The 57,671-nt window shown below is 34.1% G+C and carries 48 protein-coding genes, 1 pseudogene and 1 other annotated feature (1 of these 50 only partly in view); of the genes and pseudogenes, 7 read left to right on the top strand and 42 right to left on the bottom strand.

The genetic code is table 11. From position 1 onward, the window contains the following. From dnaG to AC37UB_RS01200, 14 genes are all read right to left on the bottom strand, one after another. Window positions 1–1,207, bottom strand: partial view of a DNA primase gene (dnaG, locus tag AC37UB_RS01265; RefSeq protein WP_490685200.1) — the 5' portion only. It extends 632 nt beyond the left edge of the window; the window shows 1,207 of its 1,839 coding nt (coding positions 1–1,207); it begins with the start codon at window positions 1,205–1,207; the stop codon falls past the left edge of the window. Window positions 1,208–1,331: 124 nt separating this feature from the next. After that, the gene (locus AC37UB_RS01260) at window positions 1,332–3,653 is read right to left on the bottom strand and encodes a cation-translocating P-type ATPase (protein WP_490685199.1); all 2,322 of its coding nucleotides are present in this window, start codon (window positions 3,651–3,653) and stop codon (window positions 1,332–1,334) included. 144 nt (window positions 3,654–3,797) lie between these two features. Further along, on the bottom strand, window positions 3,798–5,231 hold the full coding sequence (locus AC37UB_RS01255) for a PASTA domain-containing protein (protein WP_490685198.1): 1,434 nt from the start codon (window positions 5,229–5,231) through the stop codon (window positions 3,798–3,800). Then, window positions 5,224–5,898, bottom strand: coding sequence for an ABC transporter ATP-binding protein (locus tag AC37UB_RS01250; protein WP_490685197.1), 675 nt, complete (start codon window positions 5,896–5,898; stop codon window positions 5,224–5,226). Before AC37UB_RS01250 ends, AC37UB_RS01255 begins: the two co-directional genes overlap by 8 nt. Before the next feature lie 12 nt (window positions 5,899–5,910). After that, window positions 5,911–7,425 carry an FtsX-like permease family protein gene (locus AC37UB_RS01245; protein ID WP_490685196.1) on the bottom strand — a complete coding sequence of 505 codons (1,515 nt, stop codon included), beginning with the start codon at window positions 7,423–7,425 and terminating at the stop codon, window positions 5,911–5,913. A 207-nt stretch (window positions 7,426–7,632) separates the two neighbouring features. Further along, window positions 7,633–11,283: a pectate lyase-like adhesive domain-containing protein gene (locus AC37UB_RS01240; RefSeq protein WP_490685195.1), complete on the bottom strand. Its 3,651-nt coding sequence runs from the start codon at window positions 11,281–11,283 to the stop codon at window positions 7,633–7,635. Between the two features lie 293 nt (window positions 11,284–11,576). Beyond that, complete coding sequence (locus tag AC37UB_RS01235; RefSeq protein WP_490685194.1) at window positions 11,577–12,644, bottom strand: DUF916 domain-containing protein; 1,068 nt, start codon at window positions 12,642–12,644, stop codon at window positions 11,577–11,579. 33 nt (window positions 12,645–12,677) lie between these two features. Next, window positions 12,678–15,500, bottom strand: a complete 2,823-nt coding sequence (locus AC37UB_RS01230; protein WP_490685193.1) for a MucBP domain-containing protein — start codon at window positions 15,498–15,500, stop codon at window positions 12,678–12,680. 647 nt (window positions 15,501–16,147) lie between these two features. After that, complete coding sequence (locus AC37UB_RS01225) at window positions 16,148–16,819, bottom strand: hypothetical protein (RefSeq protein ID WP_241698953.1); 672 nt, start codon at window positions 16,817–16,819, stop codon at window positions 16,148–16,150. A 23-nt stretch (window positions 16,820–16,842) separates the two neighbouring features. Beyond that, window positions 16,843–17,940: a WxLIP family cell surface protein gene (locus tag AC37UB_RS01220; RefSeq protein WP_490685192.1), complete on the bottom strand. Its 1,098-nt coding sequence runs from the start codon at window positions 17,938–17,940 to the stop codon at window positions 16,843–16,845. A 114-nt stretch (window positions 17,941–18,054) separates the two neighbouring features. Further along, on the bottom strand, window positions 18,055–18,855 hold the full coding sequence (locus tag AC37UB_RS01215) for a WxL domain-containing protein (protein WP_241698951.1): 801 nt from the start codon (window positions 18,853–18,855) through the stop codon (window positions 18,055–18,057). A gap of 42 nt (window positions 18,856–18,897) precedes the next feature. Further along, window positions 18,898–19,713 carry a WxL domain-containing protein gene (locus tag AC37UB_RS01210; protein WP_117972233.1) on the bottom strand — a complete coding sequence of 272 codons (816 nt, stop codon included), beginning with the start codon at window positions 19,711–19,713 and terminating at the stop codon, window positions 18,898–18,900. Next, a complete protein-coding gene (locus AC37UB_RS01205; protein ID WP_490685191.1) occupies window positions 19,703–20,065 on the bottom strand; it encodes an EF2685/EF0750 family sortase-dependent surface protein in 363 nt (120 codons plus the stop codon). Before AC37UB_RS01205 ends, AC37UB_RS01210 begins: the two co-directional genes overlap by 11 nt. A gap of 837 nt (window positions 20,066–20,902) precedes the next feature. Next, window positions 20,903–23,239: a DNA translocase FtsK gene (locus tag AC37UB_RS01200; RefSeq protein ID WP_490685190.1), complete on the bottom strand. Its 2,337-nt coding sequence runs from the start codon at window positions 23,237–23,239 to the stop codon at window positions 20,903–20,905. Window positions 23,240–23,582: 343 nt separating this feature from the next. Here AC37UB_RS01200 and sstT point away from each other — a divergent pair, with 343 nt between their 5' ends. Together sstT and AC37UB_RS01190 are read left to right on the top strand one after the other, a co-directional pair. Next, complete coding sequence (sstT, locus tag AC37UB_RS01195) at window positions 23,583–24,827, top strand: serine/threonine transporter SstT (protein ID WP_490685189.1); 1,245 nt, start codon at window positions 23,583–23,585, stop codon at window positions 24,825–24,827. A 153-nt stretch (window positions 24,828–24,980) separates the two neighbouring features. Then, a complete protein-coding gene (locus AC37UB_RS01190) occupies window positions 24,981–25,112 on the top strand; it encodes a hypothetical protein (RefSeq protein ID WP_256463838.1) in 132 nt (43 codons plus the stop codon). A 441-nt stretch (window positions 25,113–25,553) separates the two neighbouring features. On the opposite strand, the gene AC37UB_RS01185 is transcribed toward AC37UB_RS01190, so the two are convergent. Next, entirely contained in the window at window positions 25,554–26,348 is a 795-nt protein-coding gene (locus AC37UB_RS01185; protein WP_490685188.1) for a helix-turn-helix domain-containing protein, read from the bottom strand. Between the two features lie 143 nt (window positions 26,349–26,491). On the opposite strand from AC37UB_RS01185, the gene AC37UB_RS01180 reads away from it, so the two are divergent. The 4 genes from AC37UB_RS01180 (at window position 26,492) to AC37UB_RS01165 (ending at window position 30,214) form a co-directional block, all read left to right on the top strand. Next, window positions 26,492–26,638 carry a uracil-DNA glycosylase family protein gene (locus tag AC37UB_RS01180; RefSeq protein WP_490685187.1) on the top strand — a complete coding sequence of 49 codons (147 nt, stop codon included), beginning with the start codon at window positions 26,492–26,494 and terminating at the stop codon, window positions 26,636–26,638. Continuing rightward, window positions 26,625–26,969 carry a uracil-DNA glycosylase family protein gene (locus AC37UB_RS01175; RefSeq protein ID WP_490685186.1) on the top strand — a complete coding sequence of 115 codons (345 nt, stop codon included), beginning with the start codon at window positions 26,625–26,627 and terminating at the stop codon, window positions 26,967–26,969. Before AC37UB_RS01180 ends, AC37UB_RS01175 begins: the two co-directional genes overlap by 14 nt. A 120-nt stretch (window positions 26,970–27,089) precedes the next feature. Beyond that, the gene (locus tag AC37UB_RS01170; RefSeq protein ID WP_490685185.1) at window positions 27,090–28,616 is read left to right on the top strand and encodes a class I adenylate-forming enzyme family protein; all 1,527 of its coding nucleotides are present in this window, start codon (window positions 27,090–27,092) and stop codon (window positions 28,614–28,616) included. A gap of 1,286 nt (window positions 28,617–29,902) precedes the next feature. Next, on the top strand, window positions 29,903–30,214 hold the full coding sequence (locus tag AC37UB_RS01165) for a transposase (RefSeq protein WP_490685371.1): 312 nt from the start codon (window positions 29,903–29,905) through the stop codon (window positions 30,212–30,214). Between the two features lie 623 nt (window positions 30,215–30,837). On the opposite strand, the gene AC37UB_RS01160 is transcribed toward AC37UB_RS01165, so the two are convergent. From AC37UB_RS01160 to AC37UB_RS01100, 13 genes and pseudogenes are all read right to left on the bottom strand, one after another. Beyond that, window positions 30,838–31,509: a hypothetical protein gene (locus AC37UB_RS01160; RefSeq protein WP_490685184.1), complete on the bottom strand. Its 672-nt coding sequence runs from the start codon at window positions 31,507–31,509 to the stop codon at window positions 30,838–30,840. 25 nt (window positions 31,510–31,534) lie between these two features. Continuing rightward, window positions 31,535–31,870, bottom strand: a pseudogene (locus tag AC37UB_RS01155) (DUF5960 family protein); the annotation flags it as partial. Between the two features lie 124 nt (window positions 31,871–31,994). Then, window positions 31,995–32,354 (bottom strand): hypothetical protein, encoded by a 360-nt coding sequence (locus tag AC37UB_RS01150; RefSeq protein ID WP_490685183.1) that lies wholly within the window; start codon window positions 32,352–32,354, stop codon window positions 31,995–31,997. A 21-nt stretch (window positions 32,355–32,375) separates the two neighbouring features. After that, the gene (locus AC37UB_RS01145) at window positions 32,376–32,516 is read right to left on the bottom strand and encodes a hypothetical protein (RefSeq protein WP_490685182.1); all 141 of its coding nucleotides are present in this window, start codon (window positions 32,514–32,516) and stop codon (window positions 32,376–32,378) included. A gap of 392 nt (window positions 32,517–32,908) precedes the next feature. Further along, window positions 32,909–34,303: a Fe-S cluster assembly protein SufB gene (sufB, locus tag AC37UB_RS01140; protein ID WP_117972201.1), complete on the bottom strand. Its 1,395-nt coding sequence runs from the start codon at window positions 34,301–34,303 to the stop codon at window positions 32,909–32,911. Window positions 34,304–34,317: 14 nt separating this feature from the next. Then, window positions 34,318–34,791: a Fe-S cluster assembly sulfur transfer protein SufU gene (gene sufU, locus AC37UB_RS01135; RefSeq protein WP_117972200.1), complete on the bottom strand. Its 474-nt coding sequence runs from the start codon at window positions 34,789–34,791 to the stop codon at window positions 34,318–34,320. Beyond that, window positions 34,778–36,010: a cysteine desulfurase gene (locus tag AC37UB_RS01130; protein ID WP_242094445.1), complete on the bottom strand. Its 1,233-nt coding sequence runs from the start codon at window positions 36,008–36,010 to the stop codon at window positions 34,778–34,780. The genes sufU and AC37UB_RS01130 overlap by 14 nt, the downstream gene beginning before the upstream one ends. Next, window positions 36,011–37,300, bottom strand: coding sequence for a Fe-S cluster assembly protein SufD (sufD, locus tag AC37UB_RS01125; RefSeq protein WP_241698941.1), 1,290 nt, complete (start codon window positions 37,298–37,300; stop codon window positions 36,011–36,013). A 17-nt stretch (window positions 37,301–37,317) separates the two neighbouring features. Beyond that, window positions 37,318–38,091: a Fe-S cluster assembly ATPase SufC gene (sufC, locus tag AC37UB_RS01120; RefSeq protein ID WP_071456948.1), complete on the bottom strand. Its 774-nt coding sequence runs from the start codon at window positions 38,089–38,091 to the stop codon at window positions 37,318–37,320. 189 nt (window positions 38,092–38,280) lie between these two features. Next, entirely contained in the window at window positions 38,281–39,462 is a 1,182-nt protein-coding gene (locus AC37UB_RS01115) for a cation:proton antiporter (RefSeq protein ID WP_241698940.1), read from the bottom strand. 228 nt (window positions 39,463–39,690) lie between these two features. Further along, window positions 39,691–40,539: a MetQ/NlpA family ABC transporter substrate-binding protein gene (locus AC37UB_RS01110; RefSeq protein WP_490685181.1), complete on the bottom strand. Its 849-nt coding sequence runs from the start codon at window positions 40,537–40,539 to the stop codon at window positions 39,691–39,693. 19 nt (window positions 40,540–40,558) lie between these two features. Then, entirely contained in the window at window positions 40,559–41,248 is a 690-nt protein-coding gene (locus AC37UB_RS01105) for a methionine ABC transporter permease (protein WP_117972195.1), read from the bottom strand. A 1-nt stretch (window position 41,249) separates the two neighbouring features. After that, on the bottom strand, window positions 41,250–42,278 hold the full coding sequence (locus AC37UB_RS01100; protein WP_490685180.1) for a methionine ABC transporter ATP-binding protein: 1,029 nt from the start codon (window positions 42,276–42,278) through the stop codon (window positions 41,250–41,252). 65 nt (window positions 42,279–42,343) lie between these two features. Continuing rightward, window positions 42,344–42,598, bottom strand: a binding site (T-box leader). A gap of 168 nt (window positions 42,599–42,766) precedes the next feature. Here AC37UB_RS01100 and deoC point away from each other — a divergent pair. Beyond that, the gene (deoC, locus tag AC37UB_RS01095) at window positions 42,767–43,414 is read left to right on the top strand and encodes a deoxyribose-phosphate aldolase (protein WP_117972193.1); all 648 of its coding nucleotides are present in this window, start codon (window positions 42,767–42,769) and stop codon (window positions 43,412–43,414) included. A gap of 54 nt (window positions 43,415–43,468) precedes the next feature. Here deoC and AC37UB_RS01090 read toward each other — a convergent pair whose 3' ends face one another. The 14 genes from AC37UB_RS01090 to efp form a co-directional block, all read right to left on the bottom strand. Continuing rightward, window positions 43,469–44,473, bottom strand: a complete 1,005-nt coding sequence (locus AC37UB_RS01090) for an SIS domain-containing protein (RefSeq protein WP_071456954.1) — start codon at window positions 44,471–44,473, stop codon at window positions 43,469–43,471. 39 nt (window positions 44,474–44,512) lie between these two features. Next, complete coding sequence (locus AC37UB_RS01085; protein ID WP_071456955.1) at window positions 44,513–45,337, bottom strand: PTS system mannose/fructose/sorbose family transporter subunit IID; 825 nt, start codon at window positions 45,335–45,337, stop codon at window positions 44,513–44,515. Further along, complete coding sequence (locus AC37UB_RS01080) at window positions 45,321–46,109, bottom strand: PTS mannose/fructose/sorbose/N-acetylgalactosamine transporter subunit IIC (protein ID WP_233519146.1); 789 nt, start codon at window positions 46,107–46,109, stop codon at window positions 45,321–45,323. Before AC37UB_RS01080 ends, AC37UB_RS01085 begins: the two co-directional genes overlap by 17 nt. A gap of 13 nt (window positions 46,110–46,122) precedes the next feature. Beyond that, window positions 46,123–46,962, bottom strand: coding sequence for a sugar phosphate isomerase/epimerase family protein (locus AC37UB_RS01075; RefSeq protein WP_490685179.1), 840 nt, complete (start codon window positions 46,960–46,962; stop codon window positions 46,123–46,125). Window position 46,963: 1 nt separating this feature from the next. After that, complete coding sequence (locus AC37UB_RS01070) at window positions 46,964–47,434, bottom strand: PTS sugar transporter subunit IIB (protein WP_117972191.1); 471 nt, start codon at window positions 47,432–47,434, stop codon at window positions 46,964–46,966. An 11-nt stretch (window positions 47,435–47,445) separates the two neighbouring features. After that, a complete protein-coding gene (locus tag AC37UB_RS01065; RefSeq protein ID WP_117972190.1) occupies window positions 47,446–47,871 on the bottom strand; it encodes a PTS sugar transporter subunit IIA in 426 nt (141 codons plus the stop codon). A 69-nt stretch (window positions 47,872–47,940) separates the two neighbouring features. Beyond that, complete coding sequence (locus AC37UB_RS01060; protein ID WP_490685178.1) at window positions 47,941–50,712, bottom strand: sigma 54-interacting transcriptional regulator; 2,772 nt, start codon at window positions 50,710–50,712, stop codon at window positions 47,941–47,943. 82 nt (window positions 50,713–50,794) lie between these two features. Beyond that, window positions 50,795–52,141 carry a DEAD/DEAH box helicase gene (locus AC37UB_RS01055; RefSeq protein WP_490685177.1) on the bottom strand — a complete coding sequence of 449 codons (1,347 nt, stop codon included), beginning with the start codon at window positions 52,139–52,141 and terminating at the stop codon, window positions 50,795–50,797. 48 nt (window positions 52,142–52,189) lie between these two features. Continuing rightward, window positions 52,190–53,131 (bottom strand): AEC family transporter, encoded by a 942-nt coding sequence (locus AC37UB_RS01050; RefSeq protein ID WP_490685176.1) that lies wholly within the window; start codon window positions 53,129–53,131, stop codon window positions 52,190–52,192. After that, the gene (gene alr / locus AC37UB_RS01045; protein WP_490685175.1) at window positions 53,132–54,271 is read right to left on the bottom strand and encodes an alanine racemase; all 1,140 of its coding nucleotides are present in this window, start codon (window positions 54,269–54,271) and stop codon (window positions 53,132–53,134) included. Window positions 54,272–54,341: 70 nt separating this feature from the next. Beyond that, a complete protein-coding gene (locus AC37UB_RS01040; protein WP_490685174.1) occupies window positions 54,342–55,196 on the bottom strand; it encodes a DegV family protein in 855 nt (284 codons plus the stop codon). 87 nt (window positions 55,197–55,283) lie between these two features. Beyond that, entirely contained in the window at window positions 55,284–56,330 is a 1,047-nt protein-coding gene (locus tag AC37UB_RS01035; RefSeq protein WP_490685173.1) for an LCP family protein, read from the bottom strand. Between the two features lie 72 nt (window positions 56,331–56,402). Next, on the bottom strand, window positions 56,403–56,687 hold the full coding sequence (locus tag AC37UB_RS01030) for a hypothetical protein (RefSeq protein WP_490685172.1): 285 nt from the start codon (window positions 56,685–56,687) through the stop codon (window positions 56,403–56,405). Between the two features lie 91 nt (window positions 56,688–56,778). Next, window positions 56,779–57,339, bottom strand: coding sequence for an elongation factor P (gene efp, locus AC37UB_RS01025; protein ID WP_079344734.1), 561 nt, complete (start codon window positions 57,337–57,339; stop codon window positions 56,779–56,781). Window positions 57,340–57,671: the final 332 nt, after the last annotated feature.

Here is a 57,671-nt window from a genome sequence, read left to right as displayed (position 1 = left end):
ACACAAGCTCTAGATAAGCTAAAACATCTGATTCGTTTGCCAAATTAAAATCTTGCATCAAATAAACGCGTTTAAACTGAAACACAGTTTGTTTATGGTGTAATAATTCGTTTTCTAAAGCATCTGTTCCATACATCATCCGATAATCATCTGGATCTAGTTTATTCGGTAAACTGACTACCTGAACCCCGATTGCGGTATTTTTGGTCAATAATTCAATTGCCCGGTTGGTCGCATTGATGCCGGCTGAATCACCATCATAACAAATCGTCACATCTTCGCACACACGCTCTAATCGATGAATTTGTTGCTCAGTTAAACTTGTTCCCATAGTGGCGACAGCATTTTTAACACCAGACATATAAGACGCCATAACATCCATAAATCCTTCAAATAAATAAACCTCATTTGTTTTTCTAATATGAGGTCTAGCTAAATGAAAATTATAAATCACTTCTCGCTTGTTAAATATCTCCGTTTCAGGACTATTAAGGTATTTAGGCTGCTTTTTATCCTTATCTGGTTGATCTGTTGGCATCTGCCTACCTGAAAAACCAATTGTTTTGCCTTTAGCATCCTTTATTGGAAACATGACTCGATTAAAAAACCGGTCCATCAACGTGCCATCATCTCTTTCGACAAATAAACCTGACTCATCAAAAGGACCGTCTTTAAATTCTTTTTGCATAACTTTTAATAAAATGTCTCGGTTGTCAGGAGCAAAGCCTAACTCAAACGCATCAATATATTCTCGAGAAATACCTCGTTGTTCCAAATAAGTCATAGCATCTTTACCAACTTCTGTATTTACCAGAATATGGTGAAAAAAACTTTTAGCATGTTCGTGCATCTCAATTAATGTTTGATGTGTACTATTTTTGGGTGTTTGTTGCACACCAGAAAATGACGTTGTTGGCAAAGATACATTTAGTGGTTCAGCTAGTTTCCCAACTGCCTCAGGAAATGATAATCCTTCTACTTCTTGAATAAAAGTAAACACATTTCCACCCTTACCACATCCAAAGCAATGAAAGATTTGTTTATCCTCTGCTACGGTAAACGACGGTGTTTTTTCATTGTGAAATGGGCATAAGCCTAAATAATTTTTACCAGATTTTTTTAATTGAACATAGTTTTCAACGACCTCAACAATATTTGTTTCTTGTCTAACTGTATCAATTAATTCTTGAGGGATTAATTGTGGCATATTGATAAGTCATCCCCTTTTTACATAATTAAGTCAGAAAAGTCGCACTGAAATCAGCGCGACCACGACATAACTCTTCATAATAAATTATAACATAAATCATTTAGTTTGCAACAATTTGTGCTTAGTTAAAAGATCCCATTTTACCCGTAATTAATTTATCTAAAATGAGCTTACCAATAATCGAACAAATAACAAGCACAACAAAAACAGGTAATGTAGTAGCATTTAGCCAAGTGATTTCTAATAATGATGTAAATAGCATTGCCGCTACAAACGTTCCAACAGTTGTTGTCACCGCTAAAAATAATCGGAGTGGATTAAATGGCAAACACGCCTTAATAACTGCCATAGCACTAACAGCAATCAACATGTAATACATTAATGTTGTTTGATCGATTCCTGTAATGCCTAATTTTGGAGAAACAAAATAGATCACTAACATATTAATGACTACTAACAATGCATTTGGCAACGCTCGTCGTAGGGCAGTTGGTAAAAATTTTGTCGTAATTTTACGTTTGTCAGATTCAAATGATAAGAAGAACGTAGGATAGCCTTCTATTGCTAAATCAAGCAACGTAATTTGAATCGGAATAAATGGGAATCCAATTGCTGCTACCATACAAATAATGGACAAGATAAATGAGTAGATAGTTTTAATAAAAAAGATACTCGCAACTTTTGTCACATTATTAACCACACGTCGACCTTCAAACAACACATCTGGTAAGGTAGTAAAATCAGAATTTAATAAAACCAAATTAGCCATTTGACGTGTCGCATTATCCCCTTCAGCCATGGCAATACTACAGTCTGCCTCTTTCATCGCTAAAATGTCATTCACACCATCACCCGTCATAGCAACAACATGATCTTTTTGTCTTAGTGCTTCGACTAACCATTTTTTCTGTTGCGGACTCACTCGACCAAACACAGTATAGTCATCAACAATAGCTTTGACCTCTTCTTCTGTTTCAATCATTGATAAATCAATATATTCCTCATAGTGATTTAGACCGGCACGTCTTGCTACATTTGATACAGTAATTGGATTGTCACCAGAAATAACTTTCAACGCAACCCCTTCACTGTCTAGATAAGCCAATGTTTGTTCTGCATTTTCTCGAATAGCATCTTCAATAATTAAGACAGATAATGCTTCAACATTTCCTACTGTATCAGTTAGCTGAGTGGCTGATTGATCGATCCCTAAAAGAAGGACTCGACTACCTTGTGCCTGCGCTTGATAAATTTCTTGTGGTAATTTATCTTCTGACACTAAACGTTCTGGCGCTCCAAGATATACACATCCCACGCCTTCAAACAGTACCGCTCCCCATTTTCTATCTGATGAGAACGCTAAAGTATCTAATACATTTAAATTAGTTGACGTTTGATAATAAGAACGCAAGGCTTGCATGGTCAAATTATTATCATCTGTCGCATTAATATAGTTTTCCATTAAATTGGTTGTGTTTATTTCTTTGAATGATGGATTGACATCAATCACTTCTGACACCAACATGTTTCCCTGCGTAATCGTACCAGTCTTATCTAAACACAACACGTCCACATGTGCTAATGTTTCAATTGAGTGCATGTCTTGAACCAATACTTTTTTCTTTGTTAGTTTGACCACACCTGTTGCTAAAGCAATACTAATTAATAACACCATTCCTTTTGGCAGCATACCTAGTAAGGCAGCAGCAGATGACACCACAGATAATTTCAAATCACTTTGTCTTAAAAAATACGCTTCTAAAAACAAAATCATACCCAAAGGAATGATAATATAACTGGTAAATTTTGCCACTTTTCTGATCGATTCAACTAATTCAGAAGTGACTGGTTTATGAATTTTAGCTTCTTCAGCGATTCTGACGGCATAATTATCTTTTCCAACATGAACCACTTTGGCCACACATTGACCACTTGTGACATAGCTTCCTGACATAAGTTGACTGGCAGTTGATTTTTTGATTAGATCAGCCTCACCTGTTAATAACGATTCATTTACCTCAACATTTCCAGACAAAATTTCCATATCAGAAGGAACTTGTTGCCCTGCAGATAAAATAACCACATCATCTAATACTAATTCAGTGGTGGGAATGCCGATTGTTTGATTGTCACGAAAGACCTCAACGTTTTCTTCGTTCACAATCGATAACTGTGACACAAGATTTTTCGCTCGAATTTCTTGTGATACTCCAATGACCACATTTAAGATAATAATAGCCATAAAAAACAGATTGCTATAAGCCCCAACTAAAGCTAAACAGATAGCAATCACAACATTTAACAAATTAAATAAAGTAAAAACATTGTCATAAATAATCTCTTTGTTGCTTTTTGATGTATCAGAAACATAATCATTCACTTGTCCCTGACTAATACGCTGGTTAACTTCCGCTTGGGTCAACCCTTTTTCATTCATTGTCATTATATTTACTCTCTCTTTTCATGATTTCTTCCATTATTGTATAGATTTTTTCGTCAAATTTAAAGCTTCTTAACAAATAATTAAACTCCTAACTAGAAAAGCTTAGGAGTTTAATCGTCGTATTATGTCTTAGTCAGGTTTGTATCACTCACCAGGCAAGGATGCATATTTTCCATTACTAATCGCAAATACTAAATGAGCGTTTGTTGCGATATATTGATTATAAGCATTTGCATGAACAATTTGGCCTTTTTCTTTATCTGAATCCACATAATAGACTTCATACGTGACACAAGCCCCTTTTGAATTAAAGTTATCGTAAATTAATTTAGGGATATCTCCTTCTAATTGACCGAAGAATGATTTAATATATGGTCTTCCAGAAGAATAAACAACATTGACGACTTTTTCATCATTTCCCGTTAATTTTTTTCCGGCTTCAATAGACTGAGAAATCAATTGGCCAAAAGGAACACTATCAGAAAAAGCTTCTTTCGTCATAACTTGTAAATCACTTATTGCATTGGCTGCTTCTTCAATTGAATAGTTAGCAAAATTAGGCACAACGACAGCTTTTCCAACAGAGATAGAAACACTCATAGACTCCTGTTTAGCTATCTTAGTGTCAGGATCTACTGTTTGAGAGACAACTAATCCAGCCTCAATTTTATCAGAGTCCACTTCTTTATAATCGACTTTAATATCGTTTTTCTTAGCCCACTCTTCTACATCACTTTTAGATTTCTTACTAAAATCTGGGACTGAAATATTTTTTTCAAACACTTCTTTTCCTTTAGAAAAATAAACATTCGCGATATCTTGTCGTAAATAATTTTCCTTAGTGACTTCTTTGTCTGTAAATTCAAGCTTAATAAATTTGCCTTTATCGACTTTATCATTGTATTCATCAATAAGGGAAACATTATCCGCTTTATTTTTACTTATCCATTGTTCAACTTCTGATTTAGACATTTTTTCAAAATCAGGTAACGTGATTTTTTCTTTGGGATTAGCCCCTTCACTGACATTAAAGGTGATATTAGACCCTTTTTTTAATTTCTTATTTGGTGCGACAGATTGACTAATCACACCATTTGTTTCGACTTTGGTAGAATACTCCTGTTCGATTTTTGGCTTCATTCTATTTTCTGATGCCCAGTTTTTAGCATCAACAACCGTTTTATCAGAAAAATTAGGAACACTTACACGTGTCACCTGGTAATAAATAATATAACCAATGAGTAGTAAACCAACAACCGAAGCCCCAATCACCGCTTTGCGTTTAGTTTGTTTGCTCTGATAATCTGGATCGATTTCAATATCATCTTCAAGTGATTCTTCCTCTATTGGAACAATAGATTGGTTAGGAATAGGTTGGCTCTTTCTTTTTCTCTTTTTTTTTCGTCTTATTTTTCCTTCATGTTCTGGAAGGACTGATTTGTTGCCATCGACGTCATCAGATAATAAATCGTCCTCTAATTCTGCATTCTCTTCTAATTGTTCCTCTTTTTTACTTTTTTTATCATTTAATATTTGTTTATAATTGTCATGTTCGAAATTTGATAGAAAGTCAGACATTCTCTTTTAAAACTCCTTTTCTAAGAAGATAGGAATGATCTGATTGCAATGCTATTTCCGGCGAGTGAGTAACTACAATCACGCATTTATTATGTTTGTGAGCAAGCATTTTAAATATGTCCACAATCTCTTGTTCCATCTCTTCGTCTAAATTACCAGTTGGTTCATCAGCTAAAATAACATCAACGTTTGTTGCCAATGCTCTAGCAATTGCCACACGCTGTTGTTCGCCACCTGACAATTGCGTCACCAATCGTTTAGCTTTATCGTTTGATATACCCATATAATCTAATAGATTCATAGCTACTTTTTCCTCATTTTCTGGCAATTTATTATCCGTTATTGCCATTGGAACCAACACATTTTCAACTGCTGTTAAATAGGGAATTAAATTATAATGTTGGAAGATAATACTAATATAGTCACGACGATACTCATCATAACCTATTTTTTCTATATTTTTTTTCTCGTAAAAAATACGTCCTCCCTGTGGTTTATCCAATCCAGCTAAAAGAGATAAAAAGGTTGTCTTACCAGACCCAGATTGCCCTACAATGCTGTAAAATTGACCTTTTTCAAAGGAGACATTCGTATTTTTTAAAATAAAGCGCCGTGTATCACCATCTTGATAATAGTAATTTAATTTACTTGCTTTTAAGATTGACATAGATTGGCTCCTTTACATCATCATTTTTTTCGGATTCAGCCTCATGATATAGACTAGAGGAACAATCGTTGATAATAATACGACAATCAACCCAATCAAATAAAATAATGCAATATATGATGGCGTTAACGCTATTTCATATGACCTCATGACGTCATCTTCTGTGATACCGACGTCAACGACTGGACTGCCATACATCATCATATTATCGTCTATCGAATTATTTTGCTGTGTCCTCATCAATGAATCAGAAAAACCTTTCGCTAATAGATTACCAGAAAAAACAGATAATGTCATGGCAACTAACGCAACTAACACCACTTCAACGACAATTTGACCCACAATCTTTTGGCGTTTTTCCCCCAATGACAAGTAAATGCCCAATTCATGTTTTCTATCTCTTAAGAAAAGAATCGTCACCAAGGTAATAATAAATATAGAGGCTAATACAGAAGCCATTAAAACGATTTTAGAAATTTTCGCCATTCCTTTAATTGGTCCAGCTATTGAATCAAATTGGTCAGCACTCGCTTCGATTTTATAATAATCCAACCCATCGTCTTTTAGTATTTGATCTCCTAACAATCGGAAATCTTCAATTTCCTCAGGTTTATTAAGAACATAGGTTGCCACAATATTTTTATAAGAAAATTCTTTCAATACTGTCTCTTTATCCATTACTTTTTCGTTTTCATCTAAAAAATTATCTGGAAAATTATCGTATGTAAACTCTAGCATTTCAGCTTGTGTTTTTTCAATGTAATGATTTGGTAAATAAATAGTGTTTAATTTATCATATAAATCAATTGTTTGGTTCATTTGCTTTTCACTATCTTTTTGTGAATTACCAGTTGATTTTTTTGCTTCTACTTCTTTTACATCAAATAACCCAATAATTTCAACAGGATAATCTTTAGATTTTGTTTCAACGTCATTGCTATCATCAGAACCACCTTGATTATACTGTTCAATTGTGCGATCAAAAACAGCTTTATCTCCCACATGAAGATTATTCTCTTTAGCTACTTTACTTGATATAATAGCAACAGATGATCCTTTTTTTATGTCCTCTTCATTAAAATTTCTACCATCAACTAAACTTATTTTCTTTGATTGTTCATCAATCAACTCAGGTCTACTTGCCCCTTTAATATCAAAATAATATAAGCCATTGTAACTACGACTGTAACTTCCATCAGATGGTTCAACATTTTTTATTTTCTTTGTTTGCATCATATCTATAATGGAGTAATCATAAAACTTTACTTGCTTTAATGCTCCTATTTCTTGATAGACTTTAGCTGTTGGTTCTTTCATGTCTAGCGTTTGACTAGATGAGTCATCTAGATCTTGCAACTTGTCTTGATTAAATGATACAGTCGCATTTGCGCCTAATTGTGTTTTTATCTTCGTTTCAACACCCTTTGTTGCCTGCTGAATAGCAATAGCCCCTGCCATTAAATTACCTAAAATAAATATAACCAAAAATAATATCAATGACTTTCCTTTTCGTCTTTGGATGCTCAACAAGGCTCTCTTAAAAAAGGTCACTTTCTCACTCCCTTTACATTGATTGTCTTACCTCCCATTTTATCACCCTTTATTATAAAATTCATTAAATTTTCATAGTTTAATCCAGAAACATTCAATTTATTTTAATCATCATACTTTAGATTAAAAAATGACTATAAAAAAATACCCCAAAAATATTTAGGGTATTTTATATGTACTTATTTAAGGTTGACCTTCCATAATCTTCCAAGTAATTTCGCCAGTATAACTACCAGTATGAATATCACCTGAAGAGCCTAACTCTAATTTAATCCCATCAGATTTTGGCTTATCTCCCCAACCATTACTAATGTCATAAATGCCTGCTTTGTTTTCTTTATCACTAAAAATAGCTTGGGAATTTTCAGATAACACAGTATCTTTTCCATTAGACACATAATGAATAACATCTTCTAATACTTTTCCATCGGTGGTTTGAAGTGGCGAGCTCATTTGGGCATACATAATCCATCCATCTGTCGCATTGGCTCGTGTGTCACTAACAACTAATGGTTTATCATAGGTTGGTTTTTCAACCCGATTAGGACGCGCAATGTATTTGACTGTTCCAAAATCTAAGACCGTTGGAACCGATTGAATCATCACAGTCCCTTCTACATAATACACAAGGGTCATTTCCGTATCTGTTACCTTAAAGGCAGTTTCTTGATCTGGACCACGACCAAGTAAGTACCCATTTGATTTAAGTAACTCTTGTTGGGTCTTGATATGTGTGTCTTTAGTTAAATCAAGCGTATCACCAACTAGCGCTTTAACTGTCGTGGTATAATCATCTAACACTTTTCCTGCTTCATTGATGAAACTGATGGTTAAAACAGCATCAATATCGGTTACTTTTACCGTCATAGTACCAGTGATATCATCACTAACTCCTTCACCGGCATCTTTTGCTGAAACAACTAAAGAAATAGTATAAGGGGTTGATTTGATCTGTTCAATATCAGCTAAACCACCCAAATCTTTAACAGAAACAACTTGACTTAAATCAATTTTTTTACCATTTAACAATTTATACGCAGATATATTTCCTTTAGATAAGATGTACTCGTTCATTTGTTTTTCAGACATATTACGTAAATCCTTAAATGAAATAGATAACTCATCTCCAGAAACATAAGTACTTGACTCAACCACAGAAAGGGTGGTATCAATCGTTGCTGTATTACCTGCTTCATCCGATACATCAACCTTGACTTTGTGGTCTCCTATTTCACTCATATACGCATCAATCGTTTCTTTTGGATTAGCTTCATTATATTGATAAGTATAGTGTGTATTATTAGGATTTGTATCTGAGACATTAGTCACTAACACACTTGGATCTGGCGTTTCCCCATGAACAGGTAAATAATAGTGAGCGCCTTCCGCTGTTGGCGGGGTCTTATCTTGAACCGTATTGATGACATAATCATCTTTGGCATTTAAGAACCCATAAGCCTTAATTTTATCCCCTGCGACTAATTTTGTCGTCTCTGGAACAGGAAATTCATAGGTTCCATCATTACCTGCAATAACATGATATTTTTTATCTTCTCCTTCTACTGGAGACGGAATGGTTGCGTTCGGTAATAAAATGTCCTTGCTAGGATCCTTTTCATCAACGACTTTATAAAAGGCTACACTTGATCCATTATTGACAACACCTTTAAGGACTTGACTACTTGATAATTTAGGATTATCACTGAGCTCATCAAAGCCAATGTTCACATCGGGAATATAATCAAATAATACACGTGACATATTTTGTGTTTTGTAATTATTAATAAAATCATCACGCATTTTATAAGTGAGACTGTTAGCCGTAATTTTACTAGGAGAACTGCCATTATAGCGAATATCTATCCCATACATTGGACTCCAATCATACGATGGATGATCATCTGATTGACCCGCGTCCTCTTTTGTCCAAGCTTTTACGGCTTGAATATCTGCTAAAAAGTCACCAGTGGCCATACCAATTAGAGAAGCATTAGCATTACCGCGGACATCTAAATCAATTCGTCGAGCATTGGCAAATTTGAAATTCGCCCCTGAAGCAAAATCTAACATGGTTCTTGTACCAGAACCGTTTTTTATTTGGGAAGTAAAGAGACCACGTTCACCAATAATAAAGGTAGATTTATTAGCACCGTATATCACGGAATCCGTCGAGGTTCCTTCACCATCTGAAACAAATTTTACATTTCCTTCATCAGATACATTAAACAATGAATCGGCACCTAAGTTTAAGATGTTCCCTCTACCGCCATCTTTGTTAATTAACATACTACCTGATTCTGCTACGTTAATTTTTGAATTAACTCCCATTGATATTACAGGAGCTCCAGTAGTCATATTTCTAGCAGATACATTTAGTTTAGCATTTTCACCAACATTGATTTGAGAATTTTGTTTTAACATAAAACCAGCATATTCTTCTGTACCATTTTGCCTCTTAGCAATAGGTCCATTTATATTCACATTAAATTGACTATTTTTTGATAAATTAACACTCGTAATCCAATCTCTGGTATAGGAATTGTCATAATACCCCAATCTTACCGGTACCCTAGTCGTTCCTTCAGCCGTTTCTGCCACTAATGTTGAATTTTCACCAACATCTATCCGACCATTTCTATTAATATTAATCACAGAATATAAATTAGGATCTCTATTGGAAACATAATAGTCATTATTTTCACCGATATTCCCTAATGTTTTCAACGTCACTTTAGCATTTTTTCCAATAACCATAGATGGTTGAATACTTCTCACAGGTTCTTGATCAGAATACCAACTACCTAAAATAACAGCATCGCCATTATCAGTAGTAAATGTATTTTCTGAGCCATCAGAAAAGCGTAAGGTATGAGCTTCAATACCAGCTTGATTATCTTGAGATAAACGAACAAAACTTCCATCAAAAGAAGTATAGCTACCTGTTTTAGTATATACACTATTTTTCCCTTCAAACGTTATAGTAGCCTGAAAAGCTGCCGTTACTTGAGATCCAATATACGAAACATTACGATATGTAATCGATGTTCCATAATTTGTCGTATCAAACATAGAAACAGGCCCGTAATAATTAGTGCCATAAAAATCTAAATTGTCAAGTATCGCATGTGGTGTCACCAAAGCTCCGTTTAGTCTTTGACCTCTAAAATTTCTCCAAGCATAACTAGCAAATAAAAAATCAATAGAATAACCATTACCAAGTAACACAAAATCTTTTCTGGCATTAGCTAATGAAACATTACCTACATTACTTGTATTTTTTAAAGAATTTTGTACGTCAATAACAGTGACATCGCGATCCCTAATAGCTGTATCAAATTCGTTCCAAGTAGTTGGCTTAGCCACTTTTCCTGTGTAAATAATCACATCGGTAGACAATGCTTTGCCAGTACCTGAATACTCAGCTGGGACTGTTAACGTGACATGATGTTCTGCCAAATCATTAGAAGACGTAGAAAATAAATCACCTAAGTCTCCTACTTCGATTTTGTCTGTCACATCACCCATCAAACCATAACCAGTAGCGCCACTCTCGTATAAAATCATCTCTTTAGCCGCTTGTTCATCACCATTTAGCGCCTTGATATCTTCCATACTTTTACCAACATTGTATGCTACAATTCCCGTTCCTTGACTATCTAGACTTATATCTTTAAGATACGTGAAATTACCAAATTCTTTCTTATTCGATACTACTTGATTTTGCCTTAATGATGAAGATACGTTAACAGAACTTTCTGCCTCAACGAGTCTTCCACTTATCATAACAAAAAAAACTAATAGGAAAGAACATAACAACAAAACTTTTTTCCTCATTTTTTATCCTCCTTATATTACAAATAACCTCCACTTCTTTTTTAGATTATTAACTCCAAAATAACATTTAATAAACTTAACAATCAGTTATTATGCTTAAATGTTATACTTACATTGTAATAGGTATTTAAAAAAAAGACAATGATACTTATATGACATATCACCAAAATTCAATTTTATAAAAAATAAAAATGTTTAGTTTAACGAAAAAGACCTAGAAGATATCTCACTTCTAGGTCTTTTTCCTACTAATTAAACAAATTAATTTTTATCTATTATCTTTTTATAATACGTTACTTACCTTTACGTTTTTTAGACGAATTCTTTAAAAACGTTTTGGAATTAATTTTTACCATTCTTTTAAAAATAAAAAAGACGATTAATATGACCATACTGATAAAAAATAATAATAAATAAAGAAGGGTATGGCTTTTTTTCTTATGACGAGAAGAAGTTGAATTACTATCTCCCAACAGTTTTACTAAACCTTTATCAACCTCAAAATCCTCATGCCATTTTTCTTCTATACCATCCTGATTTTTTACAGAAATACTCGCAGTATAGATGCCAGAATCAAGATAATTATCTAAAATTTCCACTGGAATAGTAATATTAGAATTAGGTGCCATCTTCATATTGGATTGTTTCTTTTCGTACAATGCAGTGGTATAACCTTTTTTACTTATCTTTATGTCAACATCCATATGATATAAATAGGTTGCTGCTACATTAGAATAACTCACATAAAGTTTATTATCTAAATACTCTATCCCTTTAAAAATTAATTTTGGTTCTACTTGTACCTCAGTCTCTTTTAACACCATTGTATAGATATATACATATTCATTAAAAATGACTGAGCCTTCTTTTCTATTGTTTGACCGATCTTTTCTATTTTGATTTCTTTCCATAAATTGGATACCACCAGATACTACGCCATCAAACTGTTTTTTAGGCATCTTAATCGTTAATTCTATCGTTTTTTTTTCTTGAGGATTTAATTCTACACTCGATGGACCACTGACAATATGAGTGAAATCATTTTTCAAAGAATCGTCCTTTTTTATTTTAGAATCACCATATTCTACGACGCCGTTGGAATTTGTTTTAGCGGAATGCAATGAGATATCTATTGTTTTTTTTTCGGAACTAGTATTGGTTAAATCCATTAATACTTTTTGCTGTTCATTTGGTTTTAATAATAAGTAATAGTAATCAATATCCTTATTTATTTGATTCTTAGGAAATCTAGGTTCTACACTAAAACCTAATGGTAATGAATCAGATGTTTGTCCTAGAGATGTTAAAGGAATAACAAAAAACAAAATACTTAAACTTAATAATAATGTTAATTTTTTCAATAGCTATACCCCCTTACACTCATTTTTTACCTATTATGGCTGACCGGCTACTAAAGCCCATCTAATCTTCCCTTCATACTCAGAAGGTTTTGGAGAGGAGTTGGCATTAATCTTAAGTTGTAAACCATATTTTTTATTTTTCTCCCAAACACTCGTAACATCGACTCTTTTTTGTTCTTTTGACTGATCCTTATAAATTTCGACTGGATCCATGCCTAACTCACTTTCAAGATTATCATGTAAATAAGTTAACTTACTATCTAACAAGACACCATCACTATCTTTAAGTGGTTCAATTAATTGGGCTGTTAATGTCCACCCAGTATTAGATGACATATCTCTTGTATCCATTACCACTAAAGGATTGTCAACTTTAGGATTTTTAATGACCGTGTCTTTTGCTTCATAAACAAATGTCCCAAAATCAACCTCTTTCGGTGCAGATATTAGACCCAGATTACCAATAATTTTATTAGTTAATTCTTTAGCCTCTTTTTTAATCGTAAAGGAGTTACCATACATCAAATAATTAGATGACATCGTAGCGTTTGTTGAGATAGTATCGCCTGTTTTAGCATCTAGACTGACCGTTCCTAAATAGTTTACTACAATGTCTTCTGTATTTGGTACATCTGATGTTAAACTAATATCTATTTTAGATGTCTCACTATTATATTGACCATTCCCTACTATTTCACCACGTTTGTTCAATACTTCAATATCACGTATATTTTCTAATTTGGGATCAATCTCTATTTGAATAGCCGTATTTACATAAGTCTTGCTAGTTAATTCTGAATTATCTTCAACACCACTCTTGATCAATAGTTGATACGCGACATCATGATGTTGTGTCACATCAGATATGTTCGAAGTCAATAATAGAGAAAAATGATTTGGTGTATAAATAAAATCTATTTCTACAGGACTGTTACTTAATGAAATAGTCACTCCATTTCGTCGAGTTAATTCATCTTCTTTACTATTAACTTTAACTGATTTAATCAGATAACCTGGAAGCTCTCTAGATTCTATGTTGTAGTCTTTATTTATATCTAGTTGTTTTTCTTCTTGTTTATATAATAGTTTTCCATCACTATCTTTATAATTAATGGTCACTCTTTGCTGATTTAATTCATAAACAAAGTTAATCGTTAATTCTTTATTAGTTGTTGGGAATGTCCCTGTTTCCTTGTCATATTTACTATCAACCTCAAGAAAATGATAGTTATCTATTTCCTTATTTTCAGAAGAAAAATCGTATTCTAAGCCTTCTAAACCTTTTTTTACTACTGTATCGGCTATCTTCTCACCTTTTGTATCAAGATAGTTTAAATTAACGGTTCTCTCATCTAATACTTTTACTGGTACATCAATAGCTAGTTCAACACCTGATTCTTTTCCTTGCAATACAAAAGCCACTTTTTGACCAGATGCTTTTGTCGTAAATGTTTTTTCTTCAACAGACTTAATCTTCAAATCATCCGTATCAAAAGCCCCTACCATATCTGAAAAGAATGTCTCAATAGGTTGATTCACCCAATCCGATGTGTTGGAATGTGTTGCAACCAATTGCTCTTTTGCTTTTGCCTCAATAATGGCTCTCGTTTTAGCAGAAGATGATTTAGACACACTATTATATTTTTGCGTTTCATAAAATACAGTAGCGGGAATATTGTAATAATTATCTTTATATAAAGACTTATAATCTTTTCTATCCTTTATCTTTCCAGAAATTGCAAAGAAATAAGCATTATCAACAAAGTTATCATTTGACATAGTAGCATCACTTGCTGATACAATAATTTGATTATTTTTTGCGTCTTTCTCATAGGTAAAATACGAATCAGCATTTCTATCATCTTGGTTTGTAGCCGTTATGTCTATACTGTCAATATCTATTCCTTTATTTAACTGAATAAACATTTTATAATCTTTTGGATACCATGTATCCTTCTCCTGTTTTGGAACATCTTGTACGACTTTATAATTTACTTTTGGATAAGTCTCGTTTACTTCCCCTACAATTTGCGGAGTTGGTAACTCGACTTCTGTAACAGGAGAACTATCATATCTTAAATAACCCACACCTGTATTCTTAATAAATATACCTTGGTTTAACATACCTTTGGGTGCGTCAAAAAGGATGGAAAAAGTTTGTTGTTCATTCTCACCACCGCTTTCTCCCACAATTCTATATAGTGGTAAATAATCTTTGTCGTAAATTAACTCTGTATCAGCATTGGTATACATAGAATGGATAGAATTTGGATTTAAATCAACTGTTTTCCTGTAATTAACTCGTCTATAATTCCACATCCCTTGATAAGGAATTTTTTCCTCCGTACCATGCCTTAAAAATTCGTATCTTATTTTGGCCTGAGTATTAAATGGTCGAGTATTCATTCTCATAAAATCAATGCCACCTCTCGCAGTATATATTTGAATATGTCTGGTAGCACTAGGACCGGTAAGAGACTCCACGTTGATACGTAAATCTATATATTCTCCGTTATATATAGCGATATTATTTAATTGAACATAATGTTTTTGACCATCTTTCTCTTCTGTTTGATCATTTCTATCGTAAAAGTAATAACTTCCCCCACCGTCATATGAATGAACATCATTAGAATTTGACCCAACAACATCATACGTCACATCTGGTCTGTACCGAAAAATAGTGGCGTACTCTCCAGGTATTCTGGGAGGATCATACCCATCTCCTACTAAATTCATACCGGGGAGTTGCGTAATACTTTCCCAATCTTCAGCATGAGTCACTAAAGGGACACTAAAAAAACACATACTCATTAAAAATATTATCTTAATCATCATTTTTTCAAACTTTTTCATTTATATAACTCCTCTCAAAGACACTGATGGTTGCGTTAAGAATTTTGTGTAAATGGAAAATCCATCAGAAAATTGTTCTGTTCTCTTTGTATATTTTTTAATTGCTTATTAAATTAGTTGAGTAGATGGTCTTTCTGATTGAGGAAGGAAGGTTATAAAGAGTTAATACAGCAAGATTCATGAAGAATTTGACAACTCGTGAATACTGTTTTTTCCATTTATCTGTTATAAAAGTTACTTATTCAATTGCTTTTTCTTTTGAAACAGCTTGATAGACGGCTTTAAAAGCATCTTAGATTTCCTTTCTATCTTTCACTATCACCCTAATAATATTTAATACAATGAACCTATTGTAACAACAAAGCACATATTTATCAAATACACGCATAATAAATTTGTTTGCTAATTATTTTTTTAATCTTTTTTGTTGAGAGTTAGTTAGTATAAAAAATGGACAGCCTTTACTTCTATCTTATTTTGATATATTCCTTTGATTTATGTTATAAAAAAAGACAAAGTATTGATAGGTATCAATACTTTATCTATGCTCTAAATATTATTAAGAATACTTCATGTATAAACATTTAAGATTGATCTTCCATAATCTTCCAAGTGATTTTGCCGGTATAACTACCAAACGTTTTTATTTATTTTCCTTTTATCAAAACAGCTTTATCTACTTTATAATACTTGAAGACATCCCCTTCATAATCTTTTGCTCCCTGAATGTCTTTTAAAAATTGATTCACTAATTCACTATTACCATAAAAATTTTTCGTTTGGGTGCTGGCATTCATCCCCAACTGTTTCACTGAATTGTAATATCGATTTAATACTAATTGTCCATCTACTGAATTTAGGGTGTTTGCCTTTTTGGTACCATAACTTGCCATTGAGGTTGATAATTGACGAATATTTTGTTCTAATTTCGTTTGATCATCTTTTTTATCTTTTAATAAATTTAATTGATCTTCAAAATCTCGAATCAAATAATAAGAAGTGACAATTGATTTAGAATCTTCTGGCGTTAAATTCATTGCTTGATAGTATCTAATATAAGCTGAACTTCCAAAAAATATCAGTGAAGAGACTAGAGATACAATAAATAAAATAAGAATAGACTGTTTTTTTCTGCTTAAGGCTATCTTTTGTCGCTTTTTATTTCTTTTTGCTTTTTTACCTTTAGGTTTACTCTTATCTAACGTTTTTAAATTTTTACGCAATGAGATTAAACGAAAAATAAAATAGCATAACCCTATCACAGATAAGCTTCCAATCGATAATGTCCCTATATAAATCCATTCCAAATATTCTACCATATCTTTATACCCCTATAACTCATCTATTTTTTACTGCGTCGCTTATTCTTTCCTTTTTTACTTTTAGATTTTTTATCTTTGTTATTTTTTCTACGTATCAACAACACAATGATTATAATTAATAATAACAGACCTAGTACAATAATTGCTACTAATTTCCAATTAAATCCTTTTTCTTGGACCAATCCTACGTCTCTATTATTAAATTTATCTGCTTCTTCACTAGTAATTTCAAATTCTTTCTTCCAATGCCACGTTTGATTTCTCTCACCAGACGTCACTAAAATGTCTGCTTCATAATTTCCAGGACTCATCGGTTCACCATTCATACTAACTGGGTAGTTGATAAACGAATTAGGTGCCATTCTCATCGCCGTTTGTTTTTTCTCATAAAGAACGGTTTCACTACCTTTTTTCATGATTTTAACTTCTGTCGTCATGTCATTAACATAAGACGGCATAATATTTGAAAAATTAACAAAAATCGCATTACGATAGTTAGACTGGCCAGCTCCTACCTTATTTAGTTTTAATTCAGGTGGTACATCTTTATCATTTTCTTGTAATACCACTCCTACAACATAGGCATACTTATTAACAATCTTGGTGCCACCTTCATTAGATTCTGTCCCTGTTTGATTTTCTTTTTGTATTTCCATTCCACCGGATATGACACCATCAAATGATTCATCAGGCATTTTCACAGTATATTCTACTGTTTTAGTAGCATCTGCTGCTAACTCAACTTTTTCTGGGCCTTTTAAAAGATCCTTTAAATCATATTTTAATGAGGCATCTTTTTCTAAAGTTGAAACACCATACTCAATAACCCCATTTTGGTTGGTTTTCGCACTGTTTATTTTTACAGAAATAGACATTTTTTCTTTACTTGGATTATTAAAAGTAATAGATAATTTTTGTTCCTGTCCAGGCTCCATGTTTAATTTAAAATAACCTAAACTTTTATCAGTTTGATTATCCGGATAATTGATTTTATAATTAAAACCGGTTGGTGATTCTGCCTTTGCAGCAGAGGCTTCATGCGACCATCCTATCATCATGCATAACATAACACCTAATATCATCACTAATTTTTGACTGACTCGTAATTGTCCCCTCATAACAAACCTCACATCTACCATTATTTTATTTGTTTCTAAAAACACATAAAGTCAAAGCCAGTTTCGACACTGACTTTGACAGATTTTCTTTATTTGTATTTTAACATAATAATATTACTCAGCAGCGACAATTTTCCATGTTACTTCAGCTTCATAATCGCCTTTAACCATATCAGTTGCTGTTGCAGCTGGGACAGTTAACTTAACAGATTTGTCATCTGTCGCTGCTTCTTCGCCTTGAGTTTTGTAGTCTTTACTTTGACCAAATTCCATAGTAAGACGACCTTTACCTTCTTTTTCCTCTTTAGCAGCTGTTACCACTGTTTGTGCTCCGCTTGATTCAGACAGTGTAAAACTTGTTTGAACGTTTGATGGTACTACTTTACTTGCAGCGGTAGCGTCATTATCTTGTGTTTGTGATGCTATGAGACCATTTGAAAAATCAATAAGTGAACCTTTTAACACATTTTCACCTGAAGTAAATTGTTTAGTTAATTCGGCTGTTACTGTGTATCCGTAAGTCCCTCCTGCACGAACGTCAGCCCATTGTACGTAAGCCCCACGCGTTTTAGCTTTGTCATTAAATGTTACTGGTTCTGCGAAAGCTTCCACATCGTTTGCTGATGTTTTGATTGTTCCAAAGTTTAAATCGGTTGTTCTTTCAATAACAAGAGTTCCTGTATCAGGGTTTTTATTTTCCTTTGGTGAATCCGGATCTGGATCTGGTAAATTTTCACCAGGATTTTCTGGATCGACTGTTTTTGTGTCTTCCCCACCTGCAGTACCTTCTTCCACTTTTACTGAGCCTTTAGATGTTAAAGATGTTGCCTCAGCTGATGCCAATAATGGAGCGCCTAAAGTTGATACTCCTAATACTGCCAATAAAGTTGATGAATAAATTTTTCTTGCTTTCATGATATTTCTCCTCCCAAATTTATATATATATCTATATATATGTTAAGGTAATTTACCTAACACCCATGTTAATTCTGTTTCATAAGAAACAGGTTGAATCGTTGTCGAATCAGGGACAGTCAACGTCACAGCAGAATTTCTCATCAATGGTTTTTTTGTTTTTTCATCAATAAGTTGATTATTATTGTCATCCACTGCTGGTGACAACGTTGGCGACTGATTCTTAGTGTTCTTGTCAGATGCCCCAAATGAGATAACCCATGTACCACGTGCTTCATTTGGTTTGGCTGATGCCACTTCATATGTTACTCCCATTTCGTTAATTGCAATCGTTTCTCTTGTAACGACAGGAGGTCGACTATCACTCATTGAATTGGCCCACCCTTTATCCAAAGATAATACCGCTCCCTTTAATTCTTCAGCAAGACGAGTATCTTTTGTGACACTAGTAAACTGACGATTTTGTTTTACCTGAAGTGTCCATCCAGCTGTAGAATCTTGGTGATTTGTGATTTGGATATAGTTAGCACGGGCATCTACATTTCCATTAAATGGTTGCGCTAATGCAGCATATTTACGGTTTGTTTTAGTAATCTTATTAGCTCCAAAATTCAATGGAGAAATAAAATCAAATCTCAAGCTACCATTTGTTGAATAATTATTATCATCTGGATTACTTGGCGTTCCAGGATTACCTGGATTTTCAGGATCAATAGGATCTGTTTTATCCGATACTTCAACACTAACTGACCCATTATTGGATAAATCACTATCAGCACTTACCAAAGTTCCCCAAAATAAACTAATCAAACAAACACCCACTAAACAACTTAGTAATTTCTGTTTTTTATGAATCATAACGGTCGTCCTTTCTACGTTTTCGTAAAAAGAATAACATAACAACAACTATCACAATAGCAACACCAATCAGACCATAATTTTTTATAGCCTCACCAGTCTGAGGTAATATCCCTTTATTGGTTGTCTTATCAGTTTGAGTTGTGTTATTTTTTGAAGTATTTTTTTGAATGGACGAGCTAGATGTTGGTTCATCTTTGGTCGATTCACTATTATCTTCATAAAAAGATATTTCACTAGGTACAACCACCTGACCATTAGTGGAATCCCCTAATACCATATAAGGTTTAGTTAAAATACTCATTAGCACAACCAACAAACAGATTAAAAAATGATTCCTTTTTTTTGTCATCCTTTCATCTCCTTAAGGTTGCCCCTCCATAACGTTACAGGTGATTTCTTCGGCATATTGCCTAGTATAGGCACCACCTGAAGAGCCTAGTTATACTTTACTATAGCACATGATCCTTTTTAATACTAAAAATATAGCGAACAGCCGTATCATCACTACTACGATTTAGCAATAATTATAACTTAATAATGACCAATATCACACACTATAACTTTTCCAATTCTTTCATAGGGGAACGAATAACCTATTATTTAAAAGCTTTAAACTTCAATAACGTACATAATAAAACGATGTATAAATGTTATACTTTGCACGTAGGAATTACAAAACAGTTTATGAATCATAAATAAATGACACTATATATCCATATTATGACTAAACTGATTCCTATTTCTAGCGTATATTAATATACGTTACTTTTCAATGCTGATACTTTCTTAATGTTGACTTGCCAACCGATTGACATGCTTATTGAAACCAAAATAGCATGAATACAAAGAAGTAACAAATGGTTTATCCTTCCTATGATAAGTTAATTGCTAGTTTATCACCCTCTCCTCCAATTAATCAATCTTTTTTAACATAAAAAAGCATTAAATAGAACCTAGAGCTGTTTTAAAAATTAAATGAACGGCTTCATGCCTATTATAGTTAATATATGTTGAAAAAACAAATTTTTTATGAATTTTATTAGAAATTATTCTATAAAAAGATAGTTATTTACAATAGTTATAATTGAATTATATCTATTATCTAACATAATACACATGATATAAAACCCCTTACACAGCAGAAGAATAAGAAATAACCAGTCTCTAATTAGAGACTGGTTATTTCTTATTCTTCTGCTGTGTTGTCATCGCTATAAGTCATTAATACTTTACGTGGTTTACTTCCTTCAGACGCACCAACGACTCCCTGTTCTTCTAATTCATCAATGAGTCGAGCGGCACGGTTATAACCAATTCTAAAACGTCGTTGAAGAAGTGAGATACTCGCTGTTTGCATTTCAATGATAAGAGCCTTGGCTTCATCAAAATACTCATCCAAATCAGCAGTAGAACCGTTTGTTGTAGTATTTTCTGATGGCATCATATTCTCTTGATAATCTGCTTCTTGTTGATTGGTCACAAATGCTACAAGATGTTCAACTTCTTCATCTGATATAAAGGCCCCTTGTACACGAATGGGTTTATTTTCACCCACGGGAACAAACAACATATCTCCTCGACCAAGTAATTTTTCCGCCCCATTACTATCAATAATGGTTCGCGAATCAATCCCACTTGATACAGCAAAGGCAATTCGTGAAGGGACGTTTGCTTTAATAATTCCTGTAATAACATCCACACTTGGTCGTTGAGTAGCTAAAATCATATGAATACCAGCCGCTCTTGCCATCTGTGCTAATCGAATAATGGCATCTTCCACTTCATTACTTGCAACCATCATCAAGTCAGCCAACTCGTCAACGATAACGACGATATAAGGTAAACTTGATTTGTTTTCTCCAGTCGTTTGATTATGTTTTTTCACCATATCATTGTAGCCATTCATATTTCGCACGCCAAAGCCCGCAAACAATTCATAGCGTCTTTCCATCTCTTCCACCACTTTTTGCAGGGCTTGTGCGGCTTTTCTAGGATTTGTCACAACAGGTGTCAACAAATGCGGCACACCATTATAGACATTTAATTCCACCATTTTCGGATCAATCATCATCATTTTAACTTGATGGGGTTTAGCCTTCATTAAAATACTCGAAATGACTGTATTAATACAAACCGATTTTCCACTACCAGTAGATCCTGCTATCAATAGATGGGGCATTTTCGTTAAATCTGCCGTCATCACTTCACCAGAAATACTTCGCCCTAACGGCACTTCAAGTAATAACTCATCATGATTGTTTTCTGACTCAACCACATCACGAAATGAGACCATACTGGTTGCTTGATTTGGTACTTCAATTCCAATCAATGATTTCCCAGGAATTGGCGCTTCCATCCGAATATCTTTCGCTGCTAAAGCTAAAGCTAAATCATCGGTCAATCCAACGACTTTACTGACTTTCACCCCAACAGCTGGTTGAATTTCAAACCGAGTCACAGAGGGCCCAAGACTTGCGCGCACCACTTTGGCATCCACACCAAAACTATCAAATGTTTGTTCCAATACCTTAACATTTTTTTCAACTAATTTGTATTCTGCACTTTGATCAGTGAGCGGAATATCATTTAATAATTCAACTGGTGGTAATTCATAATCTTCGTTTTCTTCACCTTCTGGTAAATCAAAAAAGAGTGGCTGTTCTTTTTCGGATTCACCCGTTTTATTTTCTGTTGATCCCTTTTTAGGTCTTGCAACGGTTTGTTGTTGATCACGCTTTTTATAATGATCTTGATAACTATCAATTTCTAAGGTCAGTTGTTCTTTCTCACCTGCCTCATCATCACTCATTAAGGGCGCTTGTTGTTTTTTTTCTTTGCTTTTTGTCTCTTTGGGTTTATTTTCTGAAACTTTTAACTGATTTTTCTTATTCAGTTTTTTTTTTTCCTCTCGCTCTTGCTTTTTTTCTTTTAGTGAATGAAAAAACTGACCACCAAAATCAACTACTTTATCAGCGACTTGAGACACACCGATATTAGAAACAAGTAGCACACCTGCGACCATCGCTAGAAAGGCAACCACATAAGAGCCTGCCTTAGACACTAAAAAGTACGTTACGGTATAAAGAAGGGCTCCAATCATCCCTCCTCCAACTGATTGCGTGACACTATTTGCTTTTATGTCAGAAGAAATTTTTTGCCATGTCATGGCTAGGATGTTTGTATCACGACTAATCGTTTTAAATAAGCCAATTTCAATAAATAGCAATAATCCTAGAAAAAAGACTAATAGACCTATTACCAAACTTTTTCGTTTAAATTTAGGGTCTTTTCCCATTAACATCAAAAGTGCTCCATAAATAATTAAATAAAGAGCCATTACTAGATGCAAGTTTCCCACAAAAAAGCGAAAGACGTTTGTCATCAACATCCCTAAAAATCCTAATCGTAATCCCCCTAAAATACCAAATAAGATAAAGGACACACCAATTAGGAAATAAGTTGTTCGCTCTTGTTGTGCTTTTTGCTTCTTAGTAGGCGCTCGTTTTGTTTTCTTTTTCGCCATAATCTCTCTCCTTTAAGTCATCAGTGATATTATACTATATTTGTTTTAGTTTTTCTTGTTCTTTTATTTTTTTAAGCAAACACTCGTACCTATTTCTTTTTCTCATAAAATTCTAACAAATTAATTAACACAGCTTTTCTTAACTAGTTAAACTGACAATAAACTAGCTTTTATTGTCATAGCAACATCAAGTAACCCAGTGTTAACCTATGCTGTTTTCAAATTAAAACTCTATACAATATAATAAAAAATGAAAAAGATGTGAATTAATTTCAAAACAAGTGTTTATTTTCATCGTATTTTACAGTATATTATATTAATATTACAAAAAGGAGAGAACAATATGAAAAAGATTAAAAAGTTATCATTAATCCAAAAAATCTGTATAGGGATTGTCGTCGGGGCAATTTTAGGGATGTTAGTACCTTCCTGGACTTGGATTAAACTACTAGGTGATCTCTTTATCGGGGCTTTGAAGGCAATTGCCCCTTTATTAGTCTTTTTCCTCATTATCGATTCATTATCTAAACAACAAAAAGGCATTAAAACGCATATGCGAACCGTCATTATTTTATATTTGAGTGCGACTTTTATTGCTGCCTTAGTTGCGGTGTGTGCCTCAGACTTATTCCCAGTAAAATTGGTTTTACCTGATGTAGCTGTCAAGCAACAAGCACCAGATGATTTATGGAACATTTTATCTGATATTATCATTGGAGCTGTCATGAACCCAGTTCAAGCCATTATCGAGGGTAACTACCTGTCTCTACTATTTTGGGGAGCAGTTATTGGTGTGTGTATGAGAAGTGCAGCAGACGTCACAAAAAATGTCCTGTCAGATATTTCAGATACCATTTCTAAAGTCATTCAAATTATTATTCAACTAGCTCCCATTGGGATTGTGGGATTAGTCTTTAATTCTATTTCTGAAATCGGAATTAAAGGACTAGCCGAGTACGGTAAGTTAATTTTATTATTAGTTGGAACGATGTTGTTTGTGTCATTTATTGTGTACCCATTTATGGTCTTTTTACTACTCAAACAAAATCCTTACCCATTAACAATGTTTTGTATGAAAGAAAGTGGGATTCCTGCTTTCTTTACACGTAGTTCAGTTGTTAATATTCCAATTAATATGGAATTATGTGAGAAACTAGGATTAGATAAAGAGTCATACTCTATTTCTATCCCACTAGGAGCAACTGCTAATAGTGGTGGTGCGGCGATTACGATTTCAATCATGACGTTAGCAGCGGCTCATACAATGGGAATGGATATTCCGTTTCCTCTTGCTTTTCTACTCTGTTTATTAGCAGCCATTTCATCAACTGGTGTCTCTGGTATTGCTGGAGGAAGTTTACTTCTTATCCCACTAGCATGTAGCTTGTTTAATATTTCAAATGATATTGCCATGCAAGTTGTTGGAATTGGATTTATCATTGGAGTTGTCCAAGACTCTGTTGAAACAGCCCTTAATTCAGCGGCTGATTTGTTGTTTGCAGCAACAGCGGAATTTTATGATAAGCAAAAATCTGGTCAGACAATTGATTTAAATGAATGTGTCAGAGAAGCTAGAAAATTACTTTAATAAAAAAACTTCCTCAAAAGTTGGGGGAGTTTTTTTATGATTTAAATTTAGGCGCTAAAAACAAATAGACAATAATAATCTGCCTTTAACAAGGCGAATGATGCTACAATGCACACTAAGGAAAGTTTAATAACCTTTTTTAAAGCATCCCAAATGGATGATACAAAAGTTGCACCATTTTTAACTGATCGAACTGAAAAAGTAATCTATGATGTTCATGACAAAGCTGTGTATATTTTAGACTGGTCTGAAAATGGTTTTATCACTACATTTAAACGCCTGTAGCCTTCCAATGATTGGAAGGTTTATTTTTTTGTTGTCATCACTCTTTATCTTTTCTTAAACTTGTTCATAAATACTTCTTATTATTTTACGTTTCATTTAAGGTTTAGCTTGTATGATTAAGACAGTTCAAAGAGAGAGTCATTCAACACGTTGAATGTTTATTAGAGTAATAGAAACTCATTTATTTCTAGCTCTTGCTTATATGTGGGCGAACGTGGTGTTTTCACTCTAAGAGTCTAAACGTGTGTTTGTTCTCTATTTACCGAGGTGTAGGTTCGAATCCTACCGTCCACTTAGTGCCATCATTTATTTGAAAGGATGATTTTTATGAAGAAAAAAACTGTTATCATTGCCACTATCGCGACTGCTATCCTTGCTTTTAAAAAGCATCAACAAAAAACACTTAATAAACAGACTGGCTTTTATAGTTAGTCTGTTTTTTTAACTCATTTGAAAGGCCAGTATTTTTTGCTTAATATCAACCATCTCTTCTTCACTTGCTGGAGTGTCTTTTATCGACTGATTGAACCAATCAGGCAATGTTTCTGTTTTTGATGTGGTTGTCTTACCTTTTTTACTTTCAACAACAAGTCGCTCAAATGTTTCTCTTAACTTTTTAGGATGTCTGATATGACGAGACCAAAAATCATTGGTTGTTAACCAGTTAATCATGTGAGCTATGTCCTCTATTTTCACGCCATCTTGCCTATTTAACAAGTACATCTCACTTGCCCAATCATTTAAGTTAACTTTGCTCATCTCTTTTGGAAAATCTTTTGATAGATTCATGTGTAACATTTTTGCTAGTCTCATATGCTCTTTCGTATACGGATGCTTTTTATTCATTGTTTTATTCTTTTTAGTATTCACTGTCTTATTCTCTTTAAACTTTTCTTCAATAGGGGTAATCACATTCGTTGGTGGGGTGAGCTCTTTTGGTTTCATAGGCTCTTCAACAATTTTTATATGCCTCTTGTCTATTTCTTTACTGTCTTTTTTATAATGCAACTCCACTGTCACAAAGCCTTGCTCTTTTAATTGGTTAATCCATTTTGAAATAGACGTTTTACTCACATCATATAGTCTGGCAAAATAATCATTGGTTGCCCAGCAATACCCTTGTTGATGACATAAAGCAGAAATGTCTCCATATAACAGTTTGGCATTAGCACTGATCGTTTTCGCATATCTCACATGAGCTGGAATAATCGCAAAATAAGTTGGTTGTGTTGTCATCATCTCATCCTCCATCTTTTTTTCTACACTTATATAAACGTTTGAGAAATGGATTCTGTCACTCATATTTTTAACTTGCTAAGATTTACTTATGACTAGTTTTATCTTACGATGAACTAAATCACAAAAAGGAGGCATGTTTTATGCAACGTGGACTTGATCCGATTTTCAATGAAGACACAAGAATACTGATTTTAGGCAGTGCACCAAGTGAGATGTCATTAAAGAAACAACAATATTATGGTAACAATGGGAATCAGTTTTGGAAAATGATGTTTGCTTTTTTTTAATGTCCCCTTTGAAACAGACTATGACAAAAGAGTAGCGTTACTGCTAGATCATCATATCGGCTTGTGGGATGTGTATCATTTATTTGAGCGCAGAGGGAGTTTAGATACGTCTATCAAAACAGCGGAATTAAATGATTTTAGTGAAATTTTAGATACAGCGAATATTCAATTAATTATCACGAATGGTAAAAAAGCCTATGAGGAAGTGTTAGAAAATCAGTTATTTCCGGATATAACCATCATGCCTTGTATTTCAACGAGTGGCGCTGCGAATGGGTATATGAAAAAAAGAAGACAACAGTGGTATGAGGCGTTGGAGATGGTGAGATAAAGAATAAAAAATTCTTTACTTAACCATATTTTTTAACCATAGAAAATAAAGTCATTTTATGATAAGATAATTCAGCAATTGTTCAAACTTGCACAATTTATTTTGAGAGGGTTTTTTTATTTGAAAAATATACTTGATTACCAACCATTAAATCTTTATACCAACTACAAAGAGGCGGCCGAAAAAACGCCGACGATTCCGATTATTTTTGATGAAACACTACCAGCTTTTGCCTCACTTGGCTTAGAAACAACATATAAAGACAGCCATAACAAAATATTAAAAAGAGCATATCAGTTAGCCCATTTAGGTGTTAAAAAAGGCGATAAAATCATCCTATATAAAAGTCCTAAGTTTGATACGTATTTACTTGCTGTCGCAGCCTCCTTCCTTGGTGCGATACCTGTCATGGTGTCTTACCATTTACCGCCTGAAACCATTAGCGTGTTTGTTGAGCGTTTAGAAAATCCATTTATTTTATTTGATGATATGACTGATGTTAATGTAAGAGCCGTGCAAAACAGTTCACATGATAAAAAGATTTCATTAGAGACATTATTAAACGCCCCAGCACAACCTGTATCGCAAGAAGAGTTGGGCAAAGATGACATAGCATACATGACTCACACGTCTGGCACAACGGGTATACCAAAACTGATTTGTCATTCTTATCACTCAATGGGATGGCGAACTAAATGGCAACGAGAAATTTTTACTCATATTTCAAAAAAAGAATTGGTCGCGTTTCACATCTCACCTGTTCACTCTCGTTTTAATATTGGGGTTTCTTCTTTGATGAGTATGGGATTTCCTATGATGCCGCTAGCAAATGCTACACCTCAACGAGTGGAAGACATGCTAACAACACACCAACCTATTGCTTTAGAAACTCATCCAAATAATTTCGTCCAATGGGCAAGACTGGCAAAAGAAAAACCTCAAGTGTTTACTAGCATTAAGTTTTATCATTCGACATTTGATGCAATAAACAATGCGACTATGTTAGCCTTTTTAAACGCGTCAAAAGAAAATGACCCTATCTTTTTACAAGTTTACGGTCAAAGTGAATGCGGTCCAATGATTTTACGTTCGCACACCATTAATTCACTAAAAGACTCTGATGCTCGTGATATGGGCGTTGGACTTGAAGGATTAACAAAAGCCAGAATTACCGATGAAAATGGCACACTGCTACCTGTCATGACAGATGGACACATTCAATTTTTATCAAAAGGACGTGCGTTAACTTATTATAAAGAAGACGCTCGTTTCGAAGAAAATGTTTATGGTAAATGGTGGGATAGTGGCGATTATGGCATGATGGACGAGCGTGGTCACTTATACTTAAAAGATCGCCAAGTCGATTTGATTGAAAACATTGATAGCACTCTTGCACTGGAAGATTATTTATTAGATGCCTTAGATTTCTTAGAAGAAGTCGTGATTGTGCGTGGAAAAGACAATTCCCCTCAACCTGTTTTAGCTGTCGTGCCTGGAAAAGAAATGGATTGGGACGCGTGGTGGATGCAAGTAGCTGACTTACCTCACTTAAATGAGCCCATTATCAAAACATTTGACGAGATACCTCATACTGCCACAATGAAAGTTCAGAGATTATTGTTGGAGAGATGGTTGAAGGAAGGATAGAAAAAAACGTTAGAGATGTGAAAACATGTCTAACGTTTTTTAATATTAATGACTTTAGTCATCCTCATCATTTGACGTAGAGCCAAAATAGAATCAAAATAAATATTTGTGTCTTTCAAATCCAGTGATACTCGCATACAATGGTTGTAAGGCATATGAATCTTCCTTTCTAAAATTTGGTTTTGTCACTTTAATTTTACCTGGAAAATTCGTATGTTTCTTTTTTTATGTAAAAAAAATAGATGCAGATGAATTTCTTCATCCACATCAAAAATTATAAGCTGTACACTAAATCGTGTTGATAGATTAAATTCTATCAATGCGATTTTTTGTTTTAAGCATAGAAAAAAGGGCATTCTTATTGGTAAAATTAGGTCGTCTATAACTAACATTACAAAGGAGAATACCCCTATGGATAATAACACAAGAAAACTACTCAATTTAACAGATGATTCTCTTATTTTTAATGAGGATTGGTTATCCCACGAATCGATAAACAACCGCTCAGTTAACACGATGACAGGAAGATGAGTGAATAAAGATAAGCAATGCCAGAAATATGGATGTTATCAATCCGTTAAAAACGGAACGTATCAAACCATTAGTCAATTGCCTGAAGTTTAACGTCGCCCAACTTATCTGGAACTTCACAGAGAACGTTACCTTTGTAGAAACTGTGACTCAACTTTCAGTGCTTCTACTTCTCTAGTAGATGACTATTGTCACATTTCTAAACAGCTTAAATACCAAATTGCTTTTGAATTAAAAGAGAATCAATCACGTAAAAAAATCGCAGAATGCCACAGTGTCTCTGAAATACTGTTAAACGTGTGTTAGTCTCATTTACGAACAATCAGCAACCGAATATTAATTTCTTGCCCACGGCTCTTTGTGTAGATGAGTTTAGCTCTACTTCTGATTGTCATGCTGGAATGAGCTTTATTTGTGCTGATGCGACACCTAAAAAAATAATCGATATCTTACCTGATAAAAGATGACATAAATTGGTTTCTTACTTTATGAAGTATTCCAGAAAATCACGTTTAAAAGTAAGATTTTTGGTCATGTACATGAATGCAAGTTACGGTCAACTATAAAAAAATGAATCAGCTAAAACGCAACAATCAAGGGGAAGGAAAGTAGTATCGAAGATTAAAGCGTTATTGGAAACTCCTTTTAAAGGACAGCTCTGAATTAAACTATAAACACTTTTATTATCGTCCTTTATTCAAGAGAAATATGTCATCTACCGAATTGGTAGATGAGTTACTTTCTTATAGTTCTCTATTAAAAAAGCGTATCATTTTATCCAAGAATTGAAGTATGCTTATAGAATCAACGATTATGTCTTATTTTTTGAGCGATGTTCAAAGATATCTGTTGAATTACCAAAGTATGTTAAAGATAAATTCAAGATATTTGGTAAGTTCTCCCAAGGAGCCATGAATGCCTTTAAATACTCCTATTCAAATGGTTTCTTAGAAGGCATTAACAATAAAATTAACGTGATTAAACGTGTGACCTATGGCTATCGAAACTTTCTACTATTCAAACGACGTATTTTTTTGATTCAAAATAAAGTTTTTCAGGTTAATTAAAAAAGCGAGAGAATTTCTTCCCTCACTTCAATTAATTCTATTTCATTTTTGAGACTTTTTCATCAATATTATTGTCCATCAACACGATTTGACATAGAGCCTATTAAATTAATCTTAACATTATTACGGACCATCACCACAAATAGAAACGTACCTAATAGAATAATAATCGCATCGTTTAACTATCACTATTAATTATAAAGTTAATCCTCAAAAGGATAGAAACATTATTTCTTACCCTTCCTATATTTAATAAGCTGAAAGAACTATTTGTTGCTTCAGCTCTTAAAGGGAAGAAACATTATTCCCCACCTTTCGACCTAAGGTGCTTATTATTCACCTCAGCTAACACGGACATTATACGTTTTAGCTTTTTTATTGCACACAAGACGATTCTAAAACGTTTAACTTTAATTTCATGAGTGATATCTAAAAAACTAATTGATTATTCTCTAAATTAATTTCATAATTACAGCACCAGTTAAAATAGAGTTGAATTCAATAGATTATGGAGATATAAATGTGAAGCTGGAAATATCAATCATATATGCTAACTCAACCAAACTAATTTCTCTCTGAAAGAAAATTGAGTGCAGATATATTACTAGTTACTAAATATTATATCAATTTTTAACTGTTTTCTCTTTATCCTTATTATTAAAATCACCAGCATAATTAATAATAAATATAATTGAAATTGCACCTAGTATAAAGGCAATAATAATTTTTTTATTATTTGATCGTCTCTCAGCTAATAATTCATTTACTTTTTCTTTTTTAAAGTCTTCAAATTCTCCTATGTTGTATATTAATGAATCTTTAGAAATTTCATTTTGAAGTATTGTAGAATTTCCATTTTCAGAATGCGAGCTAGATATTAAAAACCATCCAGGTTCATCAATAGCATCTAACGGTATTTCTCTTTCATTGTCATTTATAGAAAAATAGTCAAAAGGCATTCTAAGTCCAAACACTTTTATATTATGAATATCTTTAGCATTTCCTTCATCATCTAAAGATCCATTTATTTTAATAGATAAATCTTGTGGATTTTCTATTTGAACAGCATACACACGATCTTCACCTTCGATGTTTTCTTCATCCAAAAAAAGCTCTAACTCTTTTTTAGTGTTAATTTTTATAATCTGTTGATAAGCATTATTTGCACTTAAGAATTCCTTATCAAACATTCCGTTTGGCCAAATTTGTTGTAGTGATATTATTAATAAATATATTGATAGTAATATTCCTATTGTTGCTAAAAAAGCAAATAAATCTTTTATTTTTCTAACCATATATAACTCCTTTTTAAAAAATCATCTAATATATTCCATTGAGAGATAGCAACATAAGTACTAAAAATGAGTTACCCCCCTTTTGTATAAAATCATACCAAAAAAAGCTATAAATTAATAGTGTAAATCTCATATAAACTTTATCATAAATAAAAAACTTAACTTTTGTTCCATTTATATTTTCAATACTTTCATTAAATTTAAAATAGAGTTCCTTATCAATAGTCGATTGTCTTCTATTAACTTTAAAATAATCTATTTCTTTTTCATTCATAAAATCAATAATCTCTTTTTCAACCGTAAAAAATGGAGTTACTGTATCTATATATTTTGTGTAATCTACTATAAATCGTTCTTTAGACGGATCTCTGTATTAAAACATGCAAACATTTTTTTCAAAAAATCACTCCTTTATATCTCAATCAAAAGAACATATGTTCTTTTTGTAAATAAAAATATCCCACTAATTAAAGTGGGATATCATTTTAAAATGAATAATCTACATCGTAACCATCTAATAATTGGCTCGTATCTCTAAAATCAATTAGTTTACTTTCATCAGATAATAAATCATACTTCCATAAATATTGCTTTCCATAACTCACACATTCTGACTGTAATTGTAACAACTTATTATATTCATCTGTATTTTTATATTCTTCACCTATACTATTCGCTAGTTCATATTGTAAAATACTTCTTTCCAGCGCAGACTTATTAATATCAATCGAGGTAATTTCTTTTAATCTTTTTTTCAATGCCCCTAATTGATAGGCTGATAAAATATTATCGCTCATATCGTCCATGACGTAAGCATAAACATCATTATCTGACATTGTCGCCATTTTCATATTCCAATCTTGTCTTTATAACGTTTCCAGTTGTGGATCAACATACTCTCGTTGAGTTGAATATTTATGTTTCAATTGACTCATTTGATTGGAAATCGTTCCTAATGTTTCATGATGTTCATTAGATAACACTTCTTCGATATCAGCTACTGCCATATTTTTCTACGCTACAATTTCGCTTAATTTTCTTTTCTTCATTTTCATTTACTCAATACTGTTAATCATATCTTCGTACTTTCTAACAGCTTCTTTATAGAATGGTTGTCTTAAATAAGTTCCTTTAAACATCGTCATGACCTCTTTCTTTATATCCTTCTGACGTGCCAATAAAAGAAGTAAGTGAAAGACTTGGTCATAAAGATATAAAAATCACATTAGATATTTACGCCAAAGTTATGCCAGAAGAAGCAGAAAAAACAGCAAGTGAATTTGCTAATTTTGTTGGTTTTTAAAAAAATACAGACCTTTTCACAGACCCCACACATTTAAGACAAAAGAAAAAAGCTAGAAACATTATTATATCAACGTTTCTAGCTTAAATATTATGATTAACCTACACTGCCTTCCATCTCATATGAAATCAGTCTATTTAATTCAACGGCATATTCCATTGGTAACTCTTTGGTAAATGGTTCCACAAATCCCATGACAATCATCTCTGTCGCTTCTTCTTCTGACAAACCACGACTCATCAAGTAGTAAAGTTGTTCTTCAGAGATTTTTGATACTTTGGCTTCATGTTCCAATGCCACGTGACTATTGTGGATTTCGTTAAATGGAATCGTATCACTCTTCGATAATTCATCCATAATAATCGTGTCACACTCAATATGTGAGATTGACCCTTCACTTTGTTTTGAGAAAGTGACTTGTCCACGATAGTTCACTTCTCCACCATCTTTAGCGATTGATTTAGAAACAATTGAGCTTGAAGTGTTTGGTGCATTGTGAATCATTTTTGCCCCAGTATCTTGAATTTGATTCGCTCCAGCAAACGCAACAGATAACATGGTGCCACGCGCGCCTTCTCCTTCAAGATAAACACTAGGGTATTTCATTGTTGTTTTAGCCCCTAAGTTTCCATCAATCCATTCCACTGTTGCTCCTTGATCTGCACGAGCACGTTTTGTTACCAAGTTATACACGTTGTCAGACCAGTTTTGGATGGTTGTGTAACGGCAATACGCATCTTTTAAGGTAAAAATCTCAACAATCGCCGCATGCAAACTATTGCTTGAATAAGTTGGTGCAGTACATCCTTCCACATAATGCACGCTTGCCCCTTCATCAACAATGATCAACGTACGCTCAAACTGTCCAGTATTTTCAGCGTTAATACGGAAGTATGTTTGTAGTGGCACATCTACTCGCACGCCTTTTGGTACATAGATAAAGGTTCCACCAGACCATACTGCTGAGTTTAATGCTGCTAATTTATTGTCAGTTGGTGGCACTAAAGAGGCAAAATATTGTTTAAATAAATCTGGGTACTCTCTTAATGCGGTATCTGTATCAGTAAAGACGATTCCTAATTTTTGGAATTCCTCTTTCATGTTATGATATACCACTTCTGATTCATACTGCGCACTCGCTCCAGCTAAGTATTTTCGTTCTGCTTCTGGAATCCCGATACGTTCAAAGGTTTCTTTGATTTTATCTGGCACATCATCCCAATCACGGGCTGGTTTATCACTTGGTTTTTGATAATAGTTAATCTTATCAAAGTCCATGTCAGATAAATCTGGTCCCCATGTTTGCATTGGCATTTTGTGGAATGCTTCCAGTGATTTCAAACGAAACTCAAGCATCCATTCTGGTTCTTCTTTTTTAGCCGAAATCGCGCGAACAATCTCTTCTGTTAATCCTTCACCTGTTGTATAGATCGGTTGCACATCGTCGTGAAAACCAAATTTATACTCTTCTAATTGTGGTACCTCACTCACTTGGGTCACACTCCTTATTCTTCACTATGTAATTCTTCGGTTACAACCGTTTGATTGTCTTCAATAATCCCACGCTCTAATGCTTTCCACGCTAGTGTTGCACATTTTATCCTCGCAGGAAATTTTGCCACGCCCCCTAGCATTTGAGCATCTTTCAAGACTTTTTTCTTCTCACCAATGTTCTCACCTTGCACCAACTCTAAAAAGTCGGCAATGATTTCAATGGCTTCTTTTTCGGTTTTTCCTTTTACCGCGTCAGTCATCATACTGGCACTTGCCATACTGATTGAACAGCCATGACCGTCAAAGGCAATCTCATCAATTACCCCATCTTTCATCGCAAGTTGTAATTGAATCACATCCCCACACGTTGGGTTATTCAATTCAATTTGGCTAGTCGCTTCATCCAATACCCCTTTGTTGTGTGGGTGATTGGTATGATCTAAAATAACTTGTCGATAAAGATTGTCTAATCTAGATAAAGCCATCTGAGAAAAACTCCTTTGCTGCAATGATTGATTCAACTAATGAATCAGCATCTTCTTTGGTATTGTAAAAATAAAAACTTGCTCTTGCTGTTGAATGAACAGCCAAATAGCGAAGCAATGGCTGAGCACAATGATGTCCCGCTCGAATCGCCACGCCTTGCATGTCTAATGCGGTTGCCAAGTCATGTGGATGTACGCCTTTAATGTTAAAGGCAATCACACCAGTATGTTTTCTCGCTTCTCTTGGTCCATATAACTCAAACCCATCAATCGCTAGTAATTTTGGCAACACATACTCGACTAGTTCCTGTTCATGTTTTGTGATGGTATCTAAACCAATTTCTTCCAAATACTTGATCGCACTTGCTAATCCAATCGCCCCAGAAATATTCGGTGTGCCGGCTTCAAACTTATATGGCAACTCTGCCCATGTGCTGTAATCATCATAGACAAAATCTATCATCTCACCACCAAACTCAACGGGTGACATTTTTTCAAGCCACGTTTGTTTGCCATACAACACACCAATCCCAGTTGGCGCACACATTTTATGACCACTAAAGGCATAAAAGTCACAATCCAATTCTTGTACTGAAATCTTCATGTGTGGCGTTGATTGCGCGCCATCAACGACCATTACAGCACCGACTTCATGAGCCAGTTTCGCTAAGTCTTTGACAGGATTCACCACACCTAAGACATTCGATGCATGGGCAATCGACACAATTTTCACACCTGATACGATTTTTTCTTTCGCATCAGCCATATCCAACTCACCGTCTTCAGTCAAATCAATGTAGATGAGTTCAGCTTGTTTGCGTTTGGCTAATTCTTGCCACGGTACAATGTTTGAATGATGTTCCATGCGACTAATCACAATTTTATCACCTGGCTCAACAACTAACTCACCAAGTGAACGTGCCACCCAGTTTAGTCCTGTTGTCGTCCCTCGTGTAAACAACACTTCTTTCACACTACTCGCATCAATAAATGCTCGCACGGTTTCTCGTGCTGCTTCATATTGACTTGTCGCACGTTCTGCCAATGTATGCACCCCACGATGCACATTCGCATGACTGGTTTGCATATACGTAACCAAATCATTGATCACAGGTGTTGGCACATGTGTTGACGCGGCATTGTCTAAATAGACAAGTGGCTCATCATTTACTTGTTGAAAAAGAATTGGAAAATCTTGTTTGCGTTTAGATACAGTCATTTAATCAGCCAGCTTTCTATCAATTACTTGAACAAACTCCTCTTGAACAGATTTAACAGGGATTGACGTAATCACAGACCCTAAGAATCCACGTGTTACCAATCTTTCTGCTTCTTTTTGAGGGAGTCCTCTACTCATTAAATAATATAATTCTTCTGGGTCAAGACGACCAGCACTTGCTGCGTGTCCTGCCGTTACTTCAAATTCATCAATTAATAAAATTGGGTTTGCGTCACCACGAGCTTTATCAGATAACATTAACACACGACTTTCCTGTTGTGCGTCTGCGCCTTTTGCTCCTTTGATGATGTGACCAATTCCGTTAAAGGTTAACGTACTTTTCTCACGAATCACACCATGTTGTAAGATGTGACCAATTGAATGTGACGCTCTATTTGTTACACGTGTGTCGATTCCTTGAATTTGACGACCTGTTGCAATCGCAACAACTTTCACTTCCGCATGGGAGCCTTCGCCCACAAGTTCTGAGTCAAAATCAGCGACAACATTTCCGTCACTCATTAAGCCTAACGCCCAATCCACACTCGCGTCACGCATAATGTAGCCACGACGATTTAAGTATGTGTTGACTTCTTTGCCTAGACGGTCAATAGCGGCAAATTTTACTTTTGCTCCTGGTCTAGCAATCACTTCAACGACAATATTCGCTGCTAATTTTTCAGCTGTTTCACCTACTGATTGGAATCTTTCCAAGTAAGTTAACTCACTGTTATCATCCGCTACGATTAAGACATGTTTTACCATGGCACTGCTGTCGTTTAATTGGTGATAAAATAGCGATTCGAACGCGTCTTTCACGACAACATTTTTAGGTACGTATAAGAATACCCCACCGTTTAAAAAGGCTGTATGGAACGCAGTTAATTTGTCTTCGTCACTTGGCACAGCTTTTGTCATGAAATATTTCTCAACTAAGTCGCTGTGCTCTTTCATTGCGGTAAAAATATCAGTAAAAATCACGCCTTGTTCAGCTAATTCGACTGGCATTTGTTCAAAATAAGTTGTCGTGCGACCTTGAATGATTAATGGGTTATCTTCTAGTTCTGTAAAAGAAGGCAAGATTTCTTCATTTATCACTTCATTGTTTAACTCGCCAACATTCATTAAAGGCCAACGATGGTATTTGACTCGTTCGATTGCTGGTAATTCTAAGTCATCGATTTTATTTAACGCCTTTTTACGACGTTCTAACATCCATTGTGGTTCTTCCTGACTAGCTGAAAATAATGTCACGTCGTCAAGATAATCAGTTACATTTGCAGATTTCATTTATCTTGTCTCCTTCATTATTCTTCGTTTTCTTCGTAATCAATTCCTAATTCTTCACTGATTCCTTTGTATCCTTCTTCTTCAAGACGTTTTGCTAAATCAGCGCCACCAGTCATAACCACACGGCCATCCATCATAATATGCACCACATCTGGCACGATATAATTTAATAGTCGTTGGTAGTGAGTGATGATAAGTGACCCAAAGTTATCGCCACGCATTTCATTGATTCCTTTTGATACAACTTGTAAGGCATCAATATCAAGACCTGAGTCGATTTCATCTAAAATCGCAAACGTTGGTTCTAACATTAATAATTGAAGAATTTCATTACGTTTTTTCTCTCCGCCTGAGAATCCTTCGTTTAAGTAACGTTCAGCCATTTCTTCTGGCATATCTAATAACGCCATTTTGTCATCTAATTTATCTAAAAAGTCCATGACTGAAATTTTGTCATCATCAGCACGTTTTGCGTTCATTGCCGCGCGCATAAATTCAGCATTTGTAATCCCTGGAATTTCACTCGGGTATTGAACCGCCAAAAATAGACCAGCACGTGCACGCTCGTCAACTTCCATTTCTAATACATCTTCACCGTCTAAAAGAATTTCACCTTTAGTGACCGTATAATTTGGATTTCCCATAATCGCAGCAGATAAAGTTGATTTACCTGTTCCGTTTGGGCCCATGATGGCATGAATTTCACCCGTTTTCATGGTTAAATTAACACCTTTTAGTATTTCTTTTTCTTCGATTGATACATGCAAATCCTTTATTTCTAAAACGGACATGTTTTTCCCTCCAAATTATTACTTTAATAAAAATTAACTCTCTTTCAATTCTAACCTAATTGAGAATGGACTTCAATTTAAAAGTGCTTCAATTACGTCTTATCTGGAAAAAAGGCAGATAATAATCACTCTCATTTAATATTTCTATCAAATAAAAAAATGCAGACAATATTGTCTACATTTTTTTATTTAAGATTCATGCACTGGGTCGTCTAATTCTGCTTTTGATTTATCTCCCAGCGCAATCGCCCATTTCAACAATATTGGGGCAATAACTGTGGTAAGGATAATGACTAAAACTAAAGACGCATACATTCCTTGATCGATAAAGCCTTTTTCAAGTCCTAACGCAATCAAGATTAATGCCATCTCGCCACGTGAAATCAGACTCGCACCAATAATAGCACTACTATTGTTATCAAATTTCTCGATTTTCCCTCCAAGGAACCCACCGATAAATTTAGTAAAGATAGCTAGTACGCTAAAGACAATGATTAATAACATGTTTTCGCCTAAACCATCTAAAACAAGTTTTAATCCAATGCTTACAAAGAATACTGGGGCAAATAATGCAGAAGTAATACTGGTTACTTTTCTTTCAACATATTCGGCAAATGGTGTTTGTGAGATTAAAATACCAGCAAAGAAAGCACCGATAATATCTGACATACCAATCCAATCAGCTAAAAAACTGAGTAAGAACACCATGATTAAAGAAAAGGCAACGTCTCGTTCTGGAACGATAAAGTATGACAACCCTTTAAGAATAATAGGTAAAATAAATTTTCCGAAGATATAAATAAATAAGAAGAATAATACATTTTTAAAAAGAAATGGTAATACATCTGCAGTAGTTGTATTGGGGTTGACTAGATTTAAGACTAAGTTCAACAAGATAACGACGATGATATCGTCTAAAATAGATGATCCGATAATAATGGATCCTTCTTTTGTTTGTATGAAATTTAACTCTTTGAGTACCTGAATGGCGATGCTTAGAGAAGTTGCTCCGAAGATTAGACCAATAAATAGTGAAGTGTCTTGCGAATAATTAAACGACCTTGAAGCAAAGAAAAATACGGCGAATGGGATTAATACCCCTAGAAGACCTGTGATGAGAGAAGGTTTAAAATATTTTTTTAATATCTTTAAATCACTTTCCACACCAGCAATAAACATTAGAAGAATAACTCCCAAGTGGGATAACAACTCAATTGATGCATTGTTTTGTATGATGTTAAAAACAGATGGTCCTACTAATATCCCAACAATCAAACTCCCGACGACTGATGGAAGTCCAAATTTCATTGCAATGCTATCTGCTATTTTTGTCAATAAAATAATTAACCCTAAAGTTAACAAAATATCCATAATCTACCTCTTTTCATGTTTTATTTCGTTATACGAACGATTCCATAATGTTAATAATGACATTTTCCCTCTACACCTCACTTTGATTTTTTCTAACACTACTTCTATAAATTAATCGTATAATAAATGGAAACTGATTTCAAGTTTGAACTCTATCTTGCAATAACTACCTCAAAATAAAAAAGTACAAGTTGAAACGTTTCATTCAACTCGTACTTTTTTTATTTCTTATTGATTCACAATCGTAACGGTACCTTTCCACTTGTTATTAACAAAATCAACTATTTTTTGATCATGTAATGCTTCAACAAGGGCTTTTGTTTTGTCAGAATCTTTGTCTTCAGATCTTACGGCAATGATATTAGCATATGGTGAATTATTATCTTCAACTAAAACACCATCTTTTTCAGGATTTAAGCCAATGCTTTCAGCAAAATTGGCATTAATCGCCACTAAATCGCCCTCTTTGTTTTGGTATGTTGTTGCCATCATCGCTGGATCGATGTCATATTTGAAAACTAATTTTTTCGGATTTTCTGAAATATCATCAAATGTTGCAGTGGTTAAATCAACACCATCTTTCACTTTCACAAGTCCTGCTTCTTGAAGCATCCCAATCACACGACCCCAGTCAGTTTGAGAGTTACTAACTAAAATTGTCGCACCATCTTCTAAGTCTTTGATGTCTTTAATTTTTTGTGAGTATAGTGCCATTTTTTCTAAATGGATTGCTCCTGCATTAGTAAAATCATACCCTTTTTCTTTTACTTCTTTATTAAAATATGGAATATGTTGGAAATAGTTGGTATCAATTTCTTTTTCAGCCAATGCTTTGTTCGGCAAGATATAATCTTGGAATGTCACGATTTCTAAGTCGTACCCTTTTTCTTTTAATAATGGTTTTGCCTCTTCTAATATTTCAGCATGTGGCGTTGGAGAGGCACCGACTTTAATCACCTTGTCATCTTTACTTCCGCTGCCTGACGCACTATCTTTTGTGCTTCCACTATTGCCACATCCAACCAACGTTAAAACAGCTAATGCTGCCACGCCTAATTTAATCCATGTTTTTTTCATTTACTTTTCCCCCTAAATGTTAATTTCGTTTATCTGTTAATTTTACTAATAAATCGCCTAACCATTGTAAAATAAACACAATGATTAGAATTAATACTGTTGCGACCATGATAATCGTATGCTTATTTCCCATAAAGCCTCCTTGATAAGCAAGAGAGCCTAAACCACCTGCCCCGATTGCCCCTGCCATAGCCGTAAAGCCAATCATCGTAATGGTGGTCACTGTGATACCAGAGATTAATGCTGGCACACTTTCAGGAATTAAGACTTTAAAAATAATTTGCAATTGTGTGGCACCCATTGCTTCACTAGCTTCAAGTACGCCTGGATCTACTTCACGAAACGCAATATCGACCAACCTTGCATAAAACGGTGCGGCTGAAATGACTAAAGCTGGTAATGCCGCTGTTGGCCCTAACATTGTGCCTATCAATGCTTTTGTGATAGGGAACAATAAGATAATCAAAATAATAAATGGTATCGAACGGAATGTGTTACTGATGATTGAGACAATTCCGTAAAGTGTCTTACCAAGTGGTTTGTTGCTTTTTCCGAAATAGTAAAGCATTAGACCAATTATAAGGCCGATAATTACCACAAAAAATGTTGAGACAAACGTCATATACAATGTTTCTTTTGTGGCTTTGATAAAATCATCGACATTAATTTCACTAAAATTAAAATACGTTTCTATTAATCCTTTTTCCATGTTAAATCACCTCAACTCCTACGCCATGTTGTTCAAAATAAATTAAACTCTCAGACACCGTTGCCTCGTCGCCTGTCAATTGCACAAGCATTGTTCCAAAAGATGAATGATTTGCTTGTCTAAGACTGGCTTGTAAAATATTGACGTTGATGTTGTATTCATGAATGACTTGCGAGATAACCGTTTCTTTTGCTTTATCTCCCTCAAAAATCAAGCGAACTAATAGCCCCTCAGGATAATGTTTCACCAAGTATTGAATCGCTTCTTCGTTTTCTTCACTATCTTCTTGAATGTCTTGTTTGATAAATCGTGCGGTCACTTCATGCTCTGGGTGTCTAAAGACTGATAAAGTATCTCCTGTTTCAATCACACTTCCTGTTTCCATGACAGCGACTTTGTTACAAATCTTGCGAATCACATTCATCTCATGCGTGATTAACACGATGGTTAAGCCAAGTTGTTTGTTGATGTCTAACAATAAATCGAGTACTTCTTCGGTTGTTTGTGGGTCAAGAGCACTTGTTGCCTCATCACATAATAAAATCTCTGGGTCGTTTGTTAGTGCTCTAGCGATGCCGACACGCTGTTTTTGTCCACCTGAAAGTTGACTTGGATAAGCATTTTCACGGCCTTCAAGGCCAACTAGTTTAATCAACTCGCGTGCTCTTGCTTCTCTTTCAGCTTTTGGCACATGACTAAATTCTAAAGATAGTAACACATTGTCTAAAACCGTTCTCGACCATAATAGGTTAAAATGTTGGAAAATCATCCCAACTTTTTTTCGGTAATCTCGTAAACTTTTTCCTTTTAATTTCGTGATGTCCTCACCATCCACTTCGATGATGCCACTTGTTGGTTGTTCTAATAAATTCAATAAACGAATTAATGTACTCTTACCTGCTCCTGAAAAACCGATTACCCCAAAAATGTCGCCACTTTTTATGGATAAATCAACATGTTTGACTGCTTCGACTGTTTGTTTCTTCGTTTTATATGTTTTACAGACATCAATTAACTCTATATTACTCATGATGTTGCCTCCTATATCTTGATAACAAAAAAAGCTTCCGTCCTTTATCTACTTTACATAAGTAAACAAAGGACGAAAGCGTTGTTTCGTGTTACCACCTTTTTTCATTATTACCTCACGATAATAATCTTACCCAGTACGCAAGCCAGTCGCTTTAAATACTGTTGTCCGGTAACGGGAACTCCCGAAAAATACTAGCGGTAGACGCTCATACTTTTATGCTCAAAGACCATCTTCTATTTCCTTCTTGTTCCTCTTTCTCACCATCCGAGGTCTCTTTATACAATCCAAAAATATACTCTTCTTTTCAAAGCAATGATTTATAAGGCATATAATAACAAATGAAAAAATGCCTGTCAACAACTTTATTCGTCATTTTTTATAATTATGACTACTTAGTTTACGTTGCTATTCTACCATAATCATTGTAAAATATAGTAGTAGTAATACAGTAGCGTTTACAAATATTATTTGAAGGAGCTAATTTTATGAATTTAGCAAAATATGTCGATCACACGTTATTAAAACCAGATGCCACAAGAGAGCAAATCAAAACATTGTGCGAGGAAGCCGCAGAATATGATTTCGCCTCAGTTTGTGTCAATCCTTTCTGGGTAAGCTATGCAGCAGAAATTTTAGCTGATGCAAAAGCAAAAGTGTGTACAGTTATTGGGTTCCCTCTAGGAGCAAACACAACAGAAACCAAAGTATTTGAAACAACAAATGCTATTGAAAATGGTGCAGAAGAAATTGATATGGTGATTAATATCGGTGCACTAAAAAATAAAGAATACGATATCGTAGAACAAGATATTGCAGCAGTTGTTAAAGCAAGTCATCCAAAAGCGATTGTAAAAGTCATTATCGAAACATGTCTTTTAACTGACGAAGAAATCGTTAAAGCATGTGAATTATCTGTAGCAGCAAATGCTGACTTTGTTAAAACATCAACAGGATTTTCAACTGGTGGTGCAACACCTAAAGACGTGAAACTAATGAAAGACACGGTTAAAGACAATGCCTTTGTTAAAGCATCAGGTGGCGTTCGCTCTAAAGAAGATGCCTTCACGATGATTGAAATGGGTGCAGACAGACTTGGAACAAGTTCTGGAATCCTTTTAGTAAAAGAAGACTAACATAAAAAAGTCGATCAATTCTTGCTAATAACAAGATTTGATCGACTTTTTATTTTAGTAATCAAATTGTCGATAGTAACGGCGGATGTCTAATGGATGACAATTTAGTTTTTCAACATAAGCGTCTATACGTTGTGTCACACAGTGCATTAGTAAATATGATAAGACACGTCCTCTATTTTTCTCACTTATACCATCCACTGGATAATCTTTTGTGTCAATAAAAGTATAATTAGCACAAATTCGAGGTAAAAGATTTTTTACACGTTCTGATAACATGCGCTGCTCATCTTCTCCTAAAAATAATGTCACAGGAGTAGTCTCATCAATAACTTCTAAAGTTCCATGTAAAAATTCAGCAGAATGAATTGATTTAGAACGTAACCAACTTTGTTCTTCCCAATAACACATTGCATATGAGTATACTGCCCCCCACTGGTTACCTGCCCCTATAAAATAATGCATTGCATCATGACGATGTTTTTGTGCAAATTCCAAACCAAAACTATCTGCTTTCTTTTCAGCCTCAACTAAACCTTTCGCTAAATAGTTATCTAATTCAGCATAGTACTCTTCATAGTCATCAAAGTCGCCATTTCTATTCATTAAACGATCAGCTACCATAAAATATTTAATTTGTTCTGTTCCTAATGGTTCATAACAAACAACGTAATCACATAATTCAGCTAAAATACTCCCTGCTTTATCAATAAACCCAAGTAGTGTTGCACCGACTTCTTTCATTTCTTTCACTGCACGAACAACCTCTTGTGTCGTACCAGTAACTGAAGATAGAATGACTAAAGATTTTTCAGTTAATCGTCTATTTCCCGTTGTATAATACTCTGCTGCATGTTGGACATAAACTGGTAAATCACTTCTCCCATTCATATATGTTACTGCTTGCATACCCGAAGCATATGTTCCACCAATTCCTAAGTAAAACACATTATCAAAACCTTCATCCCACACTTTATCGATGATTTCTTCAACAGTAGGTCTTAATTCTAAAGCACCCTGTATTGTATCAATTTGTTGTTGTTCATTAAATTTTAGCATATTTTTATCCTCCTAATAATCTTGTTTTATTAAAATTTATTATCCTAAAATGCCATACCAAGTCAGTAAGACACCGATAATTGCTGCTCCTAAAATTTGCCATAATACATTAACTTTTCGTTTATTGAGTTTATAGAATATATATAAAACTACTAAACTCATTAATCCTGGCATCATGCCATCTAATATATTTTGTAATGTTTGTGCTTCATCTCCACTACCTAACTTTAAAGTAAAGTTAATCGCAACCATTTCATTTGTCATGGCTCCAATCACCATTACCCCTAAAATAGATGCAGCTTTTTTAAAGGTCTCCATTAACCCAGACTCTTGAATCTTAGTTAGATATCCTACTCCTAATTTATAACCTGACATCACACCATAGTATCTTAGTAAGTAAGCTGGAATATTGTAGAGTAACAGGAACAATATTGGGCCCAGGATATTTCCTTTTTCTGCAAGAGATACAGCTAGTCCTGTTGCTATTACACGGATGGTTCCCATGAAAATAGAATCACCGATTCCGGAAAGGGGACCCATTAATGCTGTTTTAATCGAACTAATTGAAGAAAGATCAAAGTCATCACTGTTAGCATTTGTTTCCTCCATAGAAGCAACAACCCCACCTATAAAAGGTACAATTTGTGGTGTGCAATTGAAAAATTCCATATGTCGTTCTAAAGAATTAGCATACTGTGCATCATCTTCTCCATACAATTTTTTCATAAGTGGCGACATCATATGAGCAAAAGCTAAATGCATTTGCCTCTCATAATTCCAACCAAATTCCATTGGCAGTGAGCGCCAAAATATACGCATTAAATCTTTCTTTGTTACTTTTTTTTCATTAGAAGTCATCATCATCTTCCACCTCTTGACCTGTTATCGTATTTGTCATTGAATGTGAACTTGTATTATTAAATTTCATTGTTATAAAAATCAGAACCAATCCAAACATAGCAACCCCTAATACTGGAACATGGAGATACGATGACAATAAAAATCCTAAAAAGAAGTATGGAATAATTGATTTATTCAAAATCATTTGTAATAAAATTGCGAATCCGATTGCAGGTAATAAGTTTGCAGAAACTTCTAACCCGGTAATAATTTTATCTGGTATCATGGAAAGGACATGCTCGATTTGTGAACTACCTAAATAAAACCCAAGGAAACATAGTACACCGCGTCTAGTACATTCTAATAAACCAATCGTCCACATAGATTTGGTGATACCTCTAGCATTCCCTTCTGAAGCTGCACGATCTCCTGAATGGGCAATCATTGGAAATATAATACTTAATAAGTTCCCAATAGCTAAAGACAACATTGCTATTGGCATGGCTATCGTAATAGCAGCTCCAACACCTTTCCCTAAACTAATAGCAAAAGCTGTTCCTAATACGCCACCAACAATCACATCAGGTGGTAAATAAGCTCCAACAGATATTGCTCCCATAAAAATTAATTCTAATGAAGCACCAATTATAATTCCTTGTGTCAAATCACCTAAAACTAATCCTACTAATGGCCCCATAATAATTGGACGATTTAATAAATTTGATCCAATAGCAAAATCCATAGGTCCTAAAAATCCAATTAGTCCGATTAATAGTGCAGGCACTATATCTCCCATATTTAATTCCCCCTTAGTTTAATGTTTTCTTCAAAAAATCAATTGCTCGTTTATCCACATCAAAAGGATGAGCAAAATATCTACTTTGTGCAAACTCAAATGTTAAATATCCTGCATAACCGTTATCATGTAATCTTGATATATCCTCTAAAACATCTCTTGTACCTTCTCCCCAAGAAAGATGACCAGTAGGATTACCATCAACAAAATGGCAATGTCTAATACTATCTGGGAATATTCGATAATAATCGTCAATTGTTTCGTTAGCTCGAGACATCGCTCCAAAATCTATATTAATAAATACATTATCACTACCCACTCCTTGTATGTATCGTTGTAAATCAGTCAACGAATTAACTATGTTTGATTCTTCTGGCTGAAGAGCTTCAAAAACAATTGCTACATCAAACTTTTTAGCAAAATATGCTAAATAACTCATGTTCGACATAGATCTTTTAAAAGCCTCATCTATATTTTCATTATAAAAATTCCATCCTGAATTCATTGATATGTAAGGACTTTCCAATTCAGAAGCTACCCGAATCGTATTTTCAAAGTAACTAATGGCTTTTTTTTGCAGTAATTCATCTTTCGCTGCAAGATTGTACGGCTTTGGGTTACTCTGTTCTGGCGTCACACATATAGTTTTTAAACCATACTTTTTCTGTTTTTTTAAAAATCGTTTGGTATCTTGGTAAGTAAATTGATTAATATCAAAATGCTGAGTACATGTCCATAATTCTAATTGTGTAATGCCATTTTTATTAAGCGACTCGTAAAAATATTCTATAGGGTAATAACGATAATAATAATTCATACCTGCTATCCTTGAAAACCAATCAAATTCACTCATTTTAAATAACATCACTTGCCATTATTTTTTTATCAGATGGAACTTGTCTTATTTCTACTTCAACATTGTTAGCTAATAATTCATGTATTAAATCTTTCTCATGCGGTGTGACGTTTACTGCTTTAGAAATATTTTCCTTATCTGCGCTGGCCTTAGTTCCTCCTAAATTAATTTGCTTAATATCTGGATAAGCTTTAGCTAATTTATAAGCATCTTCTATCGATTCAACAACAATGAACAATTTATACTTATCAGTTACCCCACTTTTTAGTGCTTTAATTGAGTCCTCTATATTTTTTATAACTAACTTAACTCCTTGTGGTTTAGCTAACTTTATTGTCGTTTTTCTTAAATCGTTATTAGGGACATCATCATTAGCTATTAGAATGCAATCTGTTCCTAAATCTTGTGTCCACGTAAAAGCCACTTGCCCGTGTAATAAACGGTGATCAACTCTTGTTAGTAATATCATGTAAATCCCTCCTAAAATTCTTCTTCTTTACCTTGTAATTCATTTTTTAAAATGTTATTACAAAATTGAATAGATACTTTACTATTTGATAATGCTTCATTTATGCAGTCTTCTAATGAGTGAACAAATTCAATTTGTGTGACTAATTCAACAAGAAAAGGGAGATTCATCCCTGCCACTAAAAAGAAATGTGAATTATGGATATATTGCAAAAATTCATTATTCACACTACCGCCAAAGATATCTGTAACTACGATAATTTCTTTTTCTTGATTATTATTTATTATCTCACTTACTTCACTAGCTAAATCAAATGACTCTTCTGTATAACAATCCAATGCTTCAATATTTGTTTGTTTACCACAAATCAATTCTAAAGATGATAAAATACCTGAAGCAAAGGACCCATGAGATGCTAGAATAATTCTTCTTTCCAATGTTCCACCTCCTTACATAAAAATAAAAGCAAATAGCATGCCAAAAATAATCGGCAAACTATTTGCTTTTTAAAAATCAGATTCAATCATTGATATATCAGAGTTTTTGAAAATAATATCATAAACGTAGGCTACTTCTGAATTTGGTACATTGACACTATAATCACTTTCTATGACACTAAAGGCTTTTTTAATCAAAGATAACTCTCTTTGATGACACTGAGCTAATTCATCATATTGACTATATGTTTCTATAGGAATATTTCTAATTAACCTTTCAATCAAACAACTAATATGAACATACAATGCTATTTTTACATTATTACCTAATAATAGATTAAAAAGAAACTCTATTTCTCTAAAGAAATCTTCTATTTCATGAATCACTTTATCCGTATCTAAAATTGTTACAGACTGAATCACCTTCTCTAAAGAAAATGAGCGAATAATTCGTTTATTGAACAAGTCTTTTTCTTCTTTCGTCATAACAGAGGATAAACCATCCATCAATCGATTTGTATCTTGACCTGAGATCAATTCCTCAAGTGAGACATACATTAAATTTTCTATGTTTGGATTTTCTGTTCCTACAATACCTAAGACATCGTAGACTGAAAAAATAGTGTCGTCTTTTTTGTTTACATGTAGGGATTCATAGGAATAAGGCATAATCTTCAAGTCGCATGATACTGGTAAGCTCTTTTCTAATAGTTGATTAATTTGTTTAGCTGTACCTATACCCGTTTGACATACAGTTAACAGTACTTTTTTTCTATTTTCTTGAGGATAGATAATTTCCCAATCTAATTTTGCTGAATCAACAGATTGTTCAATCATTTCCTCAAAAGATAATTTTTTCTGTATATTTTCTCCTATAGACAATGCTAATGGTGTACTAACGTTATTTACGACAACAATAGGTGTCTCAATTTGTTTGGGAAAATACTGATATAATTCCTTTAATGACCCCATATCAACAAGAATAATCAATCCATTGGATAAATCATTTTGCGTACAATAATCTATAATTTCTTCTGAAATTTGCTTCGCAGTAGTTTCAAGTGGCATGTCAAATGCTTCAAAAATTTCTTTCTCCAACAAACGATTCACAACATTTGAAATACTACTTGCTGTCGCATAACCATGGGCAACTATAATTGCTTTAGGTATTCCTTGTTCTTTTTTCCAATCAATTTTTTTAAAATACAGCGTTAAAATAATATAATCCATTAAAGTAATATCCAAATCAATAAGAGGCTGACAAATATTTAGAATACGACTAACATAATGATAACTGTCAGGATATAACACTTTAATTTCTTGATTAAGATGTGTAATCATTTCCGATAATTCATCATTTTCTGCATACCATTTAGTTGAACCTCTTTGTAATAAATAGTAACTTAAAGCGTATACACTGTTACCGTTAAACTGGATACCATAAGCTGTTCTCATTTGACGAAATGTTTCTCTAATATATTGTGTAACATATACTAGTAACTCATACTGTGAATAACGTTGTTTTGAAAAAAACAATTCATCAAATAATTTATTGATATGTTTCTTTATCTCTTCTTCACAGATTGATAAATCTTGATGATTTTCGCGATAGATTAGAAGTACTTTTTCAAACGTCTCAATAACACTTTTTTGAGTTAATTGATTTATTTTTATCATTTGTTGCAAAGTAGTATCTGACTTAATTAATATCTTGTTTTCATCAATATTATAAACTAATTGCTCTGTATCCCTTAACAAGTAACTTGGTAAGTAATGTATAGAAATATTAACAACTTGCTCTGATTTTTGTTCCATAAATGCTTTCGCAACTGTTACTTTAACGCAATTTTTCAACTCACCTATATTCCCTTTAAAGTGATTTCCGGCTAAAAGATTTATTACTTGAGACGAAATACTAATATCTTTTTGAATAATATGTCTTTCTGCAATAAAAAAAGAATAGATTAATTCGATTCGTTCATTTCGGCTTCTTTCTTTAATGGATGGTAAAGTTATTTGAATAGGAATTCGTCGTATAAAGGTTGTTAAAAAATTACTTTCAAGATCTTCTGTAGTAGCAAAAAATAATCGTGTATTAACATGAAGTGGATGGCTATTATCCCCTAATCTATATATAATATGTTGATCTAGATATGTAAATAATTTCTCTTGTGCTTCCGCATTTAACCGATGAACCTCATCCAAAAATAATATCCCCTCGTTTGCTGATTCAAATATTCCTTGTTGCGTTTCATTAGCTCCTGTAAATGCCCCTTTAACATAGCCAAATAAATTACTTGTTAGAAGTTCTGGATTATTCGCGTATTGAGCACAATTCAATGTAATAAACGGTGCATCTTCTTTAAGAATATCATTTTCAATACAATATTCATAAACCAATCTGACCAGATAACTTTTCCCAGTACCACTCTCTCCTGTAATAAGAACAGGTAAGCCATTATTAGGATAAGCTAATGACATTTTGATTTGGTCTATCGCTCTATTTAGGCTTTGATTATGTCCAATCATTAATGAAAAGAAATCTCTCTCTTTTTTAAAATAAGGCTTCTCATTTAATATCTCTTGAAAAGAAGAATAAATATTCTTCTTCAGCTTAAAATTTTCTTCTTCAAACGTTTTTTTACTCAAATAAAAAACTGGTCTAGAGTTAACTTTGATAAGTTTCCCCTCTGAAGTTAATTGATTTAGATAGTGACTAATTGTGTTTCTTTTCACATGAAATATTTCAGCAATTTTTGATGCAGTGAATACATCACTTACATAATCAAAACTAAAAAATGAGGTTTGATTATCTAAATAAACTATTATTTTTTTTTTCATCAGCTTACCTCCCGATAATAATCATACAATAAAAAAGTATAGAAATCAGTTTAAAATAACTAATTTCTATACTAAATCTTCATTAAAAATCTTGTTTTCTTGCTTTGCGTTTGCTTCTATTTGATTGACGTTGCTCAATTTTACGTTTTTGTTTTTGATCATCAGCAATTGCGTAACGAATTTTTTTCTTGTAACCCGGTTTGACTTTTTTCTTCTGTTTTTTCACCATACCAATCATCGTTGGGTCTAATTGTTTTTGCGTACGTGAACGTTGCTCACGACGATTGCGATCATAATGATCCACAATTTCCCCTTTTTTGATGGTTTTTGGTTCAAATCGAATACCAAGTTTTTCTAATTCAGCCAATGCCGATTCATCTTTTGGCTCATATAACGTGATGGCAATACCTGGAAGTCCATTACGACCAGTACGGCCCACACGATGAATAAAGAATTCTAGATCTTTTGGAATTTCCGCATTAATCACATGAGAAACGCCCTCAATATCAATCCCTCTAGCAGCTAAATCTGTCGCTACCACAAATTGATAATCTAAGTTTTGAATGCTTTTCATCACACGTTTACGTTCACGTGGTGGAATATCCCCATGAATTTTCGCCACTTTTAAGCCTTTTTCTTTTAAGAAATCAGTGATTTCATCGACTTTTTGTTTCGTGTTCGCAAACACCATTGCTAAAAACGGGTGGCCAATCGTTAATAAATCATACACGACTTGCTCCACGTCTTTACTTTTTGTCGAGATAACCCAGTTGTCAATCGTATCAGAAATAACAGACGTTGGTTTGATATGTTCCACAACAGGATTGTCCATGTATTTTTTCAAGAATGGTTTTAATTTCACTGGTATTGTCGCTGAGAAGACTAACATTTGTAAGTTACCAGGTAATGTTGCGGCAATTTTATCGACATCTTCTAAAAATCCCATGTCAAGTGTCATATCCGCTTCATCCACGACAAAAGCAAATGCTGTATGTGTTTTTAGTGCACCACTTTCGATTAAATCTAAAATACGACCAGGCGTTCCAATCACAACATGAGGTTGTTGGTTTGCTAACTTGTCCATTTGGCGTTTTTTATCTGTTCCACCAACATAGTTGCTCACACGTAGCTCATCATCATAGTGACCAGCCAATTGATTGGCTGCTTGATAGATTTGTTCTGCTAACTCACGACTTGGTGCTGTGATAATGACTTGAACTTCTTCTTTTTTGGTATCTATTTTATTCATCAGTGGTAATAAAAACGTGTGTGTCTTTCCTGAACCTGTCTGTGATTGTCCAACAACACTTTTTCCTTTACTTATCACTGGAATCAATGTCTCTTGCACTTCTGTTGCTTCTTTAAATCCTATTTCGTCTAATGCTTGGATTAAGTTATCGTTTAATCCGAATTGGTTAAATTTTGTCATTGTATTCACCTTCCTTTACGTTCCTTTGGCATTATAGCACAGTTTCAACTAAAAAAATAATGTTAAAATGACGAATATAAAGGCAGTATATAAAATGATGGAATAAGTTAATGATGTTGTCGCAAATTCTGCATCTGCTCCGTAACCTTTTGCTAAAATGGGTAACGCATTTTGAACTGGCATGGCAGATTGTAAAATAAAGACTTTTAACATCAAACTAGGTACAGGAATAATAAAAGATAACCCATATACCACAAGCGGTGAAATAATATAGCGACCAAGCATCACACCCGCGACATCTTTATCCATTTTTAAATTTTTAAATCCTGTTTGATAAATGATAATGCCAATCACAAAAAGAGACAGAGCGGTTGTCATCCCGCCAACATAAGAAGAAAAATCAATCATCGGTTTTGGCACGGCCATATCAGTCAACATCCATAAAATTCCAACAAAAAACCCTAAAATAGCCGGTGACAATAATTGCTTCAATAATTTTTCAAAACTAAAATTGGCTTTTTCTAAACGGTTATCTGGGTTATCTCGACTAATCAACATAATACCAACTGTAAAGAAAAACGTGGTATTACAAATATAGTAAAGCAATGCATAAGGAATGGCTTTTTCACCAAAAATAGCCATATTGACAGGTAATCCCATGAAAATAGTATTAGCCGCCGTAAACATGGTGCGAAACGATCCCTTACGCGTATCTGGTACACGCGTAATACGAGAATACACCATACTAATCAAAAACGTCACAATAATCGAGACAAATGGTAATGCTAATCCTGTGAATAGTTCTAAAAATTCTGCTCGAGTAAATTTTTGGGTCATATTTAAAAACATACTTAAAGGCAACGTGATATTTAACACTAATTTTGAAAATACATTAGCGATATGATTATCAAACCATTGTTTTTTAGTCAGCATATAGCCTAAAAAGATCATCGCAAATACCACTAAAATATTTAAATACGCCGTAATCATCTAATTGTTTATCCTTTCATTTAGATAATAACGTGGCAATCGATCCGTTAAGCCACACACGATTTCATAATTAATCGTGTCAATAAATTCAGCAGCGTCATCTAATGTGTTTTCTAGCTCACCATTTTTTCCAAAAATCGTCACTGGTGTCCCAACATCATAACGTTTAGGCAGACGAATCATACATTGATCCATACACACTCGTCCCACTATTTCAGCATATTCTCCATCAATAATCACCTTATAACCTTGGAATTTACGAATCAATCCATCCGCATAACCAATGGGAAGTGTGCCAATCCATTCTTCCTTTTCAGCAGTATAAGTCGCACCATACCCAATTTTTTCTCCGGCAGACACTTGTTTAACATGGATTAGCTCGGTTGTAAGAGACAACGCTGGTTTTAACTCATAAGGCAGATCAAGGACTTTCCCTGAAGGATTTAAGCCATATAATGCATCACCAAAACGAATCAAATTACTATTCCACGCATCATGCCATAAAGCTGTCGCCGAGTTTGATGTGTGAATGTAGCGAATCTCTAAATCAGAGAAAATATCCATTGCACGAGTAAATCGTTGTTGTTGCAATTCAAAATACGTCGTGTCTTTCGTATCTGCACAAGAAAAATGCGTGAAAATACCATCTAACGTCATGTGATTGGATAAAACAAATAATTCTTTTGCTTGAACCATTTCACCTTCATCTCTTAATCCAATGCGTCCCATCCCTGTATCAATTTTTAAATGCACACTTAATGGATTCATCATAGGTTTTTCTGCTAGAGTCTCTTCAACTTGTTTTAGCCATTCAAGTGAAGGAGCAGTTAAAGAAATGCTTTGTGAGATAGCTAAATCGATATAGTTTGGCGACACATAACTCAATACTAAAATCGGTAACGTGATGCCGGCTTCTCTTAATTCCAGTGCTTCATCCAAATTTGACACGCAAAAACCTGTTGCACCGGCTTTTTTGGCTGCTTGTGCGACTTTGATTGCACCATGACCGTATGCATTGGCTTTAACGACTGCAAATAAGACTTGCTCATCATTTAATCTAGCTAATTCTTGTTTAATATTGTATTCAATGGCAGATAAATCCACCACAACTTGACTTGGTCTATGTGTACTTTCTATCATTATTCTTCACTCTTTTCCATTAAATTTATTAAAAAAGAAGGATAATTTAAATTATCCTCCTACCATGTCACTATTTTTTAGGAATAACACCTATCCCGATTGATTTTTCCCCCAGATGGGTCCCAATAACTGGACCGAAATCACATAAAATGACTTCTAATTGGCTATCTCTTTTTAGCATGTCTTCTTTTACGTGTTCTGCTACCTCTATGTTATTGCAATGGATCACATAAAACATACTGTCATGTGGTTTACTTGGCACTTCCTCAAGCACAATATCAATCACGCGAGACAAGGCTTTTTTCTGAGAACGAATTTTTTCTGATAAAATAATGTCACCGTCTTGGAAACGTAAAATAGGTTTGATTTTTAATAAGGTTCCAATAATTGCTGCCCCATTTTTTAACCGTCCACCACGAACTAAGTGATTTAAATCATCCACGACAATATACCCTTCTGCAAATCGTCTCATTTCTTCTAAATGTTGAATAATCTCTTTAGGGTTTGCTTCCTTATGTTCAGTCATCTCCAAAGCAACTTCAACCATTCGACCCATTGGACCACTTGTGATATAAGAATCAAATGGATAAATATCGATGTCAGAAAAATCTTTTGAAATACCATTTAATGTCGTAATAAATCCAGATATCCCAGTTGATAGATGAATACTAATTACTGCATCATATCCTGACTTAGCTAATGTTTCGTAAAGTTCATAAACTTCACCCAGTGCAGGTTGGCTAGTTTTAGGAAATTCTTTGGCTACTTTTAATTTTTCATAAAATGCTTCGTCTGTAATATCAATTCCTTCTTGATAAACCACATCATCAATGATTAATGGAACAGATAAGACAAATAAATTTTTATGATTTTGGTACTGCTCTTGTATATAAGCGGTGCTATCCGTCACTATTGCAATCTTCATTGTATTTCCTCAATTCTATTTACTACGCTAAGTTCACAACTTACATTATAGGTTTCTTAGAGTTTAAAGTAAAGTCTGAAAACTATTTTATTTACTGAAAAATTTCTGTATGGCTTGCTTATTCATTTCTTCATTGATTTCCAAGACACTTCCGGCGTAGTCATAGTAGCCATTGTTCCATGAACCTTCGACTGGAACTGTTAAGATTTCAAGTGATTTATGTGAACTAAATAAATAACTACTTCCAATAGATAAATAAGCAGACACTGGCACGTCTGTTTGCGTGTAGCCAACAACCGCTCCTAACATCTCAGGTAATTTCCAAGCATGAAGTGGATTTGTTGCTTGTTTCGTGATAGCACTCATGACTTGTTGCTGACGTCTCACGCGACCAAAGTCTCCTTCAGCATCTTTTCTAAAACGAGCATATTGCAAGGCTTCATGACCACTTAAATTAGTCTGCCCTTTTTTAATCACTGTTCCTTCAACTTCTAAATCTTTTTCAGCTGTAATTGGCAAGCCACGTGGTGCTAACACGTCAATCATTTTAGGAAACGAATCAAAATTAACGACCGCATAATATTGAATCGGGATACCAAAATTAGTTTCAATCGTTTGTCTCACCATCTCTGGTCCACCATATGAATACGCTGCATTGATTTTATTGTATTCAAGTCCATCATGTGTCGGTATCCCAACAAACGTATCGCGCATGATTGATACAATTTGAGGTTGCTTCGTTTTTCGATTATAATGGGCAATCATAATCGAATCCGAACGACCTTGGTCTTCTCCACGCGAGTCACTACCTAGTAATAAAATATTGATGCTATCGTCGTGACTTTTTTGACCATTAAAAGCTGTCATGTTAAACTCTTTATTATCTTTATCTACCTTAGCTGTAAAATACCCTTTAGCATACCCCATACCAGATAACCCAATTAATGCAACGAGTACGATTAATACCTTGAAAAGAAACGATTTTTTCTTCTTTGGTTTCTTTTTCGGCGTAACGTCTTGGCTCGTTGGTCGTTGTGTGTCACTAGGTTGTCGTCTGTCACTTTTTTTATCTTTTGGTGCATATTTTTTGGCTTCTTCTTGTCTTCTTTTATCCATCCGAGACATTCCAGGCATAAGACTCTCTCCTTATCATAAAGAAAAGATACCCTCTATCTAGTTGATAGGATATCTTTTCACGTTTCTTTCTTATCCTTCTATTTGATTTTCTTCTAAATCTTGAAAACCAAAGAAATCATTCATTTCAATTGTCATTACTTTATCTAAACCCATCGTGATGGATTCGACAAAATGAGGTTGGTACATTAATTTCGCTGTGACGTCGGTTAACTCAAACATAATAGGCGAAAATTCACCAAACTGTGTCTTCAAACAAATAATTGAAACGTATTGGTCATTTGTCATTAAGGTAAAATAATCCGCATACTTATTATCAAATACAATGTTCCAATCGTGCATTGTGTGCCATGTCATACTGAATTACCTCCACTTTTCCATCTATTATAGCACATATAGCACAAAAAAAATCAACAGTCTGTTAGATTACAGACTGTTGATTCATTGATTATTTCGCACGTTTCATGTAGTTTCCTTCAGACGTGTTAATTTCTAATTTATCGCCTACTTCGATAAAATCAGGAACGTTTACTACTAATCCTGTTTCCATTGTCGCTGGTTTACCAGAACCTGAAACAGTTGCCCCTTTAATAGAAGGTTGAGTTTCTGCTACTGTTAACACAACAGATGATGGTAAAGATACCCCAACAACTTCTGTATCGTAAAATTGGATTGATACCTCCATGTTGTCTAACAAGTAGTTTAATTCATGTTCAATCACTGATACGGGAATTTCATATTGTTCATATGTTTCTAAATCCATAAACACTGCCATATCATCTTGGATATATAAGTATTGTACAGCTTTTGTATCAATATGTGCTTTTTTTACTTTTTCATCAGGACGCATCGTTGTTTCAACGGTTGAACCTGAACGTAAATCTTTTAGTTTCATACGCATAACCGTATTACCTTTACCAGGTTTATGATGGCTTGCTTCTAAAACTTTGATTAATTTACCATCTTTTTCAAATGTGTTTCCTGCTCTTAAATCAACTGCTGATATCATTTTTCAATCTCCCTTAATAGTTACTAATCGTATCATAGCATAAAATGAGCCATAATAAAATATTCTTGTGGTAAAAACGACTAAAAAACACGTCCTAGACACGTTTATAAACAGACTATAAACCAAACTTAGATTATTCATGAACCAAATGTACGATTATAAAACAAGATGCCTTCTGTCATCTCTGGCTTTAATTTTTTCATCATCAAGTACTCACTTGGTACATCAAATGGACAACTCACATGAAAATTCTTCGCTGGCACATAACCAAATTGACTATAAAAGGATGGGTCACCTAAAATCGTAATAAAGGTATGTTCCGTTTCTTTTGT

The sequence above is a fragment of the Vagococcus changpingensis genome (assembly GCF_058211775.1).
Note: the sequence above shows the minus strand (reverse complement) of the source record. Positions and strands in the feature narration are given on the sequence as shown.

Excerpts from the sequence above, each read along its gene's own strand:
- AC37UB_RS01260 (WP_490685199.1), bottom strand. The coding sequence starts at position 3,653 with ATGACAATGAATGAAAAAGGGTTGACCCAAGCGGAAGTTAACCAGCGT.
- AC37UB_RS01255 (WP_490685198.1), bottom strand. The coding sequence starts at position 5,231 with ATGTCTGACTTTCTATCAAATTTCGAACATGACAATTATAAACAAATA.
- AC37UB_RS01250 (WP_490685197.1), bottom strand. The coding sequence starts at position 5,898 with ATGTCAATCTTAAAAGCAAGTAAATTAAATTACTATTATCAAGATGGT.
- AC37UB_RS01240 (WP_490685195.1), bottom strand. The coding sequence starts at position 11,283 with ATGAGGAAAAAAGTTTTGTTGTTATGTTCTTTCCTATTAGTTTTTTTT.
- AC37UB_RS01230 (WP_490685193.1), bottom strand. The coding sequence starts at position 15,500 with ATGAAAAAGTTTGAAAAAATGATGATTAAGATAATATTTTTAATGAGT.
- AC37UB_RS01225 (WP_241698953.1), bottom strand. The coding sequence starts at position 16,819 with ATGGTAGAATATTTGGAATGGATTTATATAGGGACATTATCGATTGGA.
- AC37UB_RS01220 (WP_490685192.1), bottom strand. The coding sequence starts at position 17,940 with ATGAGGGGACAATTACGAGTCAGTCAAAAATTAGTGATGATATTAGGT.
- AC37UB_RS01215 (WP_241698951.1), bottom strand. The coding sequence starts at position 18,855 with ATGAAAGCAAGAAAAATTTATTCATCAACTTTATTGGCAGTATTAGGA.
- AC37UB_RS01210 (WP_117972233.1), bottom strand. The coding sequence starts at position 19,713 with ATGATTCATAAAAAACAGAAATTACTAAGTTGTTTAGTGGGTGTTTGT.
- AC37UB_RS01205 (WP_490685191.1), bottom strand. The coding sequence starts at position 20,065 with ATGACAAAAAAAAGGAATCATTTTTTAATCTGTTTGTTGGTTGTGCTA.
- AC37UB_RS01200 (WP_490685190.1), bottom strand. The coding sequence starts at position 23,239 with ATGGCGAAAAAGAAAACAAAACGAGCGCCTACTAAGAAGCAAAAAGCA.
- sstT (WP_490685189.1), top strand. The coding sequence starts at position 23,583 with ATGAAAAAGATTAAAAAGTTATCATTAATCCAAAAAATCTGTATAGGG.
- AC37UB_RS01190 (WP_256463838.1), top strand. The coding sequence starts at position 24,981 with ATGGATGATACAAAAGTTGCACCATTTTTAACTGATCGAACTGAAAAA.
- AC37UB_RS01185 (WP_490685188.1), bottom strand. The coding sequence starts at position 26,348 with ATGACAACACAACCAACTTATTTTGCGATTATTCCAGCTCATGTGAGA.
- AC37UB_RS01180 (WP_490685187.1), top strand. The coding sequence starts at position 26,492 with ATGCAACGTGGACTTGATCCGATTTTCAATGAAGACACAAGAATACTG.
- AC37UB_RS01160 (WP_490685184.1), bottom strand. The coding sequence starts at position 31,509 with ATGGTTAGAAAAATAAAAGATTTATTTGCTTTTTTAGCAACAATAGGA.
- AC37UB_RS01150 (WP_490685183.1), bottom strand. The coding sequence starts at position 32,354 with ATGGCGACAATGTCAGATAATGATGTTTATGCTTACGTCATGGACGAT.
- AC37UB_RS01145 (WP_490685182.1), bottom strand. The coding sequence starts at position 32,516 with ATGGCAGTAGCTGATATCGAAGAAGTGTTATCTAATGAACATCATGAA.
- sufU (WP_117972200.1), bottom strand. The coding sequence starts at position 34,791 with ATGGCTTTATCTAGATTAGACAATCTTTATCGACAAGTTATTTTAGAT.
- AC37UB_RS01130 (WP_242094445.1), bottom strand. The coding sequence starts at position 36,010 with ATGACTGTATCTAAACGCAAACAAGATTTTCCAATTCTTTTTCAACAA.
- sufD (WP_241698941.1), bottom strand. The coding sequence starts at position 37,300 with ATGAAATCTGCAAATGTAACTGATTATCTTGACGACGTGACATTATTT.
- sufC (WP_071456948.1), bottom strand. The coding sequence starts at position 38,091 with ATGTCCGTTTTAGAAATAAAGGATTTGCATGTATCAATCGAAGAAAAA.
- AC37UB_RS01115 (WP_241698940.1), bottom strand. The coding sequence starts at position 39,462 with ATGGATATTTTGTTAACTTTAGGGTTAATTATTTTATTGACAAAAATA.
- AC37UB_RS01110 (WP_490685181.1), bottom strand. The coding sequence starts at position 40,539 with ATGAAAAAAACATGGATTAAATTAGGCGTGGCAGCATTAGCTGTTTTA.
- AC37UB_RS01105 (WP_117972195.1), bottom strand. The coding sequence starts at position 41,248 with ATGGAAAAAGGATTAATAGAAACGTATTTTAATTTTAGTGAAATTAAT.
- AC37UB_RS01100 (WP_490685180.1), bottom strand. The coding sequence starts at position 42,278 with ATGAGTAATATAGAGTTAATTGATGTCTGTAAAACATATAAAACGAAG.
- deoC (WP_117972193.1), top strand. The coding sequence starts at position 42,767 with ATGAATTTAGCAAAATATGTCGATCACACGTTATTAAAACCAGATGCC.
- AC37UB_RS01090 (WP_071456954.1), bottom strand. The coding sequence starts at position 44,473 with ATGCTAAAATTTAATGAACAACAACAAATTGATACAATACAGGGTGCT.
- AC37UB_RS01085 (WP_071456955.1), bottom strand. The coding sequence starts at position 45,337 with ATGATGATGACTTCTAATGAAAAAAAAGTAACAAAGAAAGATTTAATG.
- AC37UB_RS01080 (WP_233519146.1), bottom strand. The coding sequence starts at position 46,109 with ATGGGAGATATAGTGCCTGCACTATTAATCGGACTAATTGGATTTTTA.
- AC37UB_RS01075 (WP_490685179.1), bottom strand. The coding sequence starts at position 46,962 with ATGAGTGAATTTGATTGGTTTTCAAGGATAGCAGGTATGAATTATTAT.
- AC37UB_RS01070 (WP_117972191.1), bottom strand. The coding sequence starts at position 47,434 with ATGATATTACTAACAAGAGTTGATCACCGTTTATTACACGGGCAAGTG.
- AC37UB_RS01060 (WP_490685178.1), bottom strand. The coding sequence starts at position 50,712 with ATGAAAAAAAAAATAATAGTTTATTTAGATAATCAAACCTCATTTTTT.
- AC37UB_RS01055 (WP_490685177.1), bottom strand. The coding sequence starts at position 52,141 with ATGACAAAATTTAACCAATTCGGATTAAACGATAACTTAATCCAAGCA.
- AC37UB_RS01050 (WP_490685176.1), bottom strand. The coding sequence starts at position 53,131 with ATGATTACGGCGTATTTAAATATTTTAGTGGTATTTGCGATGATCTTT.
- alr (WP_490685175.1), bottom strand. The coding sequence starts at position 54,271 with ATGATAGAAAGTACACATAGACCAAGTCAAGTTGTGGTGGATTTATCT.
- AC37UB_RS01040 (WP_490685174.1), bottom strand. The coding sequence starts at position 55,196 with ATGAAGATTGCAATAGTGACGGATAGCACCGCTTATATACAAGAGCAG.
- AC37UB_RS01035 (WP_490685173.1), bottom strand. The coding sequence starts at position 56,330 with ATGCCTGGAATGTCTCGGATGGATAAAAGAAGACAAGAAGAAGCCAAA.
- AC37UB_RS01030 (WP_490685172.1), bottom strand. The coding sequence starts at position 56,687 with ATGACATGGCACACAATGCACGATTGGAACATTGTATTTGATAATAAG.
- efp (WP_079344734.1), bottom strand. The coding sequence starts at position 57,339 with ATGATATCAGCAGTTGATTTAAGAGCAGGAAACACATTTGAAAAAGAT.